At 39.9% G+C, this 57671-nt stretch carries 50 protein-coding genes, 2 pseudogenes, 1 riboswitch and 1 other annotated feature (1 of these 54 running past the window's edge); of the genes and pseudogenes, 22 read left to right on the top strand and 30 right to left on the bottom strand.

All coding sequences use genetic code 11. The features are described 5' to 3' along the window. Nucleotides 1–533 precede the first annotated feature (533 nt). Nucleotides 534–734 (top strand): CsbD family protein, encoded by a 201-nt coding sequence (locus G8761_RS16810; RefSeq protein ID WP_166028755.1) that lies wholly within the window; start codon nucleotides 534–536, stop codon nucleotides 732–734. 183 nt (nucleotides 735–917) lie between these two features. Next, on the top strand, nucleotides 918–1808 hold the full coding sequence (locus G8761_RS16815; protein ID WP_166028757.1) for a YsnF/AvaK domain-containing protein: 891 nt from the start codon (nucleotides 918–920) through the stop codon (nucleotides 1806–1808). A gap of 43 nt (nucleotides 1809–1851) precedes the next feature. Here G8761_RS16815 and proS read toward each other — a convergent pair whose 3' ends face one another. From proS to G8761_RS16845, 6 genes are all read right to left on the bottom strand, one after another. Beyond that, the gene (proS, locus tag G8761_RS16820) at nucleotides 1852–3249 is read right to left on the bottom strand and encodes a proline--tRNA ligase (RefSeq protein WP_275940713.1); all 1398 of its coding nucleotides are present in this window, start codon (nucleotides 3247–3249) and stop codon (nucleotides 1852–1854) included. 83 nt (nucleotides 3250–3332) lie between these two features. Beyond that, nucleotides 3333–3549 (bottom strand) — a binding site (T-box leader). 61 nt (nucleotides 3550–3610) lie between these two features. Then, nucleotides 3611–3817, bottom strand: coding sequence for a hypothetical protein (locus tag G8761_RS16825; protein ID WP_166028761.1), 207 nt, complete (start codon nucleotides 3815–3817; stop codon nucleotides 3611–3613). A 185-nt stretch (nucleotides 3818–4002) separates the two neighbouring features. Continuing rightward, entirely contained in the window at nucleotides 4003–4707 is a 705-nt protein-coding gene (locus tag G8761_RS16830) for a hypothetical protein (protein WP_166028763.1), read from the bottom strand. 134 nt (nucleotides 4708–4841) lie between these two features. Further along, entirely contained in the window at nucleotides 4842–6053 is a 1212-nt protein-coding gene (locus G8761_RS16835; RefSeq protein WP_166028765.1) for an MFS transporter, read from the bottom strand. Nucleotides 6054–6172: 119 nt separating this feature from the next. Further along, nucleotides 6173–6784, bottom strand: a complete 612-nt coding sequence (locus G8761_RS16840) for a M15 family metallopeptidase (protein ID WP_166028767.1) — start codon at nucleotides 6782–6784, stop codon at nucleotides 6173–6175. A 122-nt stretch (nucleotides 6785–6906) separates the two neighbouring features. Then, complete coding sequence (locus G8761_RS16845) at nucleotides 6907–7620, bottom strand: DUF459 domain-containing protein (protein WP_243450060.1); 714 nt, start codon at nucleotides 7618–7620, stop codon at nucleotides 6907–6909. Between the two features lie 206 nt (nucleotides 7621–7826). Here G8761_RS16845 and G8761_RS16850 point away from each other — a divergent pair, with 206 nt between their 5' ends. Together G8761_RS16850 and G8761_RS16855 are read left to right on the top strand one after the other, a co-directional pair. Then, nucleotides 7827–9107: an APC family permease gene (locus G8761_RS16850; protein ID WP_166028942.1), complete on the top strand. Its 1281-nt coding sequence runs from the start codon at nucleotides 7827–7829 to the stop codon at nucleotides 9105–9107. 273 nt (nucleotides 9108–9380) lie between these two features. Then, on the top strand, nucleotides 9381–9839 hold the full coding sequence (locus tag G8761_RS16855) for a hypothetical protein (protein ID WP_166028772.1): 459 nt from the start codon (nucleotides 9381–9383) through the stop codon (nucleotides 9837–9839). A 19-nt stretch (nucleotides 9840–9858) separates the two neighbouring features. Here G8761_RS16855 and G8761_RS16860 read toward each other — a convergent pair whose 3' ends face one another. Next, on the bottom strand, nucleotides 9859–10425 hold the full coding sequence (locus G8761_RS16860; RefSeq protein ID WP_166028774.1) for a hypothetical protein: 567 nt from the start codon (nucleotides 10423–10425) through the stop codon (nucleotides 9859–9861). Nucleotides 10426–10724: 299 nt separating this feature from the next. On the opposite strand from G8761_RS16860, the gene G8761_RS16865 reads away from it, so the two are divergent. From G8761_RS16865 to G8761_RS16875, 3 genes are all read left to right on the top strand, one after another. Then, nucleotides 10725–11948 (top strand): NAD(P)/FAD-dependent oxidoreductase, encoded by a 1224-nt coding sequence (locus tag G8761_RS16865; protein ID WP_166028776.1) that lies wholly within the window; start codon nucleotides 10725–10727, stop codon nucleotides 11946–11948. A gap of 535 nt (nucleotides 11949–12483) precedes the next feature. Continuing rightward, entirely contained in the window at nucleotides 12484–13284 is an 801-nt protein-coding gene (locus G8761_RS16870; protein ID WP_166028778.1) for a CPBP family intramembrane glutamic endopeptidase, read from the top strand. Nucleotides 13285–13297: 13 nt separating this feature from the next. After that, nucleotides 13298–13741 (top strand): GNAT family N-acetyltransferase, encoded by a 444-nt coding sequence (locus G8761_RS16875; RefSeq protein WP_166028780.1) that lies wholly within the window; start codon nucleotides 13298–13300, stop codon nucleotides 13739–13741. Nucleotides 13742–13808: 67 nt separating this feature from the next. Here G8761_RS16875 and G8761_RS16880 read toward each other — a convergent pair whose 3' ends face one another. From G8761_RS16880 to hmpA, 8 genes are all read right to left on the bottom strand, one after another. Then, the gene (locus tag G8761_RS16880; RefSeq protein ID WP_166028782.1) at nucleotides 13809–14180 is read right to left on the bottom strand and encodes a VOC family protein; all 372 of its coding nucleotides are present in this window, start codon (nucleotides 14178–14180) and stop codon (nucleotides 13809–13811) included. A gap of 156 nt (nucleotides 14181–14336) precedes the next feature. Further along, nucleotides 14337–14972: an FMN-dependent NADH-azoreductase gene (locus G8761_RS16885; RefSeq protein WP_166028784.1), complete on the bottom strand. Its 636-nt coding sequence runs from the start codon at nucleotides 14970–14972 to the stop codon at nucleotides 14337–14339. A gap of 330 nt (nucleotides 14973–15302) precedes the next feature. Next, entirely contained in the window at nucleotides 15303–16283 is a 981-nt protein-coding gene (locus G8761_RS16890) for an ABC transporter permease (protein ID WP_166028786.1), read from the bottom strand. Beyond that, complete coding sequence (locus tag G8761_RS16895) at nucleotides 16276–17187, bottom strand: ABC transporter ATP-binding protein (protein WP_166028788.1); 912 nt, start codon at nucleotides 17185–17187, stop codon at nucleotides 16276–16278. Before G8761_RS16895 ends, G8761_RS16890 begins: the two co-directional genes overlap by 8 nt. Nucleotides 17188–17199: 12 nt before the next feature. After that, a complete protein-coding gene (locus G8761_RS16900; RefSeq protein ID WP_166028790.1) occupies nucleotides 17200–17976 on the bottom strand; it encodes an SGNH/GDSL hydrolase family protein in 777 nt (258 codons plus the stop codon). Nucleotides 17977–18396: 420 nt separating this feature from the next. Beyond that, nucleotides 18397–19716 (bottom strand): VTT domain-containing protein, encoded by a 1320-nt coding sequence (locus G8761_RS16905; RefSeq protein ID WP_166028792.1) that lies wholly within the window; start codon nucleotides 19714–19716, stop codon nucleotides 18397–18399. Nucleotides 19717–19976: 260 nt separating this feature from the next. Beyond that, complete coding sequence (locus G8761_RS16910; RefSeq protein WP_166028794.1) at nucleotides 19977–23468, bottom strand: OmpL47-type beta-barrel domain-containing protein; 3492 nt, start codon at nucleotides 23466–23468, stop codon at nucleotides 19977–19979. 383 nt (nucleotides 23469–23851) lie between these two features. Next, complete coding sequence (gene hmpA / locus G8761_RS16915) at nucleotides 23852–25057, bottom strand: NO-inducible flavohemoprotein (RefSeq protein ID WP_166028796.1); 1206 nt, start codon at nucleotides 25055–25057, stop codon at nucleotides 23852–23854. A gap of 249 nt (nucleotides 25058–25306) precedes the next feature. Here hmpA and G8761_RS16920 point away from each other — a divergent pair, with 249 nt between their 5' ends. Next, entirely contained in the window at nucleotides 25307–25885 is a 579-nt protein-coding gene (locus tag G8761_RS16920; protein ID WP_166028798.1) for a LemA family protein, read from the top strand. Further along, nucleotides 25882–26628, top strand: a complete 747-nt coding sequence (locus G8761_RS16925; RefSeq protein WP_166028800.1) for a TPM domain-containing protein — start codon at nucleotides 25882–25884, stop codon at nucleotides 26626–26628. The genes G8761_RS16920 and G8761_RS16925 overlap by 4 nt, the downstream gene beginning before the upstream one ends. A 362-nt stretch (nucleotides 26629–26990) precedes the next feature. On the opposite strand, the gene G8761_RS16930 is transcribed toward G8761_RS16925, so the two are convergent. The 5 genes from G8761_RS16930 to G8761_RS16950 form a co-directional block, all read right to left on the bottom strand. Continuing rightward, nucleotides 26991–27821, bottom strand: a complete 831-nt coding sequence (locus G8761_RS16930; protein ID WP_166028802.1) for an STAS domain-containing protein — start codon at nucleotides 27819–27821, stop codon at nucleotides 26991–26993. Nucleotides 27822–28164: 343 nt separating this feature from the next. Beyond that, a complete protein-coding gene (locus tag G8761_RS16935; protein WP_166028803.1) occupies nucleotides 28165–28500 on the bottom strand; it encodes a hydrolase in 336 nt (111 codons plus the stop codon). Nucleotides 28501–29221: 721 nt separating this feature from the next. Continuing rightward, nucleotides 29222–32377: an MMPL/RND family transporter gene (locus G8761_RS16940; RefSeq protein ID WP_166028804.1), complete on the bottom strand. Its 3156-nt coding sequence runs from the start codon at nucleotides 32375–32377 to the stop codon at nucleotides 29222–29224. A gap of 4 nt (nucleotides 32378–32381) precedes the next feature. Beyond that, on the bottom strand, nucleotides 32382–32843 hold the full coding sequence (locus G8761_RS16945) for a MarR family transcriptional regulator (RefSeq protein ID WP_166028805.1): 462 nt from the start codon (nucleotides 32841–32843) through the stop codon (nucleotides 32382–32384). 327 nt (nucleotides 32844–33170) lie between these two features. After that, nucleotides 33171–33596, bottom strand: a complete 426-nt coding sequence (locus tag G8761_RS16950) for a MarR family winged helix-turn-helix transcriptional regulator (protein ID WP_166028806.1) — start codon at nucleotides 33594–33596, stop codon at nucleotides 33171–33173. Nucleotides 33597–33789: 193 nt separating this feature from the next. Between G8761_RS16950 and G8761_RS16955 the strand changes: the two genes are divergently transcribed. From G8761_RS16955 to G8761_RS16970, 4 genes are all read left to right on the top strand, one after another. Further along, nucleotides 33790–34227 carry a CBS domain-containing protein gene (locus tag G8761_RS16955; RefSeq protein ID WP_166028807.1) on the top strand — a complete coding sequence of 146 codons (438 nt, stop codon included), beginning with the start codon at nucleotides 33790–33792 and terminating at the stop codon, nucleotides 34225–34227. A gap of 65 nt (nucleotides 34228–34292) precedes the next feature. Next, nucleotides 34293–35525 (top strand): MFS transporter, encoded by a 1233-nt coding sequence (locus G8761_RS16960; RefSeq protein WP_166028808.1) that lies wholly within the window; start codon nucleotides 34293–34295, stop codon nucleotides 35523–35525. Nucleotides 35526–36091: 566 nt separating this feature from the next. After that, nucleotides 36092–36397 carry a DUF2512 family protein gene (locus G8761_RS27310; protein ID WP_338000981.1) on the top strand — a complete coding sequence of 102 codons (306 nt, stop codon included), beginning with the start codon at nucleotides 36092–36094 and terminating at the stop codon, nucleotides 36395–36397. A 287-nt stretch (nucleotides 36398–36684) separates the two neighbouring features. Then, the gene (locus tag G8761_RS16970; RefSeq protein WP_166028809.1) at nucleotides 36685–37767 is read left to right on the top strand and encodes an AI-2E family transporter; all 1083 of its coding nucleotides are present in this window, start codon (nucleotides 36685–36687) and stop codon (nucleotides 37765–37767) included. A gap of 32 nt (nucleotides 37768–37799) precedes the next feature. Here the strand turns inward: G8761_RS16970 and G8761_RS16975 are convergent, their stop codons facing one another. From G8761_RS16975 to G8761_RS16985, 3 genes are all read right to left on the bottom strand, one after another. Further along, nucleotides 37800–40031, bottom strand: a complete 2232-nt coding sequence (locus G8761_RS16975) for a sensor histidine kinase (RefSeq protein WP_166028810.1) — start codon at nucleotides 40029–40031, stop codon at nucleotides 37800–37802. Then, nucleotides 40009–40701: a response regulator transcription factor gene (locus tag G8761_RS16980; RefSeq protein ID WP_166028811.1), complete on the bottom strand. Its 693-nt coding sequence runs from the start codon at nucleotides 40699–40701 to the stop codon at nucleotides 40009–40011. Before G8761_RS16980 ends, G8761_RS16975 begins: the two co-directional genes overlap by 23 nt. A 733-nt stretch (nucleotides 40702–41434) precedes the next feature. Continuing rightward, the gene (locus tag G8761_RS16985) at nucleotides 41435–43123 is read right to left on the bottom strand and encodes a methyl-accepting chemotaxis protein (protein ID WP_166028812.1); all 1689 of its coding nucleotides are present in this window, start codon (nucleotides 43121–43123) and stop codon (nucleotides 41435–41437) included. Nucleotides 43124–43229: 106 nt separating this feature from the next. Further along, nucleotides 43230–43316, bottom strand: a riboswitch (cyclic di-GMP riboswitch). A gap of 133 nt (nucleotides 43317–43449) precedes the next feature. On the opposite strand from G8761_RS16985, the gene G8761_RS16990 reads away from it, so the two are divergent. After that, nucleotides 43450–43788 carry an NIPSNAP family protein gene (locus tag G8761_RS16990; RefSeq protein WP_166028813.1) on the top strand — a complete coding sequence of 113 codons (339 nt, stop codon included), beginning with the start codon at nucleotides 43450–43452 and terminating at the stop codon, nucleotides 43786–43788. Nucleotides 43789–43822: 34 nt separating this feature from the next. Here the strand turns inward: G8761_RS16990 and selB are convergent, their stop codons facing one another. Further along, nucleotides 43823–45682, bottom strand: coding sequence for a selenocysteine-specific translation elongation factor (gene selB, locus G8761_RS16995; RefSeq protein ID WP_243450068.1), 1860 nt, complete (start codon nucleotides 45680–45682; stop codon nucleotides 43823–43825). A gap of 100 nt (nucleotides 45683–45782) precedes the next feature. Next, nucleotides 45783–46583: a type II pantothenate kinase gene (gene coaW / locus G8761_RS17000; protein ID WP_207789258.1), complete on the bottom strand. Its 801-nt coding sequence runs from the start codon at nucleotides 46581–46583 to the stop codon at nucleotides 45783–45785. 208 nt (nucleotides 46584–46791) lie between these two features. On the opposite strand from coaW, the gene G8761_RS17005 reads away from it, so the two are divergent. Together G8761_RS17005 and G8761_RS17010 are read left to right on the top strand one after the other, a co-directional pair. Then, nucleotides 46792–47055 (top strand): hypothetical protein, encoded by a 264-nt coding sequence (locus tag G8761_RS17005; protein WP_166028815.1) that lies wholly within the window; start codon nucleotides 46792–46794, stop codon nucleotides 47053–47055. Nucleotides 47056–47663: 608 nt separating this feature from the next. After that, on the top strand, nucleotides 47664–48968 hold the full coding sequence (locus tag G8761_RS17010) for an Nramp family divalent metal transporter (RefSeq protein ID WP_166028816.1): 1305 nt from the start codon (nucleotides 47664–47666) through the stop codon (nucleotides 48966–48968). Nucleotides 48969–49269: 301 nt separating this feature from the next. On the opposite strand, the gene G8761_RS17015 is transcribed toward G8761_RS17010, so the two are convergent. After that, nucleotides 49270–49581, bottom strand: coding sequence for a hypothetical protein (locus tag G8761_RS17015; protein ID WP_166028817.1), 312 nt, complete (start codon nucleotides 49579–49581; stop codon nucleotides 49270–49272). A 186-nt stretch (nucleotides 49582–49767) separates the two neighbouring features. After that, complete coding sequence (locus G8761_RS17020; RefSeq protein ID WP_166028819.1) at nucleotides 49768–50235, bottom strand: GNAT family N-acetyltransferase; 468 nt, start codon at nucleotides 50233–50235, stop codon at nucleotides 49768–49770. A gap of 141 nt (nucleotides 50236–50376) precedes the next feature. On the opposite strand from G8761_RS17020, the gene G8761_RS17025 reads away from it, so the two are divergent. After that, the gene (locus tag G8761_RS17025) at nucleotides 50377–51135 is read left to right on the top strand and encodes a MerR family transcriptional regulator (protein ID WP_166028821.1); all 759 of its coding nucleotides are present in this window, start codon (nucleotides 50377–50379) and stop codon (nucleotides 51133–51135) included. Nucleotides 51136–51282: 147 nt separating this feature from the next. After that, nucleotides 51283–52062 carry an undecaprenyl-diphosphate phosphatase gene (gene bacA, locus G8761_RS17030; protein ID WP_166028823.1) on the top strand — a complete coding sequence of 260 codons (780 nt, stop codon included), beginning with the start codon at nucleotides 51283–51285 and terminating at the stop codon, nucleotides 52060–52062. Nucleotides 52063–52277: 215 nt separating this feature from the next. Here the strand turns inward: bacA and G8761_RS28110 are convergent, their stop codons facing one another. Both G8761_RS28110 and G8761_RS28115 read right to left on the bottom strand, forming a co-directional pair. Continuing rightward, nucleotides 52278–53357, bottom strand: coding sequence for an ATP-binding protein (locus tag G8761_RS28110; protein WP_420800263.1), 1080 nt, complete (start codon nucleotides 53355–53357; stop codon nucleotides 52278–52280). A gap of 81 nt (nucleotides 53358–53438) precedes the next feature. Beyond that, a pseudogene (locus G8761_RS28115) lies at nucleotides 53439–54001 on the bottom strand (MASE3 domain-containing protein); the annotation flags it as partial. 441 nt (nucleotides 54002–54442) lie between these two features. Here G8761_RS28115 and G8761_RS17040 point away from each other — a divergent pair. The 4 genes from G8761_RS17040 to G8761_RS17055 all read left to right on the top strand — a co-directional run bounded on the left by G8761_RS17040 (nucleotide 54443) and on the right by G8761_RS17055 (nucleotide 57322). Next, complete coding sequence (locus G8761_RS17040) at nucleotides 54443–55384, top strand: heme-dependent oxidative N-demethylase family protein (protein ID WP_166028827.1); 942 nt, start codon at nucleotides 54443–54445, stop codon at nucleotides 55382–55384. Further along, nucleotides 55381–55833, top strand: a complete 453-nt coding sequence (locus G8761_RS17045; protein ID WP_166028829.1) for a dimethylamine monooxygenase subunit DmmA family protein — start codon at nucleotides 55381–55383, stop codon at nucleotides 55831–55833. The genes G8761_RS17040 and G8761_RS17045 overlap by 4 nt, the downstream gene beginning before the upstream one ends. A 24-nt stretch (nucleotides 55834–55857) precedes the next feature. Further along, complete coding sequence (locus G8761_RS17050; protein ID WP_243450061.1) at nucleotides 55858–56814, top strand: PDR/VanB family oxidoreductase; 957 nt, start codon at nucleotides 55858–55860, stop codon at nucleotides 56812–56814. A 97-nt stretch (nucleotides 56815–56911) separates the two neighbouring features. Then, entirely contained in the window at nucleotides 56912–57322 is a 411-nt protein-coding gene (locus G8761_RS17055) for a VWA-like domain-containing protein (RefSeq protein ID WP_166028830.1), read from the top strand. A 173-nt stretch (nucleotides 57323–57495) separates the two neighbouring features. On the opposite strand, the pseudogene G8761_RS27880 reads toward G8761_RS17055, so the two are convergent. Further along, a pseudogene (locus G8761_RS27880) lies at nucleotides 57496–57671 on the bottom strand (S9 family peptidase) (it continues 1750 nt past the right edge of the window).

Raw genomic sequence — 57671 nt, forward strand, 5'->3', positions numbered from 1 at the left:
TGAATCTATTAAAGACTTTGTACTCCTCTTTTTCTAGTTGTTTGTCCTCAAGAGGCCTTATTAAAGACATTTACCCACTCTTTTTCTAACAGTTTGTCCTCAATAAGGCATATTAACGCCATTGCCTCCCAATTCTTTTTGATATTGAATTTATTGAAGACTTTGTACTCCTCTTTTTCTAGTTGTTTGTCCTCAAGAGGCTTTATTAAAGACATTTACCCACTCATGTTCTAACAGTTTGTCCTCAATAATGATTTTTAATGGCATAGCGTTCCTTCTTTTCTATCAATTATAAAGGTTAAAGACATCGTACACCTCTTTTTCTATTATTTTGTTCTCTTAAGAACATAGCTCTTGCTGTTGCTATTAGTTTGTCCTTAATGAAACAGCTAAATCTCTCAAGATAATTAACCTGTTTGTGCAAGACTTCTATATGAAATCTTAACCTAGTTTCCTTCCCAAGCACATCGGCTTGTTTTATCTTTTTTTTCTAGGGTAAATAAGAAGCATCACTTTAAAAGGAGGAAACAACCATGAATGACGATCAAACAAAAGGTACTTTCGATAAACTTAAAGGTGATATGAAAGAGGGCTTAGGTAAGCTATCAGGGAATGAATCAATGGAAGCTGAGGGTAAGGTAGACCAGGCTAAAGGTTCTATCCAGGGAAAATACGGTGATACTAAAGAAAAACTCGCAGATAAATTTAACGATGCTGTTGATAGAAACCGATAATTAAATACCAATGTCCAAGGAGCAAATCACTCGATTTGCTCCTTTTTTTATCTTTTTCCAAATTTTTCCTAAGAAATGGGAAAAATGCCAAAAATAAATTGTTTTTACCATTGACAAACGGGGAAAGTGATAGATGTAAGCAAGATTAACCAAAATTTATAAAACATATCGGAGGAATGACAAATGAGTAAAAAAGTATTAGGCGTTTATAATTCTAGTGATGAAGTGATTTCAGCTATCGAAAAATACCGCAATCAGGGATATTCAGTAAGCGACATGTCAATCGTATCTAATTCCAATGATTTCCCTTCTTCTCTTCAATATAAAACGGGGGTTTCTACCGAGGATATCGATGATACAAACGGAACTCGTGAGCACAAGGGATTCCTGGACAGCCTAGTTTCAGCGTTTGAAGGCAATACCAATACAGGCGAAGGAACATCTTACTACGATCACTTTGTTGGTTTTGGTATTGACGACGCTGCGGCACGTGAGTATGAGAACGATATTAATTCTGGTCGTATCATACTTCTAGGCGACACCAATGCTGGGAACTTTACAGACACTACTTCTGAAACCGTTCCTGGTACAGCCGCAGGTGCTTTCACTGGAACAACTTCTCTTGACCGGACAGGCCTTGAGTCAGACACTCTCGATACGGACGAAGAGCGCTTCCTAAAGCTTCGTGAAGAGCAGCTGGATGTTTCTAAAGAACGCGTCCAAACTGGCGAGGTTGAGGTCCACAAAAATGTGGTAGAAGAGCAAAAGAGAGTCAATGTCCCAGTTGAACGTGAGGAAGTGTATGTCGAAAGACGTGCTGTTGATGGAAATGATCTAGATACTACTCCAGTGGGTGATGATGAAACCATCCGCGTTCCAATTGTTGAAGAAAAAGTTGAAGTAACGAAAAAACCAGTCGTTACTGAGGAGCTTGTTATCGGTAAGAAGAAAGTTACTGATACCGAGCAGGTAGTTGAAAATGTTAAGCGTGAGGAAGCTAGGATAGAAGGTGACGGAACTGAGGTGGATGATACCACTCTTGATCGCAACCGTCTTGATAATGACCGCTTCTAACTTAAAAAATAAAAGGCTGCCACCCGGCAGCCTTTTCTCTATTCTAATACGCTTTAGCCCAGTATACCATCTTCTCTGCCCCTTTTCCGCAGCAGAAACATGTCTCGGATACCTTTTCCTGTTCAAATGGCATGCAGCGTGAAGTGGCGCCTGTTTCCTCTTTGATTTTGTCCTCACATGCTCGGTCTCCGCACCACATTGCTTTTACAAAGCCAGGCTTCTGTTCAAGACTGGCTTTTAATTCATCGATGTCCTTAGCTATGCTAGTATTTTCCTCGCGGTGTGCCTTTGCACGATTATAAAGATTGGACTGAATTTCCACAAGCAGCAAGGTAATTCTCTCTCCCAGCTCAGCTAATGGAACGACTACCTTTTCCAAAGTATCCCTGCGGACTAAAACTACTTGTTCTTTTTCGATATCCTTTGGCCCTACTTCAAGCCTTAAGGGAACGCCCTTCATTTCATATTCGTTAAACTTCCACCCAGGCATTTTATCGCTTGCGTCAATATTAACTCTTGCTATCTTTGCCAGATTCTTTTTCAAATCATAAGCAAAATCAAGAACGCCATCTTTATGCTGGGCAATAGGGACAATCATGACCTGAATTGGAGCCGCTTTTGGAGGAATGACCAAGCCTCTGTCATCACCATGAACCATGATCATTGCACCGATTACGCGGGTTGTGAATCCCCATGAGGTTTGCTGAACATGCTGCAGCTTGCCTTCCTTATCTGAAAATTGTATTCCAAAGGCCTTGGCAAAGCCGTCACCAAGATGGTGCGATGTGCCAGTCTGCAGTGCTTTGCCATCATGCATAAGGCTCTCAATGGTATAAGTAAACTTGGCGCCTGCAAACTTTTCCTTTTCCGTTTTTTGACCCTTAACCACTGGAATCGCCAGTATATTTTCACAAACATCCGCATATACGTTCAGCATTTTAACGGTTTCTTCAAGAGCTTCCTCGTCAGTAGCATGGCATGTATGGCCTTCCTGCCATAAAAACTCAAGTGTTCTTAAGAATGGCCTTGTGGTTTTTTCCCATCTCACTACATTCGCCCATTGGTTGTACAACTTTGGAAGATCTCTGTATGAATGGATGATGTTTTTATAATGCTCACAAAATAGCACTTCCGATGTTGGACGGACAACCAGCCGCTCAGCAAGTTCCTCTGATCCTCCATGTGTAACCCATGCTACTTCAGGAGCGAATCCCTCAACATGATCCTTCTCTTTTTGCAAAAGGCTCTCAGGTATAAATAAAGGCATGTAGACATTTTCATGTCCTGTTTCCTTAATCCGTGCATCTAGTTCGTTCTTGATGTTATCCCAAAGCGCATAACCATAAGGACGGATAATCATAGAACCACGAACGCTCGAATAATCGATTAAATCAGCTTTTGTCACAACATCGGTGTACCATTGGGCGAAGTCCTCTTCCATCCCCGTAATATTTTTTACAAACTCCTTAGCCAAGTGACTCACTCCGTTTCTTTTAAAAAAAAAATAAAAAAGCCCCGCTCTACAATAGGGACCAAAAATGGCGGTACCACCCTAATTTGCAAAGCAAAGCTTAACACTCTCGAATACGATAACGGATTTTAACCCGCACAGACCTTCACTTTCGTCCGGTCCGGAACTCAGGGGCAGGTTCAAAAGTCTGTCAGTAGAAGCCTTGCACCGTTCAGCTTCCTCTCTGGAAATAACACGCATCATTTTACTAATCCCCATCAGCGTTTCAATATGATTATTTTTCCAAAATTATATGTTAATGCAAAATGTTTGTCAAATTGTCTTAAAAAAATTATCTTTTCCTCCTGTTTATATAGTCTTCGTGATAGCTTTTATGCGTATAACTGTTATTTTTAGCAGCATAGACTGTTCCTATCGTGACAAGCACGCTGCTAAGGAGGAATCCAAGAGCATAGCCAGCTTTATGAAAACCAAGTATAAAGGAAAGTATGGTTGCAGCAATTAATACTAACAAAAACCAAAACCAAAAGTTTCTCAAAGACTATGTCCCCCCTTATTCTAACGACTGTAGAAATGTTTTAAGCTCATTTAAATCATATGTAGAGTACACAACTGATTTTTGATCAAAAACAAAGAAGACGGGTGTTTTACTAAATGAGAGATCAGGCTGGCTTTTTTTCATATTTTCCAGGTCACCGCCCATTCTATTATTTTTTTTCGCATTTATTTCAGCGGTTTCAATTTTTTCTTTAAAAATTCTATAAGTTGGTTTAAGTTATTAGTTTCAAATATGATTTTTTTCTGGTCAAAAACAAAATAGGCCGGCACTTCAGTAATTGGAAGATCTGGCTGCTGTTTCTTTAAATCTTCCAGTGTACCTCCCCAACTGCTCATTTTATCCAGTTTCATAGCTAAGTTATGGGGGAGTTTAGTAATCGTACTATCAGGAGAATTACCGGGCAGTAGTTCTAGAACCGTGTACTTCCGTTTTCCCCACGGTAAAAATTGCTGATAAGAAACTTTTTGGCCAATATTAATCCGTGTAATATAAGTTGCATTTTCTTTTCCCCACTCCGCTTTTATGACAAAAACGAAACTCCATGGGAAATTAGGCACATCAATAGAGAGTCCCTTTTTTGAATTAACCTTCTCATTCGTTTGGGTATTCCAAACTTCAATTCTCACTTTATCTGGCTTTTTTGGGAACTTTACGTGCAGTTGCTGGAATGGATTTACCTTTGGTGTAGGTACTGGTATATCATACACAGCCTGGGAAAGTTCTTTACTTTTTTTAACCGTACCGTGCCAGGAATAGCTGGCGAAGGCATATTTAAGGTTAGTGTCACCTACACTAATGAAAGGTTTTGGGGGTTTTTCGTGTTTATAGGAATTCCATTGGTCAAAGGCGATTAGGACGACTAGAGCCACTGAAAGTCCAATAACCCATTCGATGATTCTTCTTTTAATATCTCATCCCCCCTAAAGGAGATTGTACCATTTATTTACATAAAACTATTAATTTTCCACAAAAAAAACAGTCCCAAAATGGAACTGGTTTTACCTTAAGACCTTGCGGCAGCAGTGCCTTTATTTTTAGAAAGGAGATATAAATAGTACAAGATAGAAAATCCGACGGAGCAGGCGGCGGTAATGTATATACTTCTATATCCAAGCATATGGCCGATTTGCCCAAAGACCATGGCGCCGACTCCGATTCCGAGGTCAAAAAACGAAAAGAATGTGGCTGTAGCCATTCCCCTTCTGTTAGGAGCTGAATTTTCTATCGACCATGCTTGTAAGGCTGGCTGGACAGAACCAAATCCTAAACCATATAAAACGCCTGCTGCGAAGAGGACCGGGTTGTTTTGAAGCCACGCGAGCAAAAGCATTGCGCATAAAATCAACAATGCACCAGGGATAAAAACGGCTTTATGTCCCCTTCTGTCATAGAGCTTCCCAGCGAAGGTCCGTGTCACCATTAGTGCGGCAGCATAAAAAAGGAAATACCATTGAATCCCGCTAATATGTTTTTGAGCTGTATAGAGTGGCAGAAATGAAGCAATTCCTCCAAAGGTTACTGTCATAAAAAATAATAAGAATGAAGGCTGAAGGGCGCCCTTTTCGTAAAGATCGAGTTTAACTGCCGCCCTTGTTTTGTTTGGTATAGCCTCAATTTTTTTAAATTTAATACGTGATGATAGCAATAAAGCCATTAATCCTAAACCCGCGCTTATTAAAAATAATTGCATAAAACTTAAAACGCCTGAAAGAATTAATCCAAGTGAAGGCCCAAATGCAAGTGCCAGATTACCTGAGAGGCCGTAATACCCCATGCCCTCTCCTCTTCTGCTTGCTGGAATCAAATCAGTTGCAATGGTACCCGAAGCGGTTGTCGAGAATCCCCAGCCCAAACCCTGCAGTACCCTTAAAGCAAACAAAAAAAAGATCGATGCCGCAAAACCAAAGGAACCAACAGTTAAAACAAAAATGGTCAATCCAGTTAAATATACGAAAGCTCTTCCCTTTGTCTCAAGTGCATGGCCGACGTATGGACGGATTAGCAAAGCAGAAAAAGTAAATATTCCTACTACAAATCCAATCAGCTGGTCATTCCCCCCGAGACTTTCAACAAAAAGCGGAATGGTTGGAAGAGTCATTTGAAATCCGAGGAAAATGAAAAAGTTGGCCAGGCATATTAGAATAAAGTCTCGGGTCCAGATTTTCTCCTTCACTTCACCAGAATGGGGGCTTTCTTTTAATAATGGCTGATTCATCCGTTTCGCCCTCTTTTCATTTATAATCGTATATTTTACAGGAACTTAGTTATCGTTTCTATAGAAATGTTTCGGATTCCGCAATTTACTATCAACAAATTTATTTACGATTTTTAAGTTTATATATTCGATATTTCTTTAAAGAATTTAACTATTTTATCTTTCATTGCAAGATTTGTCGGAACTCCATTTTTAGAAGGCCGGACTCCGTTTTGAAGATCATTAATGGTTAAGCCGAAACTCATTTGCAGATGAGGATAGTCCTTGAACTTTGCCCAATCGCCGCCCCATTCAAATCCTAGATTTTTGGCTATTTCCACAACTTCCTTCCAGTCACTTTTGCTATTTCCGTTTCCGTCATAATCCATATCCCAGATTAATTGTTCTCCTCCAGGTGCGGCAAGAGCGAAATCAATAGCAAGCCCGTAATTATGATAGGATTCTCCGCCCCTGGCATTAGTAACCACATTTCCATCAGATGAACGCCCTTGGGCATAAAGAGCATTCTGATCTTTGGCGCTTCGGAAATCATCTGTAATTACAACCCGAATCCCTTTTCGGGCTGCTTCATTTACAAGCTGTTTTGACTTGGCTTCTACTAAATCATTCAGCTTGGTTGGCATTGGTACTTTTTTGGTGGGCTGAGTTTCGAGGGAATTGAAAATAAACAAAATCGGAACAATAAGGAAGAGCAAGGTGACGAGCCATTTTCCTTTTTTGTTTAATTTCATTCTTATCATCCCTTTCTTCCTTATATTAAATATCGGTTATATTTCACCAAGAAAAAGGACCCTGAAACCAGGATCCGCAACTGTTATTCTATTAAAATACCATTTTTCCGCAAAAAAGACTATTAAAAGTCATAGCTCTTCATGATTTTACCTGCAATAAGTCGATATCCGTCGTCATCTAAATGAAGAGAATCACTGAAGTATTGTTTCTTATTCTTTCCCTTAAATAATTCATTGGTCGGGATATATTTTACATTCTCATGAGAAATAGCCAGCTTTTGAATTGATTGATTCCAATCATCAATATATTTCTCGATATGATGTCCTTCTGGATATGGATTGTAAAGTCCTAGTAAAATGACAGGTGCATTTTTATTCGCTGTTTGAAGAATCTTTAAAATAGCATTCATATTGTCCAGATAATCTTTCTTGGCCGCCTTAATTTTTTCAGGATGAAGCTTGGACAAGTCCCCCCCATTACTATGGATAAGGTCATTGGTTCCAATGAAAACAATAAAATAATCAGTCTCGTTTAAATGGTCTGCTGTTTTTATGTTCGCCAATTCCTTGAGAACTCCTGATGACTCCCGGTTCACTACACCATAATTTAGAATCTGGTAGTCAGTACCTTGATGTTTCTTATTTAATTCCCTTTGAAGCTGGCCAACATACCCCTGTTCCTTTCTATCGCCTTTTCCGTATGTTAAAGAATCTCCAAATGCCATTATTGTTTTTTGATTTCCTTTGGCTTCGGTATGATCAAAAAAAGTAACGTACGAATATACTCCGACAGTGATGGCCACCAGCAGAGCCAAGATAGTAAATATTTTTTTCATACTAATTCCTCTCCCGTTGTTTACAATTGTGTGAAATAATAATTTATACCCACTTTTATAAGAAACTACCCAATAAAAAGAAGTTTTAAAATTCTTACAAAGGGCATTCAAAGTTATTGTGGTATAATCTTCAACAAAATACATATGTGCGCAGGTGATGGACGTTGGTTAAAGAAGAAGTACAGTTAAAGAAAAACATAGGATTTATGGTAGCAGCTTCGCTTGTCGTAGGAACCGTGATCGGCTCGGGTATTTTTATGAAGCCAGGAGTCGTCATCTCTTCCACAGGTAATTCCACTCTTGCCTTATGGGCATGGGTTATTGGCGGTATTATTACCCTTGCAAGCGGACTGACCATTGCAGAAGTAAGTGTGAAAATCCCAAGAACTGGAGGATTATACGCCTATGTTGAGGAAGTTTATGGAAGCATGTGGGGCTTTTTATGCGGATGGATTCAGACTCTAATTTACGGTCCGGCTGTTATAGGTGCCCTTGGCCTTTACTTTGGAGAATTAGTGGCAGGCATGTTCGGCTTACCGCAAAGCAGTAAGATTATCATTGGTATTATTACAGTTATCTTCCTTTTTATTTTTAATATGCTTGGAACGCAGTATGGCGGTCTAATTCAGAGCGTGTCAACTGTGGCAAAATTAATACCCATTGCCATGATTGCCGTTTTTGGTTTGGCAAAAGGACATTCCCCTATTTTTAATATGAGCAGCGGTAGTACAGAAACGCTGGGAATGGGAGCAGCAGTACTTGCTACTCTTTGGGCATATGATGGCTGGATGAATGTAGGATTTATGGCAGGAGAAATGAAAAATCCTGCTAAAACTTTACCAAGAGCGATTATAACTGGAATCTTGATCGTAATGGCAGCTTATTTGGGTGTTAACTTTGCTATGCTGCATGTACTGCCAGCAGAAAAAATTGTTGAGTTAGGACCAAATGCTTCAAAAGAAGCGGCCAATATCCTTTTTGGATCAACAGGCGGTAAGCTGATTGCAGTGGGAATCTTAATCTCTATTTTTGGATGCCTTAATGGTAAAATCCTTACTTTCCCTCGTATTCCACTGGCCATGGCACAAGAAGGACATCTGCCGGCTGGAAAATATTTATCTCATATCAGCCCAAGGTTTAAGACACCAATACGTGTTACCTTTATGGAAATAGTGATTGCGATTATGATGATGCTGGCTGGAAATCCGGACAGGCTCTCTGATATCGCCATATTTTCAGTGTTTTTATTTTACGGACTAGCTTTCTTTGCAGTTTTCCTATTAAGAAAGACACACAAAAGTGTAGGTACTTATAAAGTGCCTCTATACCCTTTAACACCAATACTTGCAATACTCGGAGCTATTTATATATTGGGAAGTACTATTATGAAAACTCCCCTTGATACCTTTATTTCAATCGTTATAACCTTAATCGGACTTCCTGTCTATAAGATTTTGCAAAAGAATAGGCAGAAGTCCACTGGATAACGATGGCCACTAGATGATGGCCGCTGCACCTATGATTAAGGTCCATTTAGTTGAAAGCTATCACCGATTTTCCAAAGCAAGCAGAAAAGCTGCCAGACAATTTGTAATGGCAGCTTTTTTATGCGAATTTATTTATTAAATTTTCAAAATATTATAAAATATAATTATAAACTTTATATTTCAATTTCATATAATAATCTACAGAGTAATTTTCATTTTCCTCTGCCCATTAATCAATAAGGTTCTATTAACAATAAAAAAGAGGGTGATGTAATGTATTTTCATTTATTGATGACCGTCTTGGCATGGGTAACAGCCCTGACTTATCCTGGTCTATCGGATACATTCATAGCCACACTTGCAATTATGGGATTTGTCGCTTTTCTGCTTTTCTTAAAAGAAGCTCATGTATTTTTGAATCATCAATTTCTTATTCAGGCGGAAGAGGCTGAAGCGAAAGCGAGGCCGCTGTTGGCATCCTTTAAAGGAAGTTATGTATGTATCCGCGATGAGATATCGCCGTTTTCGGATGAATTTTACTGTATTGTTTTTTCCAACGGAGAGATCGAGATTCCTTTGTTTTGCAGAAGTATAAAAGTAATCCAAAAAGCAACTCAATCAAGCGGAGAATTAATGGTTTATTACAACGATTATATTCTTGTTGATGTAGAGGAAATTGCAGAAATGGCCCCCTCTATGGATGAAGATAAAAAACCAGCTGCTTTTAATTAAGCAGCTGGTTCTTTCATTGTTATTTTTTTATTTTTGTCTTGATCATTTGATTATGCTGTTCCATCTGGGTTAGCAGCTGATTCAAAAGCTTCGCAGCCTGCTGCTGATCATTGTTTTTGACCGCTTTTTTCAAATCACGGTATGTTTGAAAATGTGCTCTTTTTTGCTTATGGAACTCTTTTCTTTTTTCCTTAAGCTTTTCCTTGAATTCAGCTTGTGTTATTTTACCTTCCTCAAGCTGTTTTTTAAGCTCCTGCTTTTCATTCTTCCTAGCCTTCATCCAGGCTTCCCGCTTTGCAGCAAACTCTGGGCTCATTATTTTCTGATGCAGACTTTTACGCTCTGCAATTACCTGGTTCCACTTATCCTTTTGTTCAGGAGTGTATTTTTCCACCCAGGACAATAACTGCTGCTCACGCTTCTGCATCTTTGCTTTACAATCTGCCTTGTCCATATGGCGGCCATGATGAGCATGAGTTTTCGGATTGTCATTTGTACTATTTTCCTGAACCATTCCCTTTGCAGCCGCTACTCCTGGAACCGCTAAAGAAAGAACCATCAAGCCTGTAATTATTTGTTTTTTCATGCATTGTTCACCTCCTTAAATAATTAGTATGGGTAAAAATTGTGAACAAAAATGAAACACTCTGGGAAGATTTCTGTATTTTTCCATCGGAGCAGCCTCCTTAAATATATTTCCCTAAACGAAAAAATTATTTACAAAATCGACAAATATTTTTTAAAAGAGGTACTTGAGATATTTCTATAAATATCGTAATCTAAATATAGAAAGAGAATGTGAATCATTTCACATAGTATATAATCTTATTTTTTAATTCGATCATGTGAATAACTTCACAAGGATAGGTATTGGGGGAAATAAAGATGAATAAACCAAAAGTGTTCATATTAGGTGCTGGATACGGCGGTCTTGTAACTGGTACTAAATTAGAGAAAATTTTAAAATCCGGAGAAGCGGATGTTACTATAGTGAATAAACATGATTACCATTATATCACTACTCAGCTTCATAAAATCGGTGCTGGAACCGCAACAGACACTAAAGTGGCTCTTCCTATATCCGAGCTGATTGATCCATCAAAAACAAATTTTAAGAAAGCAATGGTTTCTTCCATTAATTCTTCTAGCCGGAGAGTTACGCTAGATACAGGAGAAGTTCTGGAATATGATTATCTCCTTATCGCGCTTGGTTTCGAGGTTGAAACCTATGGGATACCTGGGATTAAGGAACATGCCTTCCAAATCCGCAGCTTCAGGAGCACAAAAGCCATCTATCATCAAATTCATAAACAACTTGCATTATATAAAGAGGACCTGGATCCTTCCCGTCTTACCTTTGTGGTCGCAGGAGGCGGTTTTACAGGTGTAGAAATGCTTGGTGAACTGGCTGAAGGGATTCCAGCTCTTTGCCAAAACTATGATATCCCATCAGACCTTATTAAAATTATTGCGGTTGAAGCAGCTCCAAGTGTCCTGCCTTTCTTTGAAGAAGAATCAATTGATTATACCAATAGAGTGCTTGAAAAGTTCAATATCGATATCCGCACTGGAGCAAAAATACTTGAATGCACACCTAAAATGATCACGCTTGAAAACAATGTTGAAATTCCAACTCGTACTGTTATCTGGTCATGCGGGGTAAAAGCAAACAGTATTATTCAGGACTGTGGCCTGCCAATTGAAAAAGTTAAGCTTCCTGTAGATTCTATGCTTCGGGTTCAAGGAATGGAAAATGTATTTTGTATCGGAGACTGCGCATTATTTATGAAGGATGAAAAAAGTGCTCTTCCTCCTACTGCACAGGTAGCCTTACAGGAAGCAAGTGTTTGCGCAGAAAACATTGCTGCGTCCATTCGTAAGAGCCCATTGAAATTGTTTGAATACCATCACAAAGGTTCTGTTGCTTCCATTGGAAATTTGGCTGCTGTAGGCAAAGTTGGAAAGTTCCGTTTATCCGGATTGTTTGCAGCCTTTATGAAGAAGGTAATTGAAGCCCGCTACTTATTTATCCTTGGCGGCCCTGCTCTTATTCTAAAGCAGAACCTGAATTTAAAACATGGATCAGTTAAACTGGCTGCAAAAAACTAATCGAGTTCTATGGGCTTGTCCCATTAAACTATATATCAAAAGGCGTAATCGCCCGTTAAGCGGGGTAGGGCATTTGAAGAAAGGGTAAGGGCCGCCACGTCCTGTGGCAACGCCTTTCTGACTCGCATCCTGCGAGCCTCCGCTTCGACTGAGATAATGGAAACACGAAGAGCATAGCGCTTCGATGTTGACTTTTCGTAGGGAGAAGTAGGTTGGCCTCTAGCTGGATCAAGTATCACCTTAAAGTCATACTTGATACAAGATACTCAGGAAGCTTATTCTGAGTAGAAAACTCGCTGGGCGATGAAGCTGGATTATTTGCTTATATGTTTCTCCCAGCATATCAAGCTGAAGTTTAGATCCTTCCCTCTCCCAGGGAAACGCATTGTCTTCCTCCTCCCCCTCTGGATGGCAATTGCGCAGAAAAAGTAAGGCTGCCGATTCAGGCAGCCTTTTTCTTGTCTTTTCAAAAATTGGTTGTTTTTTCCTTTATTTCAGCTAGAATAATAATAACTATATTTTAAGCGAGGTATGTATGAAAAAGCTTTCCATTGGAATAATAGGTTTCATCTTCCTAGATTTATATTTTAATTTAGCGGTTAATGGTTTATCCAATATGTATTTTCAGTTGGCTTCCATACTGCTATTCTTCCCGCTTGCCCATTTTATTGCTTCTGCAGCGGGAATAGGCGGGTTAAAAGCGCTAGGCCTAAGCTTTAGTAATGGCTGGAAACGAAACTTTGCCTATAGCTTTTTAATCGGCTTTTTTTTCTGGGGCTTAATGTATGCGATACGTGACTGGACTGGAGCGATTGACATTACCGGAGTGAAATCGGCACAAGATGCAATTATGCCCATTATGGAAGCAGTTGTCGGATACTTTTTAGGCTCCCTCATTAATGATTTAATTGTGCGTGGCTATGTTTTCGGTTTATTAAAAGATAAGCTTCCTGCAGGCTGGATTTTTCTTGTCAGTATCCTAATCTATGCTTTAGATGATTACTGGCATGAGCCATTCTCCCTGGATAACTTTGTATTTTCTGTCCTACTTGGATTGTCTCTAACCTATGCTTTTTACAAAACGGGCACCATCTGGGCTGACACAGGCCTCCATTTTGGACTTAATATGGCTTTTTCTCTTCTATATGGATTGTCTCAAAAAGCAGGTTCAGGCATTTTTTTGATGAAGGAAGCGGCGCACAGTACTCTTTTAGCGGAAATGCTCCCAAATATTTTTTCACTTGCAATGTTTTTGTTCCTTCTGGCAGTCATAAAATTCTATAACTATGATTCTAGTAAAAACAGCTTTCATTCCGGTATTACTAAAACTTTTTAAAAAAGAGGTTATTATGGATATTCAATTAAAAGATGTAACTGAAAAGAATTTTTTTGAAGTAATTGCACTAAAATCCGATAAAGACCAGGAGAAGTATTTTCAAATATATGAACGGTGGGTTGGCTCCAATGCTTTTTTCCTTGCCGCCTGCCAAACCTTTGGGTTTAAACCAAGAGCCGTTTATGACGGAACTCAATTGATCGGCTTTGCCTCCCATGGTTTTCGAAATGAAACAGGGAGACACGAACTGATTAGTATGATGCTGGGACACGCCTTTCAGGGAAAGGGATATGGAGTTCCGGTTTTAAAAGCCATCATTGAGGAAATGAAGGAGGCCTATCAGCCTGAAGAGATTTACCTAGCGGGAATACAGATTTTTTTATTATATTGTTGTCCATTAAACCCCGCCTCTATTTTTTATATAAAATCAGCATATAGTAGAAATTCACAATTGTAAAATGATTCATTTTTGCTTACTGAATAGAAAAAACGCAGCCTGTCAGGGCCGCGTATGAAAGTTACTTTTATTTAATCCACTCAAGAATCTCAAGACGGTTTCCAAATGGGTCATCCACATAAAAACGTTTAGAACCTGGAAGCTTAATATCTACTTGAAACAGTACTCCTGATTCATTTAATTGGTCCATGACAGCTTCAATATTTTCAACTTCAAAAGCAGGATGTGCCTTTTTGGCGGGAGCAAATGGTTCTTCTATGCCGATATGAATCTGCACAGATCCCGACTGAAACCATGCTCCACCCCGCTTTTTTAATTCCTCCGGTTTTTCAATTTCTGTAAATCCAAGAATCTCACCAAAGAATTTTCTAGCTTTATTTTCACTTCCTTTCGGAGCTGCCAATTGAACATGATCAATTGATTTAAATACAATAGCCATCAAAAAACCCCCTTTTAGGTTTATTTTAGGCTAAAAGACTTGATAAGTGAATGTTCAAAATTTTATCAAATAGGATAAGTTTTAATTATGATTATAATAAGCGGACTAAAACCAAGTAATAAAAAATAGACATGATTTCTCATGTCTATTTCGTAATTAAAAGTTTTTTGCTTGCTGTTTAGCTTTCTCAATTGCTTCTTTCTTAATTTGTTCTGCACGATCCGGGAATTGGTTATGACCTTCCACAAACAATCCTTCAAATGAAGGAATTCCAAAGAATTGCATGATGAGTCCGATATACTTATGGCCCATTTCCATTCCTGCAGCTGGACCTTCGGAATAGACACCGCCTCGAGCCTGGATATGAAGAGCCTTTTTATCAGTCAAAAGACCAACAGGTCCCTGCTCGGTATATTTGAATGTTTTCCCAGCTGTGCAAATAGAGTCGATATACGCCTTCATAACAGGTGGGAATGAGAAGTTCCAGAGTGGAGTAACAAAAACATATTTATCAGCTGCTACGAATTGATCCGTTAATTGGCCAAGACGGCTGACTTTGCTTTTTTCTTCACTGGATAAATGATCAAAGCTTGAACCCGAGCGAAGTTTACCCCATCCGCTAAATACATCAACATCTATTTGCGGTATGTTTTCCTTGTAAAGATCCAGATGTACCACTTCATCATTTGGATTAGCTTCCCGATACGAATCGATAAAAGCCTTTCCCACTGCCATACTGTAGGATTGTGTGTCGTCATGCGGATGTGCTGTAATGTAAAGAACTGTTGCCATGATTTCTCCTGCCTTTCTGTTTGGTAATACTCTCCCCCCATTAACTTTTCCCTTATTTCGACAAGATATTCCTTCGTGTTTATGAAAAATAGGGATTGAATAAGTCCGGCCTTATAGCCTTTTATGAACGACTTTTTCCCGTGTCCCCACCGTCTTTTGTCTTTCATAGCTTTTATCAAAGACATTTGACCTATTCCGTTATGGTATCTATTTTAAATAGCCGTTCTGGATACATTTCCCTAAATAATTTCTTCCTTGATAGACCTTATGAATAACTTCTTACGATGATTTATATCAAAAAACTTCCTGCCATTAGCAGGAAGCCATTTTTTAATACACATCTCTTTTTGTAAAAACCCAAAAAGCCACCGCTAACGCAGCCGCCCACCATACCAGGAGCACAGCAAGGGAAAAGCTTAATGTCATTCCTTCAATAGGTGGGGCAGTCCCTTTCATGTAGTCAGTTAATCTTAAATTGACCATAAATAAGTACTTTGCCGAATTCCATGAGGAGACCATATTACTAAGAATGGCGCCAGAGATTAGGGCTGCCAGCATGACACCCATTCCGGCGGCTGTGCTTCTAATCAGCACAGAAAGCATGAATGATAATGTGCCAACTACAATGGCTACAAACCAGACAAGGCCAAAGTCCATCAATAAAAACTGCCATTGATCAAGAAGTTTTACGCTCTCTGTTCCAAGTCCTTGATTGGTCACATTAAAGCCCGTTAACACTGGGGCTCCCCAGCCTTTATACCCAAAGACCATCCCCGAAATTAGGTAAGATATGATCCCTGTAATTGCTACAATGAGTGAAATAGAAAGACAGAGTGTAATATATTTACTAAGGAGAACCTTCCACCTTCTTACAGGCCTAGTCAATAAAAGCTTAATCGAACCAAGACTGTGTTCGGAGGATACCAGGTCGCTGGCTATAACCATCACCATCAGCGGCAGGAACAGGTCAATGGAATTCTCCAAAAACATCCGCATAAAGGTTGGTGCGCCAGGCTCAGATGGATTGATATTATGATCCAAATAGTACTGCTGCTGCTGAAGACCGACCTTTAGCTGCTTTTTCCAGTCATCTGAAATTCGGCTGCTGCTGAGCCTGTTTTGAGTATCAATGATCTGCTGCTGCAGAATGGTTCTCCAGTCGTTAGTTCCCAGCTTGTGGCGCTGCGTTTCCACCTGCTTATATTGAGCATATGTAAAAAGAGCAACAAGAACTGCGATAATCGCGGCAATAACAAGAAGCCGCTTCTTAGCAATAAGCTTCATCATTTCATTTTGAACCAGTTTAATCAATTTTGTCACCCCCGGTCAGTTCCAGGAACAAGTCTTCAAGAGCAGGCAGTTTTCTGTTCATTTCAGTTACCTTTACTCCTGCATCTACTAGCTGTTTATTCCAGAGGGCTGCTTTTTCCGATTCATATTCAGTCCGGATAAAACCATCGCCGCTATCTTCAGTCTTTGTTAAAGATGAGAGAATTTCCTTACCTTTTTCAAATGGCTCAAAACTCCAAATTAGCTGTTCACGATTGGATAATAGGTGCTCAACTGTGTCGGTCCGAATTACTTTCCCCTTTGAAATAATCGCTACCCGATCACATAAAAGTTGAATCTCACTTAAAAGATGGCTGGAAACCAAAACACTCAATCCTTCGCTTTCCGCAAGAAACCGGATGAATTGCCTCATTTCTCTTATTCCGGCAGGATCCAATCCATTGGTAGGCTCGTCTAAAATTAGAACCTTTGGTCTGCCAAGGAGAGCCTGAGCAATTCCAAGTCTTTGCCTCATTCCAAGCGAATAAGTCTTAACCTTATCATGGATCCGGTCTGTCAGGCCAACCAGCTGAGTTACCTCTGTTATTCTCTCTTCTCCGACATCATCAAGCATTCTAACAAAATGGAGAAGATTATCCCAACCTGATAAATATGGGTATAATTCAGGATTTTCTACAATACAGCCAAGATTTTTCATCGCCTCGAAAAAATGGTTCTCGATATTGTAGCCGCCAATTTCTACGCTCCCCGAGGTCGGTTTAATCAGGCCGACAAGCATGCGGATGGTTGTCGTTTTTCCAGCACCATTTGGTCCAAGAAAACCGAAAACTTCCCCTTCCTTTAAGTCGAAGCTGATACCCTTAATAATTTCTTTTTTTCCTATCGTTTTTTTTAGATTTCTTACAGATAAAGTTGTCTTCTCCATTTTCCCTTCTCCTTACCAGGTGATCAGTGATGCTACCCGTTCAGCAATCAGCCGGTGTCCTTTTGTATTGGGATGGAACTTATCGGAATATAAATAATCATTAACTTTTAGCTCAAATAAATCGAAGGTTGGAACAAAAACAACCTTTGGAAATGAAGCACTAACCTCCGCACTTTCATAATTAATACGGCGGATGACTTTTGAAATATTTTTACCTTCATTAAGATTCATAAAGGGATTATAAAGACCAACAAAAAATACTCTTGCATCAGGATTCGAGGTCCGAATCTGTTTCAAAATTGCCGTCAGATTCTGAAGATAGCTTTTTTCAATAATCTGCAGCTTGTCCGACTGATAATCAGCAAGACCCTGTCCGCCTCTGAATAAATCATTTCCCCCTATGGTCATTAAAACGATATTAGCACGCTGTATTTGGCGCTGCACCTCTTTTTGCCCGAGCTGGGTGCGGAGCTGGTCTGAACGCTGCCCGTTTACGCCAAGATTAAGTAGCTTGACAGGCTTTTTTGTTTTTGTTTTTAATTCATCGATTACATCTCCAACATAGCCCTTTCCTGATTCATCGCCAGTGCCCCGGGTCAATGAATCACCTATAGCGACAACCCTCAGCTCTTTTCCATTTTCCTTTGCTTTTTCAGGGGCTTTTGAGGCTGTAATTGGATTAGGTTTCCCACCATAGTAATCAGCCATTGCCCAGCCAAGGCCTCCAAGCCAAAGGACGAAGAAAATAGCAGCAATTATAGTAATGACCCGCAGAATATTTTTATTCAAAGGAATCTTCCTTTCTTTCAGCATCTAATGACCATTTAATCACAAAAAAGGACTAAAACAAAACAGCTGGGCTTCAAAAGTCTTAATGATTAATGTCTTGTTAAGCTCCGTGCTCTGGGACGTTCATTTACTAGTTTAGGATCTGGCGAATTTTAAAGCAGCCACTTATTGCCGCTCCTAATCTCTTTCAACTTCCATTATAGAACGATCATTCTTTGCCATCAAATTCCATTGTGCTAAAAAATGGGGATGTTCACATTTAGTTAAGCTGCTACCTAGCGGGCTGTTCGGACTGCCTTAGACATTTTCTTAAAAAGTCACTAAAATGGAAAAAACACACGATATCTATTGTAAAAATACGTGTGTTCCTCCATGTCCCTTATTCTAATATGATTTATTTTTGTTATCCTTCTTTTTTCCTTATTCATTCAAGCGGGATATTTTCTTTGGACTATCAAGTGAGGTAAGCACCCGGAATAATTCAAGCAGCAGGATGGAAAAACCAAGCCACACACCGCCAAACACATATCCGCCTAAAATCTGACTTGGCATCTGTGTTCCAAAGTAAATTCTGGCTACCCCTAAGAATAGTACAGCGATTACCCATCCGATAATCAAAAAAGTATGAACCTTTAGATTACGTGTATGCCTTAAAATGATAAAAAAGAAAAAGCCATAGATCACAAAAGCCATTAAAGATTGCTCACTAGGAAAACTATAAGGAAAACGGTCTAAAATTGATGGTTCACCAGGAGCCACACGGTGAAAGGTGTTTCGGAGAATTTCTTCATATAATTCGCCACCCAGCACAATAATAAAAAGGAAGAATATCTCCAAAAATTTCTCCTGGCCTCTCCAGACGATCCACCCTAAGGTAAGAATGATCATCATAATCAGCCAAACATTTTTACCAAGCCCGATAAACAAAGTCATCAGCCAATCCATCCGGCCTGTCAGAACCGCTGTAACAACCATACTGACCACTTTATCAAAGTCGTTAAATTCATTTCCAATATAATCTTCTATCATACCTACCATCAGGATGATCAAAAGCAAGGTCATAAGTGAAACTGCTGAAATAAAAAAGGTAAATCTTTTTCTTGTTCGAAAAGCATATAGGACCTTTTCCATTCCTCTTGTAAAACTTGAAATAATTTGCGTTTTAAATCTTCTGAAAAAGTAAATTCCAATAATCAGAATGGCAATCAATAGTACTGCAATTAACAGGTACTTTACAATCGAGTCATGGAATTGTTCCCATTTAGGCCCGAGTAATTTTCCAAGAATGACAAAGGTTGAAACCCATATAAATGAACCGATTGCAGAATAGGCCGCATAAACTCGGAAGGGAAGCCGTGTGATACCTGAAAAATAGCCTGTCATATGCCGAACGCCCGGGATAAAAAACGCAATTATGAGGAGCTTATTCCCGTATTTTTTAAACCAGGAGGAAGTGGTTTTAAGTTTTTCAGGCCCAAGATGGATTTTCGGTCCATATTTTTCGAAGAATGGCATTCCAAGCTTGCATCCAATTCCATATGCTGCCACCATGCCTACTAACCCTCCAATACCGGCCGACATGACAGCTGCTATCCAATTCATCTGGCCCTGATATGCCAACAATCCCGCGTAACCCATCATCGCCTCAATAGGCAGCGGAACGGCAAGAATACCCAAAAAAAGGGCTAAAAAAAGGACCAGGTAACCGTAATCATTCATGAAAGTAATAAAAATATGCAATTTCGAAAGCCCCTCTCTCCGGCGTGAAACAGAAAAAAAAACAAATTTATATATTAATAATTATTATTTCCTTCATAGAAAAAACCCTACTTCTTTACTATAGTATTCACAGAGCAGGACTTCAATAAAGATGACCAAAAAAATTTGTCGAATTTCACGAGTAAAATTCCGTTTATGGATAATTTTTCTATTAATAGGAAAAGATACGCACAAAAAAAGAGTGACAATTGATTGCCACTCCCAATTTCATTCTATTGTTCTTACCTGTTTTCTAGAATATAATCAAAATCCTTTTCAAATAGATCAGCAAAATCTTCAGTAATAAATTTGCCCCTTTGTGCTTGGATATGATTCTCTAAAGCTTTTAGCTTATCAGCTGTTTTGTCCTTTTGTACAGCTAGCACTTGCGCTTTAAGGCTCTTTATAATTCCTTGGTTTGTAAAAGCTTGGTTAGCTTCGCCCAGGTCGATTAATTCATCTAGGTGGTCAATATCAATTAAGATAAAGATACTGAATTCTTTTGATGCTGCGTTGCCTGCCCCATCCTCTGCCCGGACTGTAAGTATATGTTCACCTGGAGCTAATGTCAGCGGTTTGATATTGTTTAAACTAGAAATCACAACTCCGTCAAGAGCATACTCAACTTTCGCAATATCGCTCAGGTTATCCTCTATAGTTAATACGGTTTCCATAACACGATCAGTTTGGAAGAATGCTAGTTTTCCACTGACACTGATTTCGGGATCCGTTTTGTCGATCCATATTTCTATTGTTTTGGCCTCTTCCACATTCCCTGCTTCATCTATGCTTCGGTAGGTTACAGCATTTTTTCCTTCATTGGATACCGTCACTTCCCCGTTCACTGGCACCCAATCCCCGTTGTTGAGACGGTATTCTGTTCTTGCAATTCCTGCACCCGAACCATCTTCGGAATTAAATGCAACGACTACATCTTTGTTACTATATTTTCCGGCGGCTGCCCCATTTGTGGTTACGGTTGTATTAGGGGCTGTTTTATCAATCCAGACAGCCAGAGTTTGTGTCTCTTCCACATTGCCTGCTTGATCAGAACTGCGGAATTCAATCACATTTTTCCCTTCCTGGGAAATTGTTACGTCTCCTTCAACAGCGGTCCACGTTCCATTGTTCAGCCGGTATTCTGTTTTTGCGATACCCGAACCTGAACCATCTTCAGAATTAAATGCAACGACTACATCTTTGTTACTGTATTTTCCTGCGGCTGCCCCATTTGTGGTTACGGTTGTATTAGGGGCTGTTTTATCAATCCAGACAGCCAGAGTTTGTGCCTCTTCCACATTGCCTGCTTGATCAGAACTACGGAATTCAATCACATTTTTTCCTTCATGGGAAATTGTTACGTCTCCTTCAACCGTTGTCCACTCTCCGTTGTTCAAGCGGTACTCCGTTTTTGCTACTCCAAGGCCAGCAACATCGTTTGCTGTAAAAGAAAGAACAACATCTTTATTGTTATACCTCTCTCCAATAAATCCATCAGCAATCACGCTTGTGACAGGTGGTGTGTGATCCGAGGTTTCAAAGTGAGACATATTTAATGGCTTGAGCTGGTATGTCCCTTTAAAAACAGAGGCTATCCCAGTGATATTGACAATATTATCTTCAGCATATAACTTGCTCCATTCCGCGAATGAAATGCCCGTCCGGCTGTCTATTCTTATTCTAGTTGTGCCGTTCTCACTTACAGCATCAAATTCAAAGGTACCGGAAGTATCAGCCGCTGGAAGGTTCTTAATTCTGACATTTTGGAGCGTGATTAGCGTCCCTTGATTGGCTTCATTAACCGTAGGCTGGACAGCAGCATCTGGTATCTCTTCTGTACTTATTTTCTCTATTTTCACTGGATCTGCCAGTTCCAGTTCCGTGTTATAAGTCTTTTTTACAGCAGTGATGCGCACATAGTCACCCTGCTTAAATCCGGTATCATTCTGGTAGACGTAAATTCCTGAAGTTCCTTCTTGCAGATAAAATCCCTGTCCTCCAAAAACGCCAGGTTCTGAAGTGATCGTTCCTTCAACCGTAACGAGTGTCCCGTCCGGCTGAGTTCTTGCATCCTCAACCGAAATTGGTGCGGGAGCCGTATTTTCATCCGGAAGCGGTTCTGCAGCAACATTACCCAAGGTAACAGCTTCCGTTACGAGGTTGGTACTCCCCTGCCTCAATCTTAAGTTTGCAGCACCTGAACTTCCCGCCTTTACCTGGATCGTCAGCGTTTTAGAAGCATGTCCTTTTGCGTCAGCCGTAACTGAAAAATTCGAGCTATAGCCGTAGGCGGTTGGCCACGTGCCGTCTGCATTCTGAACCTTCGCAACCTGTGTGCCGCTGCTTGTTAGGTAGATTCCAAGATTCAGATTGTTCAATGTACTTCCTGCTGCGAGGCCGTCCACTTCCACTCGAACCTGGAATGGCTGGCTATTATTGGGCAGCGTACTTTGATGAACGAATTTGTATTGTGACTGTCCTGTTGGAGGAGGAGGAGTTTGCGTACTGCCCGCAGCTCCATATGAACCACTTTTAAAAGTAGACGGAACATACCATTTATAACCGGCTGCCGGGGCGGCCCACGGTTCAGCCTGTGGCTCAACAGAAGTCGCCGGGTCTTCGTTTTCTTTCTGGGCCGGGTCAAGTATCAGCTTTGTCGGCTGATCGAGTACCATTCCGGAAACTTGGTTAAAGCTTGTATAGCTTTCTTTATTTGCGAGCCATTTTACCGTCTGGACGAGGAACTTACCATCATCTTGCTCTTTGAAGCCATCATAAGTAGTTTTTTTGGAACCATTCTCTTCACGAACATATTTAGGTGACGCATCTTCTACAGGAGAGGAATCACCGATGAACGCAGCTTTCCCCAGTCCGAATTTCGAGATTGCGGCAAATGGTCCTTCAGCACGGCCGCCCCCGTTGTAAACACCCTTATCTACTCCACTGGCCCATCTCACATTTGTTGAAGGAAGATACACGACACCCTTCGCTATTGAAGGGTCAATAATAGCAAGTGTTGATCCGGCATGCATTGCGACCGAGTTTACTCCCTCAGTTATACCAAATGATTGGGAAGGCGCCGCTATGTCTGTAGCATTTACATCGCCCACCGCATTATACCGAAAACGGATTCCGAACTTACTTCCGAGCCAATCGGAGCTTTGAACCCCCTGCATAGCAGGCGAACCCGCTTCTTCCTGGTTCATTCCTTTAGCCGGATTCGAAAAAGCGCCTCTTCGATAACCGTTCATGACTTCAGAAGCATCCCATCTATTCTTGTTGCGGTCAGCATTGTAATGATCGGCAATAAAAAAAATACTGCCGCCTTCCCGAACATATTGTTCCATGGCATCTTGCTCAGTTTTCTTGTAAGGGATATTCGCTTCCCCGATAATAAAAACATCATAATTCTTTAATTTGTCATATGTAACGGCCTGCTCGCCAAAGGTATAAGGAATTTGGCGTGATAATTCCTCTACACTGAAACCAGCTGATTTTAAACCATTGGCAAAATCAGAGAATGCACCGTCGATAACCCAGTCTGCAGCTCCCGCTGTCTGTCCGTGTGTATTATCAAACAACACCTTTTTGCCCGCACCGTCTGGCAATACAGCTGCCGAAACTGTTTCGGCGGCTGCAAAACCACCTCCAATATTACCGGCTAAAGCATTTGTCAGAACTAATACTGTTAGCAGTATCAGCCTCATGGTTCTTGCAATCGTTTGGTTTTCCAATCCCTTACCTCCTATTAAATAGTATTTTACATATAAAGGTAAATCTAACTATATTATTCCATAGAAAGCATTCTTTTTAATGATTCGAAAGATTCAATCAATATTTTAAAAACTAGGCTAATATACTCAATAATCATCTCTTTATTTTTCTGAATCAAAAATGGAAGATAACGGAGGCCTCTCCATTGAAGGTTAACTAGAGAATATATTAAAGATGCTCATATTGCCTCTTCAACTACCGGTACTATTAGTGGATAAAGAAGTTGAATAGCCACCTTTTCTGTAATAGTACCTATGCATTAATAACTTCCAGCTATTTGAATGAATTAATATGTGTAAAAAAAGAAGGTGCGGTTTCCCCACACCTTCTTTGATCTATTCTATTATAGGTTTCCTTTTGGTCCAAAGAATTCGAAGTAGATGCGATCATCACTAACTCCAAGTTCCTTTAATGAATGATTAACTGCCTTCATAAATGGAACCGGACCACAGAAATAGAAATCGGCGTTTTTAACATCAACATTATTTGTAAGCCATTCCTTTGTAACATAGCCTTCTACGTCAAAACGGTTTTCTGCACGATCTTCATCCGTTGGTGCATCATAAAATACTACATTTTTGATATTTTCATTTTTCAATTGTGATACTTCATCACGAAGAGCATGTACTTTACTATTCATAGCAGCATGAATAAAGGTTACTTTTCGTTCAGGCTGAACTTCCGCAACTGTTTTCAGCATGCTTACCATTGGTGTTAATCCAACTCCGCCGCTAAGCAATACAAGTGGTGTTTCCTTTTTTGTATTTAGAACGAAGTCACCTGCTGGTGCGCTGACAAGAATAACATCTCCCTCATTAACTGATTTATGAAGGTAATTGGATACCATTCCGTCCGGGTTGTTTGTACCAGCTTCTTTTTTAATACTTATACGGTAATAATTTTTTCCTGAGACATCAGACAAACTGTATTGGCGAATATGGTTATATTGTTCGCCTTCCATTTCAATTTTCAAGCTAATATATTGTCCTGGTTCAAAAGTCGCAATTTCTTTGTTATCTTCTGGTTTTAAATAGAAAGAAGTAATAACTTCGCTTTCTGGCTGCTTGCGGGCAACAACGAAACGACGGAATCCATCCCAGCCGCCTTTTTGGTGTGCTGTCTCATCGTACATTTCAGCTTCTATGCTAATAAACGCATCGGCAATAACTCTATATGCTTCTGCCCATGCATTGATAATTTCATCTGTGGCAGCATCTCCAAGCACTTCTTTAATAGCCATTAATAAATGTTTTCCTACGATAGGATAATGTTCAGGCTTAATTCCAAGGCTGCGATGCTTATGGGCAATTTGTTTTACAACAGGAATTATCACTTCAAGATTATCAATATACTTCGCAGCAGCATATACTGTTCCGGCAAGTGCCTTTTGCTGGCGCCCTTGTTTTTGATTGGCATGGTTAAAAATATTCAGTAATTCCGGATGATTGTTAAACATAATCTTATAAAAATGAGTAGTAATTTTTTCACCATGCTCTTCTAAAACCGGCACAGTAGATTTAATGATTTCAATGGTATTTTGATTTAACAACTCGAACACTCCTTTAAGTTTTCACTATGACAATAGTGATTATATGAAACTTCACACAACGATTAAGTGATTTAAATCACAGAAAAAGAGTTTTTAACGTTTTTGTAAAATAACTAATTTTTCTGATATTCTAGAATGCCGTTTGTCTATTAATTTTTTTAAAAACCAATGTAAAAAAGTTCAAAAGTTTAATTGCCTAAAATTTTAGGGAAAGATACCTACATACAACAAAGAAATGGAGTGTAATGAATGAAAAAAAGCTTAGTTCCGATCCTGGTGATTGTGGGGATCATAGTCATATTTGGCTTGATGCTAATGGGGAGTTATAATGGCTTCGTCAATGCCGAGGAGGATGTTGATCAATCCTATGCTCAAATTGAAAATCAGCTGCAGCGAAGACTTGATTTGATACCAAATCTTGTTAAAACGGTTCAAGGATATGCTGCACATGAAAAGGAAGTTATTCAATCCATTTCGGATGCCCGCGCAAGATTGGCTGGTGCAAAAACACCTCAGGAAGAAGCTACAGCGAATGCTGATCTTTCAAACTCTTTAAGCCGGCTTCTTGTGGTAGTAGAAAATTATCCAAACCTAAAAGCTGATGCACAATTTACAAGACTTATGGATGAGCTGGCTGGTACGGAAAACCGACTGTCTGTAGCCCGCAGAGATTATAACAATCAGGTAATGGTGTATAACAAAAGAGTCAAACAGTTTCCGGGTGCCATTGTAGCAAGCATGACAGGTTTTGATAAAAAAGAATACTTTAAAGCAGATCCAAAAGCGCAGCAGGCTCCTCAAGTAGACTTCGGGGGAAATGGAAAATGACCTTCAAAAGAGTTTTTACTCTTTTCCTTTCCTTTCTGATTCTCCCCCTGCTGCAAGGTACAGCAGCGTTTGCCGAGGATAAAAATATCCCGGCTCCGGTCGGTGATATCTATGTTCAGGACTTTGCAGACGTTTTATCACCTGAGGAAGAGCAGCAGTTAATCCGGCTTGGACGATCGATAGATGAACATTCTACAGATCAGCTTGCTGTTCTGACTGTCAATACGCTTGGCGGAATGGATATTGACGAATATGCCAACAAAGCTTATCGAGCTTACGGCCTAGGTACAAAAGAAAAGAACAATGGTGTTCTGCTTGTCCTTGCTATGAAAGAAAAGCGAATCAGAATTGAAGTGGGCTATGGACTGGAAGGAACAATTACGGATGGTGAAGCCGGACGAATACTGGACCAATATGCCCTGCCCTCTTTAAAAGCAGGCCAGCCCAACCAGGCAATCCTGAATACCTACCAGGCTCTTTCCAAAAAAGTTGGAGGCGGGGACCTTGGGGCTAGCCAGGAACAAGCTAGGCAGCCTCAGGACCAGGGAATTGGCATTCCTTCATGGCTTATTATTCTTATAGTAATCGGCTTTTTCATTCTTGATTTTACCTTTTTTGGCGGTTCTCTCTCATTTGCCCTACTCTCCATTCTTGGAAGAGGAGGAGGTGGCGGAGGCAGTGGAGGCCCACGAGGAGGTGGCGGAGGTTCATCGGGCGGCGGAGGCGCAGGCCGTGGCTGGTGAAACGAAAAGCGAACCCCCCTTTAGTGTCAAATGGCGTGTATCAAGTATCTCCTAAGGTAATCTTGATGCAAGATACCTTCAACTAGCGTTGGAGCAAGACGCTGAATAAGGGAATACATCTCTCGAACTGCAATCTAAAAGCCCCTTTCAGTTTTATATTGATAGGGGCTTTATTTTAAGGAGGGGCTATTATGAATGATTATAAAGAGGAGCTGGACGAAGAGGAGAAAGAAAAGGAAATTCCTTGAATACATCCGAATGCAAAACGAAGCCATGAAACGGCTATATAAAAAAATAACCGAACAGGAAAATGAAAAAAATAAAAACAGTTTCCTTTTATGAAAACTGCTTATTTATGTGTATTATTTTTGATTTAAATAGGCTACTGCACTCTTTAGGCTGTTTTTTACAACAGTGCCTTCAAAGCTAATTCCCAGCTGTACCATTGATTGAGCTACTTCTGGTCTTAGGCCGGTTAAAACAGTAGCCACTCCAATTAGCTTTAAGGAACTAATTACCTGAAAAATCTCATTAGCTACCATAGTATCAACAATTGGGACTCCTGAAAGGTCCATAATTAAATAGAGATTTCCTAGTTCGGAACATCTTTTAAGCGAGGCTTCTTTCAAAATGCGCGCTCTATGGGTATCGAGTTCACCAATTAAAGGCAGTATCGCAACTTCATCAGACAACGCAACAACAGGAACAGATAATTCCTGAATGGCCTTTTGGGCGAGATCCATCGTCCGGCGGTGGAATTCAACATAGGAGGCACTGAAAATATAGCCTGCATGATCTAATAATGGATCAATAACGAAATTGATTTGTATTAATTCACTGCCAGTGAAGGTTAAATCCTTAAGTTCTTTTTCTATTTCCTCCAGTAGCACAATTCGGTATGACGTTAATGTTTTTAATGATTCATCTAATGGAAGATCTCGCTTAACAGCACTTTCTCCTGTTAGCTTTGCCCACTCAGTAACTTTATTCCAGACTTTTTCATTACTATTGTCTTTAATTGCCTGTCCCAGCAGCTGAAGGAGCTTGGCACGCCATTGATGCAGCCCTTCTTCATCCTCTTTGGCAATCTCCTTTTCATGTACAAAATCTTCTTTTAAATATCTGCTTATTCTTTTTCCCATTTCATAGCTATTTTGAATGATGCTTTCCCCTAAAACTGAAAATCGTTCCAACTTCTTTTCCCCCATTATGTCGTTCTAGTTCAGTTTTTATTTATGTTCCTATTATATTCTAATCAATTATGGTTTTACTAATTTTAAACTTGCTGTCTAACTTATTGGACATAAGAAAGGCGTAAGCGGTCGCCACGTCCTTTGGCAACGCCTTTCTGACCCGAGTCTTGCGGGCCTCCACTTCGACTGAGATAAAGGATACACGAATTGCAAAGCACTTCGATGTTGACTTATCGTAGGGAGAAGCGGGATGGACACTAGGCACGGGCGCTGGAGCTAGACAATTTAAAAGGTAAATCTTTATACTTTCTTAACCATTAAAAAAAGCCCCATGAAGGAGCTTTTATTCTTCGTTTCTTAATGGCACTGTTAAAATGCCCATCTCTTCCACATGCCTTTTTGCCTCAGCATCTCCAAGTTTATATATCATGGCATATATATAGACCATCCGATCGTCATATTCGTTATTTGGAGATGATTTATGATATTCCAGAAAAGGTACATGCGCCCTGCTAAAGGCTTCCCAGTCGGTCTCGTACTCTTCGTCCAGCATTTCACGGAGAAGATCGATTTCATCGTCAGTTGCTTGAAGCCTAAATGTCCAATCCCAGTTTGGATCCATCATAATCTCCCCGGTAGCAATATCAAGGTAATAGATTTGTGTTGGTTTCTCGTTCATACTTCCACTCCTCTCTTTTCTCTTGATTTACCACATTATCCCGGTATTTAATCTTTTTAACTGCAATTTAGATAACCCCGCAATGTAAACAAATAGGTTAAAAAGTAATTTGGATAATATTTGAGCAAAAGGCCATTTCGGGATTTTTCCCGAAAATGGAATAGTAGATTTAGGCCAGTCCCTAGCAAGCTGATCTCTTTGAATGGAACTATTTTTTGAAAGCATCTTCATCCTCTTAAACGTTATATATATCTATTTTAAAATAAGCTTGGTTCTACTGCCACCCAACTTTCTAAACCCAGTTGATTGAAGTGGAAGGCACGAGACTCCTTCAGGATTAGCAGGACAGGTGAGACCCCACAGGCTTGTGCGCCGAGGAGAAAGAAGAACTGAAGTGACTTGTTCAGCCCCGACAAGCGCTGGAGGGCCTGACGATGAAGTTGTTCTTTTACTTCAACGGCAGGACTGAAGCGACCTCGAGGGGCTAGTCACTGAAGTTTGACAGGCTCACCGCCCGCCCCCGCGCGGAAAGCGAGTGCCTGGGAACGGAAATCAACAGCCCCCCTCTACAGTCTGCGGCTTGGCGAATGCCAAGCTTTTCTAAGTGAGAATAGATAATCATAAGGTTATAAAAAAGGGCAATAGTAAATGTCGGAGGCAGTCACCCTTTTGCTCTGATTAGCAAATAAAGGCTGACTCCACGGAGTCAGCCCACTAACCATTATGATTGTATTGTTTTATTATCTCTATCGACTATAACTCTATCATTTTTCATAAAAGGCCACCAATTGGCTTCTCCAAAGATTTTAACCATTACTGGTACAAATAATGGAAGAATCACTAATGCGTAAAGACTGAGACCTACTAGCAGAATAGTGGCAATTTGCAGCAATGACAATACGCCTGCTGGCATCATGGCTGCAAATGTTCCGCCAAGAATGACAGCCGCTGAAATGATAACAGTACCCATTTTTTGCATAGAGAACAGAATCGCTGACTTTACTGGCATATCGCGATGTTCATTAAACCGGTCCATTAAAAAGATACTATAGTCAATTCCGAGAGCTATTAGGATAACAAAAGCGAAGAACGGTACCGCCCAACTGATTCCAGTATAGCCAAGCCAATTGACAAAAATCGCTTCTGAAATGGCCATCGATGTATAATATGTCAAAATCAGAGAGGCAATGAGGTAAAGCGGCATAATGAATGAACGAAGCAGGATAACCAATATGATTGCAATTCCTGCTAGCATTAAGACAACTGTGCGGGAATAGTCATGATCGGAAATCGTGTTAAGATCACTATAAATACTTGTTACACCGCCTAAAGCTACCTTCGCATTTTCAAGCTTTGTATCTTTCACAGCTCTCTCAACTGCCTGTTTAATATCATCTACCCGGCTGATGGCTTTGTTTGAGTATGGATTGACGTTAAATACAACATCCATCGTCATAACTTTTCCGTCCTTGGAAATATAGGCATTCATGGCCTGTGAAAAGTCCTTACTGCTAAGAACTTCATCTGGAATGTAAAAACCGTTTCTTTTAACCTGTGAAACTCCATCCAGATAATCTTGGGCGGAATTAAGCCCTTTTGACACTTCATTTAAACCATTAGCGCTTTGTGTAAGTCCATCTGTCAGCTGATCCAGCTGGCCGCTTAGGCTTCCAAATCCGTTCAAAAGCTGCTGCTGGCCATTTTGAATTCCATTCAGACCGCCGGTGAATTTCGAAAGATTACCAATGATTTGTCCCTGCCCATTGGCCATAGCATCAAGGCCTGCCTGCTGCTGGCTGATTCCATTAATCAGGGCCTCCATGCCCGCAATAAGCTTCTGCTGGCCAGAGATTAGAGTTTCAAAGTTAGTATTTGCAGTGTTTAAGCCGCTCTGTATCCCTGTCAGTCCGCCATTCAGCTGCTTAATACCTCCGTCTAACTCGCCTAGCTTTCCTTGAACAAAAAGGACGGTTCCTTTGATTTTATTATAATCTTGATCATTTTTTACATCATATTTGCTTTCGAGATTCGCAAAGTTTGTGTTCAGGGAACCGAGTCCTGCCTGCAATCCGGCAAGCCCTGTTTCAATTCCCTGGTATTTCTGCTGAAGTGTTCCAATTCCTGCAGCAGCCTGTTGATACCCTGCAAGCAGCTGCTTACTTCCGTTTAACATAACTTCAGAGTTGGTTTTAATGTCTTCCAAGCCCTTTTTGATTTGCGCTGATCCTGTTGAACCTTTTTTCAGGCCTGTTTGAATCTGTTCCAATCCATTCTTTAATGGAACCATTCCATCCGTCAGCTGCTTTGTTCCATTAATAAGGCTTCCAATTCCATTTGTTGCTTCCTTTAGCTTTGGAGCAGAAGCCTCCAATTGTGAACCAGCCTGGTTAAGACCGCTGCTGATTTGTTTAATTCCATCATTTCCTTTGCCCAATCCACTTCCCAGTGTTTGAGCCTGTTTCGAAATATATAAGTCATCAATCGGTTCGCCAGTTGGGCGTGTTACCGATCTTACGACAGAAACATTATCTACTTTTTTTAATTCCTGGCTGATTTGTTCTGCTAAGGCAATATATTCGGATGAGTTCATTTTTTCATCATTTTTTATTACCACCTGAGTAGGCATAGATTCACCAGGTCCAAAGGCATCTGAAACAATATTAAATCCTTTAATTGAGTTAAAATTATCGCCGATTTCCTCAAGAGAGTTGTAAGATAGCTTTCCATCATAGGTAAACAGGAAAGGTACCGAAATAACGGCAACGATAATAAGTGCTATGAGCGGGCGGGCAAGGGCAAATCCACCGACAGCGCCCCATAGCCTGCTGTCCCGATGCTCCAGCTTGCCTTTCGCTGGCCAGAAAAGCATCCGTCCAAGAACAGACATAAAAAAGGGCACAACAGTAAACAATGCCAATAGTAAAATGGCTACTCCAACCGCGACTGCAGATGCAGATTGATAGAGTTTAAAGGTAGAAAAACCTATTGAAGCAAAACCAATCATTACAGCAAGCCCACTAAAGAACACCGTTTTACCGGCGGTGCGATATGTTTCAATAATGGCATCTCCAACAGTTTCATGATGATTCATTTCTTCCTTAAATCGGCTTAATAATAGAATACAGTAATCTGTTCCAATTCCGAAAAGAACGGAAACAAGGAAGGTCTGTGTAAAATTAGACAGCGGAAAATTGGCCTTATCCACAAGCATGGCAACAATCGACTGTGATGCAAGATAGCTTATACCGACTGTAATTAACGGAATCAGCGGAGCGATTACGGAACGGAATACGAGGAGCAATATTACCAGGATAAATACGACTGTTATTCCTTCCGTCTTTTTCAGGCCATCCTGTGAATTAGTAACGAGATCCTCATCAATCATCCAGCTGCCAGTATAATAATGTTCAACTTTGCAATCTTTAATAGATTGATAAAGCTCGCTGGAGATCTCTTTTGCTTCCCTTCCCTCAGCCGAAATTTTCAATGAAACAAGAATGGTTTTTCCGTCTTTCGAAACGAGCTCATCCTTCAATTGCTTTTCTTTGAAATGACTGGTGATAGAAGTAATACCCAGTTTATCCTTTTGGCTATCAAGTTTGTTAACAGCTTTTTCGGCAGCCGACAAATCTTCGTCAGTTAATTTTTTATTACTATGAAATACAAGGGCTGTCAAAACATCTTTGCCTTTGTTCTCCTTTGATTGTACGTCTTTTAATATCTCCCCTGCCAATGCAGAAGAATACCCATCCGGAACCTTGATCTGTCCCTTTTCACGGACAAGAGACTCCATATTAGGTGCCAAAGTAATTAAAACTGAAAGAATAGCCGCCCACACTAATAGGACAAACCATTTACCTTTTATTATTGCCTTCATACATTCACTCTCCCAGCTGTTCCTTCTCCATTTTTTGAAGCATCTCTGATAGCTTTTCGTAAGTTTCAATAAACCCTGTTATCTCTTCTCTTTCGAACTTGGTAATAATGGATTCAACCAGCTTGTGAATCCTCTTCTCCGTTTTTTCAAATAAATCAGTCCCCGACTGGGATAAGGTTAAATAAACTACACGACGGTCGGTTTCGTCCCTCTTCCTGTCTATAAGACCTTTTTCAACCAGCCGGTTAATGATTGCGGTAATTGCACTTTTATTCACATCAAACGCTTCTGCAAGCTCAGAAGAAGTGCATTTTTCGGCATGGTGTATGTAGCGCAGCATATAATGCTGATCATTGGTCAGGTCATTTCCTATCTGCTCTTTAATCAGGGTTTCGGCCTTCTTTGTCACTTTAAAGGACACATTTACATAACGGTCTATGAGTTCCTGAATCAGCTTTTTATCCACTCTTTGCATCCCTCCTAATTAATAGTTAAACACATGAACAATTCAACTGTTTAACTATATTTCAAAACCGCTTTTCCTGTCAATATCTTCATGAGGAAATACAATAAATAAATAAGAAAAACCGGGCTTCCTGGCCCGGCCTCAGTTGTATATATTTTATGATTTTTGCTTTGTTAATCTTGCCTGTTGATTTCAGCTCCCGGCGCTCGCTTTCCGCGGGCGGTTCGGGAGCCTGTCAAACTAAGGATAATCAACAATGACTTTTATAGAGCCATGATTTTAAAAAAGGCCCTTGTCCCCCACCATGTGATCATGTAGGCTAAACACCTATTCAAAAAAGGCTTGGTTGTATTTTTTCAAAAGTCTTCCGAACGTTTCCTTTTCTTCTTCCGTCCATTTTTGCAAAAGCTCTGAAACCCTTCCAATCCTGGCTTGTTTGGCTTCCGCCCACTCTTTTTTTCCCAATTCTGTAATCTCATAGGTATGAAATCTTCCATCCTGAAGATCTTGAATACGATATACATAACCCTTTTGTTCCAGTGCTGCTGCTTGTCTGCTTACCGTAGATATATCAAGCTGAAATTCGTCAGCCAAAGTTTTTACACCAGCTGAACCGCGGGACACAATTCTTTGAAGTAATAAATAGGCAGAACGGTCGAGGTTACCCAGCTTATTCCGGGTGGTGATTGATGTAGTTCGGCGGATTATAACGGCCAGCTCGAGTTCAATGGTCTCCAGCGTATTTTCGTTCATTCTAACTACCTCGCAATTTCTTTTTCTTGATTTCATCATAACATATAGTTTTTATTATGGAATACCAACCCTTTTTGTAAAACACTATTGACATGTTATTAAGTGGTTGTATAATACAATCATATCCTTTTGTCATACAATTAAACCAGATAATGGATTATCCCGAGGAGGGTGTTATGCTAGCTCAAGATTTTTGATTAATCAGGTCCACAAAGTTAAGGACAGTGATACCGTCCGCTCCGTTATTCAAAAATTTATTGACTACTCCATTAGCGGACTTCCGGTTGTCAATGATAAAAATGAGATTGTAGGATATATCAGTGACGGTGATATTATGCGTTATATCGGCCGCCATGAGGACCGTATAGTCGATTCTTTTTATTACGCCTTCACCATTATGGGAGATGAGGTGGAATTTGAAGAAAGAGAACGCAGGCTGCTTGATTTAAATGTAATGGGAATAGCTAAAAAGAAGATTATGAAGGTCCAATGGAATGAAAGTATCGAAAATATTGCCGCCCTTTTAGGTAAGCGGCAAATAAAAAAATTGCCTGTCGAGCGAAATGGAGTACTGGCTGGAATTATCAGCCGTGGTGATGTCATTAGGTATTCCTTCAAATCGCTGCTTTAAGATAATCAAAGTTTAATAGCTCCAAATAATTTTTAACAAAAAATACACACAAAGGGGATTAACGAATGTCATCAACACAGCAAACAGTAACTGCTCAGAAAACGGGTGCTGCAGAAAAAGAGAACATTGGAACACAATCTAAAGCAGTCTGGGCAGTCTTTTTCGCCTCTATCATTGCCTTTATGGGGATAGGCCTGGTAGACCCTATTCTACCAGCCATTGCCCAGAAGCTTAACGCGAGCCACAGTGAAGTCACGCTTCTATTTACAAGCTACAATGCTGTTATGGCAGTGGCCATGCTTATTACCGGGGCTATTTCATCCAGACTTGGTATAAAAGGTACTTTAATGACAGGTGTTGTTATTATAGCTATATTTTCTGGACTTGGCGGACTTTCAAATGATATCTGGACACTGGTTGGCCTTCGGGGCGGCTGGGGACTGGGAAATGCACTGTTTGTTGCAACTGCTTTAACAGCGATTGTTTCATTGTCTTCCGGCGGTACAGCAAAAGCGATTATTTTATATGAAGCTGCCATAGGGCTTGGTATTTCTGTAGGCCCTCTGGTTGGGGGATGGCTTGGAGGGATGTCCTGGAGGGGACCTTTCCTGGGGGTTGCTACATTAATGATCGTTGCATTTATAAGTCTGGCCGTTCTGATGCCAAAAACCACTGGTCCAAATGCTTTTAAAGCGAAAACATCATTGAAAGACCCTTTCCGCGCCATGAAGCATCGCTCGCTTTTAGTCTTTGGAATCGGTGCCGCTCTTTATAACTTTGGATTTTTCACCCTGCTTGCCTATGCTCCTTTTGTTATGGGGCTTGATGAACATGGTTTGGGTTATGTCTTCCTCGGCTGGGGAATCTTGCTGGCTGCAACTTCTGTCTTTATGGCACCAGTGCTTCAGCGAAAATTTGGAACGGTAAAATCAATGGCCGTAATGCTATCCCTCTTTGCCCTTCTTCTTTTGGCAATGGGAATTTGGACATCAACACAATGGGTCGTTATTGCGGCCGTAATTGCGGCGGGTGCTCTGCTCGGTAATAACAATACCTTAATCACAACAGCTGTTATGAATGCTGCTCCTGTCGAACGCTCAACTGCATCAGCAGCATACAGCTTCCTGCGATTTATCGGCGGCGCAATCGCCCCTTATTTTGCAGGTAAAATGGCGGAATGGTATAATCCATCAATGCCTTTTATAGTAGGTGCAATCTTTGTTGCCCTTTCAGTGGTATTCATTTCATTCAATCATGCTCACGTTCGACACGTAGACTCTGCTGAAGCGGGGCATTAAAAAAATGCAATTGCTCGTTCAGCGAAGCTTTTTCCTGACAAATAAATGCAATTTACAACTGGATTTCCATCGTGCCGCTTTTTGACGATCTAAACAGCAGCTTCAGGGATAAGCTGACGCGGAAGCAAGACAATTTTAAAAGTGTACTATAACTAACTAGACGGCCAGGGTCATTCCAGGCCGTCTTTTTGGTAGTGCATATTTTGTTTCAACAGCACCATTATACGTATATGGGATTCTATGAAACTATGGAAAATGATCTTATCAATGGATGAATCACATCTTTATCGACAAAAGGATCAGGCAACGGAATTTCTTGTGGGTATGTCTTATTTACCAAGGTATTCAGGGCCATATGTCCATACATATAGATACCGACGCTCACACCCAGCTAACTTTTTTAAAATAAAATGGCAGACGTTCCAGTTTTTTCAATATATTTTCCAGTTTATAACACTCAAATGGGGATAAATGTTAGATATTTCTCAAACAAAGGAGGCGAAAATATGAATCACGGTAAAACGTTAGGATTTAAAGCCATGCTGGTTCTTCCGGTTATGTAGATCGTGCTTACTTTAATTAACGATGTTTCCTTTTTAGATTCTACCTTAATAGGTTTAGTTCTTCTGTTCCTTGCTTATCTTACGGGGGATTTAATGGTCCTTCCAAAGATGGGAAATATTGCAGCCACAATAGGAGATTTTGTTCTTTCATTGATTATTGTATGGGGCGGAATGAAAATGCTGGGCTATAATGATGCATTTGGTGAAGCATTTGCAGCATCAATAGTAGTTGCTGCTGGTGAGTATTTTTATCACAAATGGCTGGCAAAAAACCAGCTTCACCACACAGATACAAATCATTTAGTTTAATGATAGAAAAAGGATGGCAATCAAATCACGATGCCATCCTTTTTTTATTTTTATATTTTAAACTTCTCAAACTGTTTTCCTTGTGCGTTTGTAAAATAGGATTATAGGCTAAAATCCCAGACCCCTACAATCCGCAACAGGATTTAACAAGTCTTCTTTTTAAAAATTTGCTGCTTAATTGGCAGATAAGTTTGGATTTTACGTATTTTGTTTAATAACATCCATTTTGGGATAGAAAATAGTGCATACACTCTGTTAAAGGGATTGAGGGAAAAGAGGGATTGTATTTGTGGATTCATAAACCATTTTTTAAATATGCAACAGGCACTTTGCTAGTCTTATTCATTATTTACATGCTGGGAAAAATAGATTACTTCCTGTGGCCGTTTCAAAAATTAATAGCGACGATTTTTTTCCCGCTCATAATTTCCGGACTTTTTTATTATATTTTACGGCCAATTGTCCGTTTCCTGGCAAAATACGTGAATAAAAATATTAGCATTCTCATTGTATTTCTGTTATTTTTTGGCCTCGCCTATTTATTCTTCTACTTGGCCGGAGCTCCTATTTCAGGTGAAGTCCAAAACATTACCAAACAATTCCCTGAAAAAGTGGAAAAAATCTCGGATCAGTCTAAAAAAGTTTTAGGGCATAATACTATTGGCAGCTTTTCAGTTGATAAATTAGAACAATCGGTTAATAAATATACCAGTTCCGTTTTCCATTATGTCCAAACGAATGTAACATCTATTATTCAAATCATAACTAGCATCGCAAGCGTACTTGTAGTTGTTCCTTTCATCGTTTTCTATTTACTTAAAGATGATGAAAAAATCAGGCCAGCTCTATTAACCCGCCTTCCTGAGGACCATGTTATGGAGGGAAACAGGATTCTGCTTGATATTGATAAAACACTTTCTACTTATATTGTTGGCCAAATGATTATTGCCTTGTCAGATGGAATTCTTCTTTCCATAGGGTTTTTAATTATTGGTTTAAAAAACAGCATTCTGCTAGCGATATTCGCGATGCTGATGACTATTGTTCCTTTCCTTGGTCCTATAATTGGAATAGTACCCGCTGTCCTGGTAGGCCTTCTGATGAATCCTTTTATGGCCGTAAAGGTCATTATTGTAACTATAATTACTCAGCAGATTGACGGAAATTTGATAACCCCAAGAGTCATGGGCAAAAGGCTGGACCTTCATCCGCTAACGGTTATTCTTATTCTTTTGGTAGCAGGATCGATATACGGATTTATAGGTATTCTGATTTCTATACCTCTATATTCAGTTGTTAAAGTAACTGTAAAAAATCTTATAAAATTTTACAAACTTAGAAATACCGGGATTGTGCATATCACAAAATAAAAGGACCTTTCACACAGGTCCTTTTGCTTTGGTTATTTTGCTTCTTTTTTTAGAATAATGGTGACTTTAAACAAATCGCCGTCTGCCTCTATCGCCATTACACCGCCGTGAAAATCAACAATAGACTGGGCTATCGCAAGCCCCAGGCCGGAACCATTGGTATGACGGGATTTATCTCCGCGCTTAAATCGTTCAAAAAGCTCATCGACATTTTCGCTTAATTCATATTTGGAGACATTTTTAAAAGTGATGATTGCTTCATTTTCCACCGTTTTAAGGTTAATATAAACGCGCGAATTTTCCAGCGAATAATTATAAATATTCTGTATTAAGTTATCAAACACACGCCAAAGCTTTTGTCCGTCCACTAGAGAGTAAACCGGTTCGTCGGGAACTGTCAGACGAAATTGCAGATTGGAAGGACTATCATGTTCAGCAAGTGCCTGGTTCAATAATTCCACCAGGTTTATTTTTTCCTTTGTAAGCTCCATGTTCCCGCTGGCCATTTTCGAAACCTCAAATAAATCATCTATTAAGACCTTAAGGCGTTTGGATTTGCGGTCAATTATCTCTAAATAAGCTTCCCGGTCTTCAGTTGGTATATCATCAGCTTTTAGCAGTTCTGTATAAGTAATAATAGAAGTTAATGGTGTTCTCAGATCGTGGCTGACATTTGTGATCAGCTCAGTCTTCAGTCTCTCACTCTTTGCGAATTCAGTTTGCGATTTTTTCACGCCTTGTTTCAACTCATTAATATTTCCAGCAAGAATGGATAAGACGGACTTTCCAGAAACGGGCAGGTCCGGGCCGATCCTTCCTGCTGCAAGCTCGTTGGTTTTTTGAATAATGGTATTAAAATAACCTGCCTTTTTCACCATTAACAGAAATAAAGGTATACCAATAAATAGCAGCAATAAAAAGTAGAACATTAAAATGGGTATATTAGCTGCAGTTGAGAAAAGAGCTAACACAAAACTGATAATAAATACTGCAGCAAGGCTGATGAGAAGCTGGGTGCCGAAGGACTGGTTCAAAAAAGCTTCTTGAAGGCTTTCCTTTGCGTTATTCATGGATCCTTTCATTTTATGCCGCCCTTTGCTGACTAACCCTCTTTCCCATTCCTTTTTAACATTTGACCAATCCTTTAATTCGTCAATAAGCAGTTTACCCTGTAAGAGGGCGAGTGACATGAAGAGGGAGCCAAATACGATTCCTGTAAGAATATCCGGAAGGAATTGATAAGGGTAATCATTCAAATTAAGCACCTGGTTTGTAATAACGAACAAAAAAAGAATCGTGCCAATTCCTGAAATTCCTAACAGAACCGCTCTTGAATCAATGGGAAGCTTGTTATAATAGGGCCTCCATTTTTCAATCGTTAAAGGTATGACTTTGGAACTCTTACCGAGAAAAATACTAAGTAAGAACGCTAGAACGCTTGTTACAGTATAGACCAGTAAAAACATTTGCTTTGTTTTATAGCTATGATAATCCTGCATTACCCTGCTTTCTAATGGAGCTGATTTAGAAACGCCAACCCAGCCATCAAAGGTTCCAGTCACTTTTGGAAGCAGTTCCTGGCCATCTATCATGATTGTCTGGTTTGAGAAAGCATCTGCAGAATAGTGAGTTATAGATAGCATATTTTTGTTATTCATATAATCCTTTGGTGAATCAGTATCTGAGATATTTAAATTCGTATATACTTTATCTGTCTCATTATTTTTTATGTAATACTTAAAAGCACTTTTCAGCTGCAGAAACTGCGGACGGCTGCTTTCCCTCTCTGCAAAGTAATCATCAATCTTTTTTTCTTTCTCTTTTATAACCTTTTGTTTAACATAATCTTCATCCTGAAAGTTTTTAGTAATGTCAGCGATTTTTTTGTCTCTCACTGTTCTGTATGTATCCGCTGATACCTGGTCTTCCGCAGCTTTTGCTTCTTCAATTTTCGGGTCATATTGGCCCTTAATATTAATTATCTGGTCGGTTAAATTGCCATATCGATTACGATGTTCTTCAATCTCATCTTTCGTTACCATAATAGATTTCTTAGCTTCTTCCTTGGTAGTCTCATTTAATTCGAATTCTTTTAGATAGGAGACAAATTCGTCTTGGAGCCCCAGAAAATTTGGAGTTTTAAAATAATCTGGCTGCAGATAATCTGTGCCATTGGCTATAAAAGTTAAGACACCACTTAAACCAAATGTAAATAGGATTGCCAGCAAAGCGAGCTTCCATCTATTTCTCCATTTTGTACCCAATACCCCAAACCACCTTTAAAAATCTTGGATTTTTCGGATCAATTTCAATTTTTTCGCGTATTTTCCTAATATGGACGGCGACTGTATTTTCAGCGTTATAGCAGGATTCCTTCCAGACCAGCTCATAGATTTCATTAATGGAGAAAACCCTGCCAGCATTCTTCATAAGCAGCTCGACTATTTTATATTCGATTGGCGTAAGCTTTACCGGCTCTCCATGAACCTTGACCTCTTTTGCATCCTGGTCGAGTGTCAGTCCGTTTAGGTCAATCTTTTTTGAAAAACCTTCGTATGTACCGAGTGCAACATATCTGCGCAGCTGAGATTTTACCCGTGCAACGAGTTCCATTGGATTGAATGGTTTTGTAACATAGTCATCTGCTCCTACCTGCAAGCCCAGGATCTTATCGGTATCCTCGCTTTTTGCGCTTAAAATGATGATCGGTATATTTTGCTTCTCCCTAATTTTAAAGGTTGCCGATATCCCATCCAGTCGCGGCATCATCACATCCAGGATAATAAGATGTACCTTATGTTCATTCAAAATATCCAGCGCTTCTATTCCATCTCCGGCTTTTAATACCGTGATTCCTTCATTTTTCAAATAAATTTCGATAGCATCCCGAATCTCTTTCTCATCATCCACGACAAGAACAAAATATGGATTCATCTTGAAACCTCCTTTCCTATCCTTCGATAAATCTATAGTAACCAACGAATCTTAACATTCAGTCTGCAAAAATCTTAAGAATTTCTTAAAATTGACAGAAAAACGCAAGCGAATGTTTAGGGGCGACAAGCATAAGACGAGTCGGAGGAAGGTTGTTCTTTATGCTTCCGACAGATTGGCTTATGACCTCGAGCCCCTAGGCGCTGAAGGTAAACAAATTTTAAAGTTACATATAAAGTTTTAAATATAGTTATAGATTCGATACTGGAAACTTTATTTCTTTTTTGGGGACATACAAAAGAACTGCCCAAAGGACAGTTCTGTTAGTTTAATGACCTGGAATTCCGAACTCCCTGCGGCCGCATAACCGTGCATTTAAATCGATTTTGGTGCATAAGCCGAGTAGGGCGTGCATTTTGAACTCCATCATGTGCATTCTTTAAGTGAAACCGTGCATTCATCTCTCAATTTCGTGCATTTCCTTTTAAAAATCGTGCATTTCTTTCACGTCGTTCTTCATTTCTATTAAAAAAGCTTCGTTTTTGTAAAATATTTCTTCCCTTCTTTCGAAAAATACTTCGATTCTATTAAAAAGTTCTTCAATTCTTTCGAAAAGTCTTCATTTCTATTAAAAAGTTCTTTATTTCTTTCAAAATCCCCCTTCAAGGAAGCGGGGTTTTTTAAAAGTAAGTATTCTTGCCGGTAAAAAAGAAGGCTTTTTCAGCCTTCTTTGCTATACTCTAAACTTCCCAACCAGATCCTGCAGTTCTACTGCCATATTGGTTAGTGAATTCGCTGAAGCTGTAATCTCCTCCATACTTGCAAGCTGTTCCTGTGCAGAGCTGGAAACCATTTGGCTTGCCTTTGACGATTCCTCAGCAATTTTTGAAATGGTGTCCATACTTCCCCCTATTTGTTCTGCACCTGCCGCCATTTGCTGCGTGGCAGAAGATACTTCCACAATTTGAGAGGCAACCTGTTCTACAGAGAGCTGAATTTGTTTTAATGATGTTCCGGTATGGTCAACTGCTTTAATTCCTTCCTCTACTTTCCGCGTTGTAAGCGTCATCGAGTTAACCGCATTATCTGTCTCAGACTGAATTAATTCAATTAATCCGGCAATTTGGCGGGCTGAAGCAGCAGACTGTTCGGCAAGCTGCCTAACCTCGTCTGCCACCACCGCAAAGCCTTTCCCCTGTTCTCCCGCTCTTGCCGCTTCTATTGCGGCATTCAGCGCAAGGAGGTTTGTTTGGGAGGCGATGCCTGTTATTACGTCTACAATTTGTCCAATTTGCTTGGAACGTTCACCCAGTCCCCTTACAACTTGATTTAAGTCAGTGACTGTTTTATTGATTTCTCCCATTTGCTCGACGGCATCCTGAACAGCTTCTCCGCCAAGCTGGGCAGCCTCAGAGGTTTCGCCCATATGGTCTGAAACATTTTGAGCGCTTGCTGCAATTTGACGGACGCCAAAGGACATTTCATTTACTGCATTGGAGCTTTCATCCAGGCTGCTAACCTGTTTCTCTGCTCCAACAGCCACATCCTGGAGGGACATTGTAACCTGTTCAGTTGCTTTGGCAGTTTGATCTGCACTAGCCATTAACTCTTCAGCGGAAGCAGCTACCTGTTCAGACGTGGACGAAACATGACGGATTAATTGGCGAAGATTCTCACCCATATGATTAAATGAGTTTGCCAGCTGGCCAATTTCGTCCTTGTTCTTAATTTTAATAAGATCAACAGTAAGGTCTCCGCCAGCAATTTGTTCAGCAGCAGCGGCCATTCTCTTAACCGGACGGGAGATGACTCTGCTGATAAAATAGGCAATTACTAGACCAACAGCTAGAGAAATAATGCCAATCAGGAGCATCCAAAATTGAGTAGCTTTAGTTCCTTCATCTGTTGCGTTACGTTGACTTGCAAGCATACTGTTTTGATATTTAATAAATTCATCTGACTTTGCAGCAAACTTTTCAACCACTGGAGGGGTTTCAATAGAAACGATTGTAGTATACGCTCTTGTGTTATTTTCGTCTTTCAAATTGAAAGCTCTTTCCATTAAGTCATCATATTCTTTGTTTATTTCAATAATTTCCTTAAGAAGCTTTTTGCCTTTAGCTGTTTTAAGTTTGGCATCTAATTCTTTGCTCGATTTTTGAAATTCCTTATGCAAGTCTTGAAAACTGAGTTTATCTTCAAGATTTCCTGTTAAAAGATAACCTCTGCCTGCTACTTGCCTTTCCCTAACAGCAATGACCATGTCCTTAGCGCGAAGTACTTTATCAACCCGGTCCTGTAATAAGTTTTCATAAGAAGCATTAACTCTCGAAATCTCGTAAAAACCGAGTGAGATAATAGCTCCCATTAGAATTAAAATAGCCAAAAAACCACTGTACAACTTTCTGCTGATTGTAAACAACTAAACCATTCCCTTTCTGTCTGTTCCTTGCAGTTATGTATTATTTTAAAAAGCTTAAATCCACACTAAAAGGCCATTCCTAAAAGAATAGCTTCATCTGAAACTATTCGGCATGCTGGCTGGCATAGACATAAACTCCTTAGCCCCTTTAGCTTTGCGCCGCTGACTTTCGACAGGTTTGCATTTTTCGGAGTAAATATTTAAATTTTTGTAAATAACGTAGTTCCTTTCTCCCAGAGGTTATTATAACATTTACCAATTATAATACAATATTGGATTATGAGGAAAAATTTTCATTATAATAGTTTTAGAGAAGGAGGTTTCATATGTTTTATCGGAGAAAATCTTATATTGTGAAGAGCCACTTTGTTGAGAATTTTAACGAACATTTCAACAAAACAAACTTACCCAATCAACTAAAGCAAGGCTCACGTATGGTAGGCCGATGGATGAAAGACAACCAGGATCATACCTTTGAAATATTTGCTATTTGGGAATACGACAGCTATGAACATTACATAGAAATAGAGAAAAATATAAAAAATGATACGGCCCATATTCAGAGGATTAAAGATTGGTATGAAAAAAATGGAGGCAGAGAGCATGTTTTTAAAGAATATATTTTAGAAGTTAAAAACGAAGAAGTGAGATCCACTTTGTATTAAAAAGCAGGGCCGCTATCGGGCCCTGCTTTAATCCTTATTTCTCTATCCATACACGCTTGTTTTCAGCGCGTTTTGTTAAACCATTGGCATCGAGGCGTTCAAGAAAAGGAATCATGTATTTTCGTGACAGTCCAAGAATCTCCTTGGCATCCCCCACTTCAAATTCACTTCCTGTTCCCTTCTTAAGATCTGCAACCGCTTTTTCGAATATAGCTCCATGATAGGCAAATTGTTCATCAAGCAAAACGAGAAGACCCTCATCCTCCAGGAACTTTCTTAAATCCCAAGTCAGATTGTCCGGGATTCCTGCTTTCGTAAAATATTCCTGAAGATAACGTACCTGAAGTCCATCCTTTTTAAGTTCCTCAACGAGGTTTTCAGAACGCTTTTGCCAGTTTTTTGGAACGTGCGGAGTAAAGTTCACCAGGGAGACAAATTGTCCTTTTCTTGCAAAAACTCCCCGGCTAATCCCATTTTCAACTACATAATCAAGTAAGGATTTTGGGAACCTTTTTTGCATGGACTGCAGCAGCTCTGCCTTGTTTAATCCAGCTTTCATTGTATTAGCCAAATGAAACTCCTGAATCCTATCGTAAATATCCTCCTCAATCGCATGGATTAAGGAACCGAGTGTGTACTCTTTTCCGTTATATAACACGAACTCCTCATCCTGCAAATGCTGACGGAGCAGTTCTTCATCAAGCGCTGTTCTCTTAATTAATTCTGATAGCTGAAGGCTTTTTGCTTCATATAAAGCAGCTGAAATCCGTTCCTTAGGTGATCCTTCCTTTTTCTTCTCTAATTCTTCAATGGTCTGATCACCAAAACGGTACTTATTCCCACGTGGGTCAATCACCCATCCGCCTCCGATGGTTTCCTGCGGGCTTGGGCGCCTGAGGATAAACCTATCGCCACGTTTCGTGAGAATTTCTTCCTCAAGCCTCAGCTGACAAAGGATTTCCCCGTTTTCTTCCTTGAGTTCATTCCGATCGAAAAAGACAATTCGGCCCATCACCTCTGCCGTTCCGATATGAAGCTTTATTGGCATCCGCTGCTTAATGATATGCTCCAAGTCCTCGACCACTCTTATCGCAACATCCACGGTTTTTGTGACGATAAAATGTTCGGACGATACCAGTACGTCTCCCCGTTCTAGCTCTTCGCGGGAAATTCCGGAAAGATTAATGGCAGCACGCTGCCCCGCATAGGCTTTTTGTGCAGGTTTATGATGTACCTGCAGCTGCCTGGCCCTGACCTCGATGTTTTTAGGCATAATCGTCAGAGCCTCACCCTCCTCTACCGAGCCTTCATATACGGTACCGCGCACAACAGTACCCTGGCCTTTTACAGTAAAAACCTGATCAATTGGCAGACGGAAAGCTCCCTTGGCATCCCGCATTTCCTGCTCTTTTAGCGTATTGATAATCAGGCTTCGTATCTCTTCTATCCCTCTTTTCGAGAGGCTGTCGACCATTACAAACGGTGCCTCTTCGAAAACGGTGCCCTCTAACTCTGAATATATATCATCCTTCACGAGTTCAATAAATTCTTCTTCAACCCTGTCAATTTTGGTGATGGCTACAATTCCTTTTTTTATTCCAAGGAAACCGAGAATATCAAGGTGCTCACGTGTTTGCGGCATAACACCCTCGTCAGCTGCTACCACCAGAACAACCAGGTCAATGCCTCCAACACCCGCAATCATTTGCCTGATAAAGCGTTCGTGCCCTGGCACATCAATAACTGAAATTTGAAGCTCTTCATCCTCATATAAAGGGGCAAATCCAAGTTCAATAGAAATTTGCCGCTCTTTCTCTTCTTTTAAACGGTCCGTATCGACGTTGGTTAATGCCTTGGTCAATGAGGTTTTTCCATGGTCAATATGGCCGGCCATTCCGATTGTAAAATAGCGTTTATCCAATTCAGCCACCTACTTCATTCTGTCTGTCTCCTACTACTGTAGCCTTAAATCCTTCTTTCTTCAAGATACTTTTCTAAAGGCTCAGCAGAGCACCATAGGCACCGCAGAATTGACCCTTTTCCAAAAAATGAGGAGTGAGGCTAAGCATCTCCGTATACGATTCAAGACTATTTTTTAAAGCTGAATTCCCACTAAGAGTGCTGCCAATATAGACAATATCTTTCACATGATGGATCGCTGCAGCCTGGAGGCTTAATAGGACAATATTTTCGGCAATCATATTGGATAAGGATGATATAAGATCCTCCTTAGAAGGTGTGCCTTTTGATACCTTCGCAAAATTGGCTGCTGTTAAATCTGCCCCAATCGGCGGTTCTTCTCCTTCATAAATATCCTTTACGAGTAAATCGGCTTTCCCCTTATTGCCCACAGCAGCAAATTCCGTAAGCTGGTGAAAACCCACTTCTTTTGCCAGAAGGGATCCAAGCCCCATATATGCTCCTCCGCCAAGCCCGCTGCCAAGGATTCGTTCCGACTCGCTGCCCTTAATATGGTACCAGGAAGTTCCTGTACCGATATTAACAAGCAAATATGGAACCTGTAATTCCTTCTTTTCTTCCATTAAAAGAAACCGAGCTCCATCGCAAGTTGCCTGAAACTCCTCGACCATAATGGCATCATGCAAAAATTGCTTTTTAAGCTGATTTGCTTTTCCACCTGTCAAAGCTACCTTCGCGATAGGTGCAGACATTTTTAGCCATGACATCACACTTTCCAATTCATCAAGCGGATACATTTTTAAATGATATTTGCCATTCTCTTCAACCGCAATCTTGATTAAAGTTCCCCCTGCATCAATTCCCAGCCTTTGCATCAATATTCCTCCTCGTCTTTTGACTAAAAGAACGTACTTCCTACATTTTTTATTTGATTTTCAATCTCTAATTTCCTGCCTATTCTTTCACAATTCCTTCACAAAACTCCGGTTCAAATAGCCTGGTTTCATGTTACTTTGAAAAAAAGAAGAAAAAATTCATCCCAAAAGGAAGAAATTATATAAAAAACTCTTTTTATTTTTAGCCGTGTTTACCATCCTTGCAGGCTGTCAAAAGGAAGCGGAAAAAACCAAAACCACTACATGTAAAGTGAATGCCAGTGAAAAGAAAGAAATCAATGCTGGCGGTTCAAAAAGTTCTTTCGCATATCCTCAATTACTGGCTGATGAGGATGGCCATTATTCCCTTTTAACAGTTGGAACAACAGCCGGTTCCTCCATTGAAACAAATGAAGCTATTTCAGAAGGAGTAAAAGATATTCTCAGCCTCCCAACCGTACAAATGGCGTAAAAGGCCTACCCTGAGCTCCATATTGAAAAGGATCCATCCTATTATCTTTTTGATCAAAATGGAATTGTCCTTTTAACAAACAATGAAACGGAACTTAGCACTTATATTAAACAACATCAATAATCGATGTTCGGTTTATTGACCTTTTCCCCGACAGGCGCTCATTATGTCTATAAGCGGGGCTTTGGTTACCGTTTCTCCCTCTGAGGCTCTTTCCGGCGCTAAGCGGGACTTTCGTTTCTGTTTTTCCGAACAAGCATTCATTCCGGTCACGAAGCGGGAGCTTCCGTAACCGTTTCTCCCCCTGAGCGCTCTTTCCGGCCGCTAAACCAGGACTTTCGTTAAGTAAACGTCTCTTTTTCCATCAATATCTGTCACATTTCGAACTCAGACTCCTGTCTGGGTTTTTTTATATTTCTCACCACTAATTTCAAGATGGAAAATATGTCAATAGAAAAATTTTTACATGCGCTTGACTCATTTAGCACAAAATAGTTCACAAAACATCAAATATACAATATAATAGTCTAATAAAGTTGCACTAAGGAAACTTTTATTGACATAGTAAAGAATTAAGCGTCCAAGCAAAAGAGAGAGGATGAGAAATTATGAGTAGATCCAATTCTGTTGCTGTTGACAGCACACAGACCGCATCAAGCAAGACGGTCGAAGCAGCAAGGGACGCTATAAATGGAAAAATTACAGGATTTAAGGCACTACTGCCTTTCCTTGGACCAGCGTTTATTGCTTCCATTGCTTACGTTGACCCTGGGAACTTTGCCACTAATATACAAAGCGGTGCCAAGTTTGGCTATAAAATGCTCTGGGTTATTGTTTTAGCCAACCTAATGGCAATGCTGCTGCAAAACATGTCTGCAAAACTGGGGATAGCGACAGGTAAAAGCCTTCCTGAAATCTGCAGGGAGAATATGCCGAAATGGCTCACCTATATCATGTGGATTGTATCAGAGCTTGCAGCAATGGCTACGGATATAGCGGAGTTTTTAGGAGCAACACTCGCATTAAATTTACTTTTCGGCATACCAATGATTTATGCTACCATCATAACAGGAATAGTCACTTACTTGATACTAATGCTCGAACGTTTCGGATTCAGACCAATGGAAAAATTTATAGCTGCGTTTGCTGCATTGATTGGATTGTGCTATGTAGGCGAAACAATCCTCTCACAGCCAAATTTTTCACAAATAGCGTATCACAGCGTTGTACCTTGGCTTGGCAATAACGAAAGCATATTGCTCGCAGTTGGGGTAATTGGGGCAACTGTCATGCCGCACGCCATATACCTTCATTCGAGCCTGACACAGGGACGGATTGTACCAAGAAATGATATGGAAAAGCTTAAAATCCATAAATTCAGCACAAAAGAAATATTGATAGCCATGACTTTAGCCGGATTTGTAAACTTATCAATGATGTATATGGCAGCGTCCGTCTTTAATACAAGTGGAAACAGCAATGTCGGTGACCTGACAACCGCCTATCATACCTTAACACCACTGCTGGGATCGGCTGCATCCAGCGTGTTCCTTATCTCGCTGCTTGCTTCCGGTCTTTCAAGCTCAGTAGTTGGAACAATGGCTGGCCAGGTAATAATGCAGGGCTTCGTAGGATTTACCATACCTGTATGGATTCGCCGCTTGGTAACAATGGCTCCTACCTTCGTGATAGTAGCTATTGGCCTGGACCCAACCATGACATTGGTAATCAGCCAGGTTGTCCTTAGCATTGTCCTTCCTTTCCCAGTTATTGCCTTGATTTATTTCTCAAGGAAAAAGGAACTAATGGGGGTTCTTACCAACAAGCCGCATATTACCATACTCTCTTCCCTTATTGCGGTAGTAATCCTTTCCCTGAACATGTGGCTCATCTACCAAACCTTCTTTTCATAAGAAAAGCGCAAGCGCCCGTTCAGCGACGTATGGACTGGGGCCCACTTCGACTGAGATAAAGGATACACGAAATGCAAAGCATTTCGATGTTGACTTATCGTAGGGAGAAGTGGGATGGACACTAGCTGCACCAAGTATCACCTACGGTCATACTTGATGCAAGAAACTCAAGGAAGCTTTACAGAGATGAAAACTCGCTGGGCGCTAGAGCTAGACAGTTAAACAAGGTTGAGTATTATATACTTTATTTCTTGTAAAAAAACACGTCTCTCATCTTGAGACGTGTTTTTCTTGTACTCTATTAACCTGGCATATTTTGCCTAACAGCTGGCTCACAATAAATACAAACTTCCTCATCATTAATGGTGGTTAGGTCTGCTTTATTGTATTCCACTCCGCACTGTGAGCAAACCGCCATTTCATCTGTATTATCGTCAAGATCATTTGGCAGCGCATCATTTACAACTATTGCTTCAACCCAAATCCCTGTAGAATTTGGCATTTCATTATTTAAGTATTTAGCGGCGGCTTCTTCTGTTTCCCATAAACCTAAGTCATATAAAAACTCATTGCCGCTTCCAGTGTCAGTCATTAAACCGTATAGCGTTTTCATACAGTTTTTCCCCTCTCTAATTTAGGAACTATAGTAAAAAAATGATTTGTTCTTAAATTAGCCTGTTTTTTTGAAATTCAAACCAGGGGCATTGTTAAACCGTTTGTAAAATCCCTTTTATTTCCACCTGATTCTTTATTTACATACCACCATACTCGCGGTACCCTCTTTTTTCATTCCAAAAATTCACCTGCTGTTTATTATGTCATTTTTTTCAAGTATGCTGATATAAAAAGAAGGTGCAACTTCCCTCTCTTCTATCACTTGAAAACCGTTCTTTTGATAAAGCAGTAAGGCAGGGAAGTTGTCACGGCCTGTTGATACTCTAAACCCTTTTGCTTCCGGGACAGATTCTTCAAGTTTACTTATTAAAGCCTGGGCGATTCCCCTCCGAAAATATCCTGGATGTACCATTAATTTGCAAATTGTTACCAGCCCTCCTTCTTCAGTCCAGGAAATAGCTCCGCATAGCAATTCAGAACAAAAGAAGCCGAGTAATTTTTCTTTTGATTCTTTTAGTTCTTCAATCGATTCCTTCAAAGTCGGAATTTCATAAAAACCAATTCGTTCTGCTTCTACCTGGTAGGAAGCTTTTTGAAGATCATATAACTCCTGAAGCAATGTATTGTCCGTTAAATCTAAAGATTTTATCATGGTGTACTCCTTATCATTTGATTTTCAACTAATTCTTTTCAGATATGTAAAAAGCCTTTAAATATATAATAAAAATATTTTTTTCCTTGACTCTGACGTTACGTCATCCTTTACGATAAAGATGGAGGTGTTAGGTAGTATATGTTTAAAATCAAAGAGGTAGCAGAAATGGCAGGAGTGAGCGTACGCACTCTTCATCACTACGACCATATCGAGCTACTGCAGCCTGAATCGGTAACAACGGCCGGTTACCGATTATATACCCACAAAAACCTGGAACGCCTTCAGCAAATATTATTTTTTAAAGAAATTGGCTTTGCACTTGATGAAATAAAATCTATTCTCGACCGTCCTGACTTTGATCGGCAGAGAGCCCTTCGTACTCATAAGAAGCTGCTGATGGAGAAAAAAGAACGGCTTGAGAAAATGATTTTAACAGTAGAAAACACACTTCGGGCATTGGAAAGGGATGAAAGAATGGAAAACGAGGAAATGTTCAAAGGATTTAATATGGAAGATATTAAAAAGCACCAGGAAAAATATGCGCACGAAGCACGTGAAAAGTATGGAAAAGAAATAGTGGAACAATCTGAGAAGCGGGTTGCACATTATAATCAAAATGACTGGTCGGGAATTCAGTCAAAGATGAACGAGTTATTCAGCCTGATTGCTTCAAGAATGAAGTTTGGACCAGCAGACCAGGATATCCAAACTGCGATTGGAGAATGGAGACAGTTCATTACCGATCATTTCTATGAGTGTACTCCGGAGATTTTCCGAGGACTTGGCGAACTTTATGTAGCTGATCCCCGTTTTACCAAGAACATTAATAAATTCGGTGAAAACTTTGCCCCATTTTTACGTGAGGCTATCAATATTTATTGCGATAACTTAAAGTAAATGGAAGCACATCCGCTCGAAGGCGGGTGTGCTTTTCGACTTTTTCGGTCATTCTCATGCTTTTTTCATCCATTTTTTATTTTCCTTTTTGACTTTCTTCCCCTATAATTAATCTTTGTGAGTATTTATTAAAAGAAGGTGTAAAAAATGTCGGAACATATTATTGCGATTATCATGGGGATTGTTGAAGGGCTGACTGAATTCCTCCCTGTATCCTCCACTGGCCATTTGATTTTAACTGGCGAGCTTTTGAATTTTACAAGTGAGAAAGCAAAAACATTTGAAATTGTTATCCAGCTTGGATCCATTTGTGCCGTTATTGTCTTGTACTTCAAGAGATTACTGTCCTTATTTACTTTTAAGAAGAATGGACTTAATCTGCTGCATATCATCGTGGCGATGATTCCAGCTGTTATTCTTGGACTTCTTTTTCATGATTTCATTAAAGATGTATTATTCTCCTACAAAACAGTTGCGATCACACTGGTACTAGGCGGTATTTTAATGATCTATGCTGAAAAAAAGAAGCATCCAGTTACATCCGAAAATCTTGACCAAATTACTTATAAACAAGCTTTCGGAATTGGTCTTTTCCAATGTCTTGCCTTATTTCCGGGTTTCTCCCGCTCCGGTGCAACCATTGCAGGTGGTATCTTACTTGGAACCAACCATAAAACTGCGGCTGAATTCTCATTCTTAGTAGCGGTTCCTATGATGATTGCGGCAAGCGGCCTCGATCTGATAAAGAGCGCTGACACCCTTTCAGCAAATGATACCGGGCTCTTCCTTACCGGTTTTATCACAGCGTTTATCGTGGCTATGATGGCAATTGTCTTCTTCCTTAAGCTTTTAGCAAAAGTGAAATTAACTCCGTTTGCTATTTATCGTTTCGTTTTGGCAATAGCTGTATGGGCTTTATTATTTTAGCTCTTTCCGTAACTTTGTTGTTAATAAACCAAAAATAGACTCGCTTTCCTCGGGCAATCCGCGAGCCTCCTCGGTCGATAACGACCTGCGGGGTCTCGCCTGGCTTGCTTTTCCCAAAGGAGTCTCGCCTATTTTTGCTCACCGTTTCGGCAAAGCAACAATCTTTATGTAATATTATTCTAATCAAAAAGCTGACTCTCCCTGAGTCAGCTTTTTTAAATAGAAGCGTTATGTATGTTGCGTTGTTCTTCGGAGTGTTTGTTTTCCATTGGCAGATAAATCTTAAATTCGGTTCCCATTCCTACCTGGCTTTTTATGTCGGTATATCCTCCATGAGCCTCAATAATCCGGTTGCACATCATTAAACCTAGCCCATGTCCCCCCTCTTTCATGGTAAAGAAAGGCTGCCCCAGTTTTTGGATGACCTCTTCCGGAATTCCTATCCCTTCGTCAACAAATGAAATTTCATTATAACCGATATTTGATTTAACCATTATGTAAAGATTGCCTCCACCCGGCATGGCTTCTAAGGCATTTTTTATAAGATTAATAAAAACCTGCTTCAGCTGATTTTTTTCACAGACAACCGGATAGCTTGGAGCACTGGCGTATAAATGAACCTGAACTCCTTTTAAAAGGGACTGCGGTTCCATAAAATGAACCACTTCCTCAATAATTTTGTATGTATTTTCTTCTTTGAAAATTAATGCCTGCGGCCTGGCAATGGACATAAACTCCTCTGTAATCATTTCAATTCGGTTCACTTCGTTGAGCATTAAATCGATAAACATTTTGTTGCTCTCGCCTGCTTCAGGCTTAATTAACTGTAAAAATCCTTTTAAAGTGGTCAGAGGGTTTCTTACCTCATGGGCAATTCCTGCTGCCAATTCACCAAGTATACCAAGCTTTTCATTATTTCTTACTGTTTCCTCCAAAACCTTCACTTTTGAAATATCTGTAACGGACCCTATTACTTCTATTACTTTTCCTCCTTGGAAAACTGGCTTTAACAGAACATACAGGGAATATTCCCGATGTTTAAATTCAAAGGTAACCCTTTCTCCTTCCTCCCAGGCAATCCTGTATTTTTCCAGTAGAATCGGATAGCTATCAGGAATCACTTCCTGAATCGTTTTTCCATAAACCTCTTCCCGAGAAAGATGTAATCTCTCAAGAAGCTCACCATCAAACAAAGTATGTTTATATTCATTGCCTTGTTTTATAATTTTAAAAATAAGCCCATGCTGTTCCTTCATGATTGTTTTAAGCTCGTGCCTTGCCTCAGCAATTTTCATTTCGTTTCTTTTGTCAGCATCAATTTGCGAAAAATAATATCCTTTCAAAATATAAAAATACCCAATTGCCCTGATCACATGCCCGCTAAAATGCAAAGCACTGTATAGGCTGAGATATTGGGTAAAAATAAGTTCCGCAGTGAGCATAAAGAAGAATGCAACCATAATATTTAAATAGATAGCATCCTTGCTTTTTCTGTAATTTTTAAAGCTTACGACTATCGAGATTCCATTTAAAAATGCTACAAAGTACTCCATGCCGTTTTTTAATGGGGTAGTTCCATTTCCTTCTATCACAAGGACAGGAAGCTTTTCTCCGAAGGAAAATACTCCAACCGCAACAAGGAGTACCAGCAGGATACTTCCTGCGAACAATGGAAGCCTGAGATCCTTTGACAATACTTTAGCAGGAATTAATAAAACAGATACCATAAAAACTGCCTGGAAGATCCGGGCGGCAATCCAGAACCATGTACTATTTGCAGCTGAACTTTCTTCTATAAAAAACGCATGCCATGATAGGATAATGCATGCAGCAAATCTATTAATCCGACAGTTAAAAAAGTATAAGAGAGTAATAGCAACTGTAATGACTTCGTGTATGTAAACGTCTTCCAACCATAGGTAAAGATAGAAAAACCCATAGATATAGTAAAAAACTCTAAAACGGCATGAATTCCCGGGTAGCTTTTCACATTAATAGCCGAACTAATTTCAGCATGATAGATGGCGACTAACGTTAATATAAAGATTGATGTTACAACTGTTAAAACATTTTTCTTAAAAAACGAAGACACTCTATTCACCTCTTATAGGTATAAGGACTCATATACAATTATAACTGTAACTTTTATAAAAAAAAGAAAAATTTACCAGTAACGATTTTATTACGTTTAGGATAGTAAAATCCAATTCTTTCCTTTATGAAATAAGCTGTATTAAAAACATTTCACCGAGGAACCTTCCTTAAATTTATTATACTAGAAAGGTATTATAGATTAAACTGAATTTTTAAAAGATATTGATGATTTATTTGTTTTTTGTATAGTATAAGTAAGTGAAAAATTCAGAAAACAGGTGAATATATGATATCTCATTTCTCTTTGCCTTATCCCTTTAGTGACAGTAACGTATATAAGTACTCTAATAATGCTGCCTTATTACATACTAAGAACGCCATCGAGTTGACGGATCGGTATTTAGATGAAATTTCTCTAAAAAGAGAGCTGCTTACAAAGCATCCTGAACGATGCTATCACTCATCCCCTCATACAATGGCTGCACAGTGGGAAATTGTTGACCTCATTATAAATAACCTCGTTACTTATTATCCTGATAAATTCGAATTAGAAAAGAAAGATGGACAATGGATATTTTCAAACCTACTTACAAAAGAAACAGCTTCCTTTAAATTTGGTGACAGAACCACTCTTGAAATAGAGCCTTTAGATTTTATCGGCCGCCATGTTCAGGAAGATTTAATTTTGATGATGCAGCGGGACGGTGACCTAATTTTAGATGCTGGTCAGCTATGCTTTCCAGCCAATTGGTCTTTGTATTTTAACTCCGAGATGAATTTTAAAGAAATACACTCACCCATTCCCGGCTTTCAGTCTGATTTCCTTGTTGATCGAATTCTGCAATTTTTAATGAGGATAGAGGCGGGCACACCATGGGAAAGAAAAAATTGGTCTCTCATGGCTGGAAGCAGGCTGGATTCTTCCCTTGAAACATTTTCAGAATGGGGGCAGGCCCGCAAGAGAGTAACAAAGGAAAATGCAGGCGAGCTTGTCCACTTTAGGGTAGAAGTTCAAAAGCTGTTTCGACTGCCAAAAAGCAATGGAATATTATTCACCATTCATTCTCACATGCTTTCTTTAGAAAAATTCATTCAGCATACCCCCTGGCTGGAACAATTTTATGCGATTCTTCGTGAACTCCCTAAAGCGATTTATGACTATAAAGGGATTTCTCTTTATCGGGAACAGGTTCTTGATTATTTAGAAGCGGAATTGAAAAAAAGATGAAGGAGTTTTTATATACCAAAGGAAAGAGGAAGTATATATTTTGTGCAGATTCAAAAGGTGCAGAACTTTTATATAATTTCGTCCAACAAGCTATGGAAGACAAGGTTCCATTTGATTTCATGATTATTGGAGATAAATCTGATGCCTTCCTTGAACATTGGTACAGCCAGCAAAAAATGGGAACATTTTTGTATTTATCCGGCCAGTGGGAATTTATAAAACGATTAAAAAAACTAGCATTGGAAGCAGGTTTTTCTGAATATGAAATGCAAATAAACATAGTGGGTCAAATAAGTAAGAAGTTGGTTTGTTGTGAATGTTATGGGGTCAATGAATTCATTGATGATGATTTGCACCTCACCTGTAAGCATTGCGGAATCGTTTTGGAAGTTTCCAGCCATTATTCACGCCGTTTGGAGGCCTATCTTGGCTACACATCGATATCATAATTTTCATACAGGGGGAGCATTGGATTGCATTCAAAATTACAAGTACGTGTAAGAAATATTATAGAAGAGACTTCCACTATTAAAAGGTTCACCCTAGAGGCAAATGACCATTCTATGCTTCCATACTTTAGCGGCGGTTCTCATATTACAACCTTTTTACCATATCCCTCCGGAACACTCGAAAGGCAATATTCTATTTTTAATATAAGTCCTGAGTCAGGGCTTTTTGAAATAGCTGTCCATCTAGCAGATGGCTCAACAGGCGGCTCCCGTTTTTGGCATCAAAATGTTCAAGTGGGTGATGTTTTATCAGTAAGCTACCCAAAGAATTACTTTCCGTTGAGCTTTCAGGCGAAACGCCATGTGTTTTATGCAGCTGGAATTGGCATTACCCCTTTCCTTTCCATGATGGCAGAGCTGGCTGAAAAGAAAAGTTCGTTCGAGCTTCATTATGCAGCTAAATCTAAAGAGCAATGCGGCTTTTATGATTACATATCCAAGACCTATCCACATCAATGCCACTTTTATTTTTCAAATGGCGATGGCGCTAAGCGGTTATTGCCAACTCAACTTTTAAATCATCGAATCGGTACCCATGTGTATTTTTGCGGTCCCGAGAACCTGATTCAGGATTTTACAACAGCTGCAAAATCCTATGGATATCCGTCCTTTAATATACATGCAGAACGGTTTGCACCCCCACAAAAGAAGGAACAGCAGGCGTTCCAGGTAAAAATTAAAAGGAGTGGTAAACAGCTTGATATACCAGTCAATTCTTCTCTGCTAGAAGTACTTCTTCAGCATGGAATCAATGTCCCTTTTTCCTGCCGTGCGGGCGGCTGCGGTACATGCGAAGTAAGAGTAGTTAAGGGTCAAATCGATCATTATGATTCGTTTTTAACAGAAGAAGAGCAACGTTCAAATCACATGATGCTTAGCTGTGTATCTCGCGGCAAGGGAAGATTGGTACTGGATCTTTAAATCATCCTTATTTTGCCGTCATTATCCACTCATATTCCAATTAAAAATATCCCAAAATAAGCTTTGTTGGCTCACTCAAACAAAGGGGTTGGTTAGATTGAAATGGCATAAAACAGTTCTTTCAATGATACAACAGCGCCAGGATAAAAAGGTTGCTTTGGCGGTAGATACTTCTACAACTGAGTTCCCTTCCCTTTTAATTAACAACATCGTGAAGCTGTTCGAACAACTTAAACCCGATACAATACTTATACAAGCCGATTATAAAATTCGAAGTATTGCTCCAGCAAAGAGTGATACCATCAAATACTTTAATCATGGCAAATCTTCTTATACATTAGTGTTAGAATGGGCCGCAGAAGAGAAAATAGACTCACTCTTTTATGTAACAGATGTAACAGGCTTCCTATCGGAAGAAATACAGGATGTAGATTTTGAAATGTTTTGGCTCGTGCCGGGAATGACAAAACCGCGTGTTCCTTTTGGAAAGGTCATTAAGGTAGCATAGGAAAAACGGAAGATGCTTCAATGAAGCAAGTACATTCTGCTTTATGCAAGATATTCAAGCAAGTCTCTTAGTTGAAAACTTGCAGGCCGTTGTAGCTAGACGTTCAAGGGCTATTTTCTTCCTTGACTTTTAAAAAAACATCCCTCACTTTAGCGAGGGATGTTCCTGTAACATTAGAGGTTTTCAATAGGAACAGGTTCAATGTCTTCAGCCGGTTCATAACCAAAGACTCTACTGTAAAAATAAAATTCGCCATCGAGTGACCGCCTGATGTTTTGAGCCATTCGAAAACCGTGGCCCTCGCCCTCAAAGGCAATATACGCGACTGGCAATCCTTTTTTCTTCAAGG

This window comes from Neobacillus terrae, from assembly GCF_011393025.1.
Lineage (GTDB): Bacteria > Bacillota > Bacilli > Bacillales > Cytobacillaceae > Neobacillus_A > Neobacillus_A terrae.

What these genes read in the sequence shown, in the direction of transcription:
- G8761_RS16810 (WP_166028755.1), top strand. Translation starts at nt 534, where the DNA reads ATGAATGACGATCAAACAAAAGGTACTTTCGATAAACTTAAAGGTGAT.
- G8761_RS16855 (WP_166028772.1), top strand. Translation starts at nt 9,381, where the DNA reads ATGTATTTTCATTTATTGATGACCGTCTTGGCATGGGTAACAGCCCTG.
- G8761_RS17040 (WP_166028827.1), top strand. Translation starts at nt 54,443, where the DNA reads ATGATATCTCATTTCTCTTTGCCTTATCCCTTTAGTGACAGTAACGTA.
- G8761_RS16950 (WP_166028806.1), bottom strand. Translation starts at nt 33,596, where the DNA reads ATGAACGAAAATACGCTGGAGACCATTGAACTCGAGCTGGCCGTTATA.
- G8761_RS16875 (WP_166028780.1), top strand. Translation starts at nt 13,298, where the DNA reads ATGGATATTCAATTAAAAGATGTAACTGAAAAGAATTTTTTTGAAGTA.
- G8761_RS16865 (WP_166028776.1), top strand. Translation starts at nt 10,725, where the DNA reads ATGAATAAACCAAAAGTGTTCATATTAGGTGCTGGATACGGCGGTCTT.
- bacA (WP_166028823.1), top strand. Translation starts at nt 51,283, where the DNA reads ATGTCGGAACATATTATTGCGATTATCATGGGGATTGTTGAAGGGCTG.
- G8761_RS17010 (WP_166028816.1), top strand. Translation starts at nt 47,664, where the DNA reads ATGAGTAGATCCAATTCTGTTGCTGTTGACAGCACACAGACCGCATCA.
- G8761_RS16920 (WP_166028798.1), top strand. Translation starts at nt 25,307, where the DNA reads ATGAAAAAAAGCTTAGTTCCGATCCTGGTGATTGTGGGGATCATAGTC.
- G8761_RS16815 (WP_166028757.1), top strand. Translation starts at nt 918, where the DNA reads ATGAGTAAAAAAGTATTAGGCGTTTATAATTCTAGTGATGAAGTGATT.
- G8761_RS16885 (WP_166028784.1), bottom strand. Translation starts at nt 14,972, where the DNA reads ATGGCAACAGTTCTTTACATTACAGCACATCCGCATGACGACACACAA.
- G8761_RS16835 (WP_166028765.1), bottom strand. Translation starts at nt 6,053, where the DNA reads ATGAATCAGCCATTATTAAAAGAAAGCCCCCATTCTGGTGAAGTGAAG.
- G8761_RS16860 (WP_166028774.1), bottom strand. Translation starts at nt 10,425, where the DNA reads ATGAAAAAACAAATAATTACAGGCTTGATGGTTCTTTCTTTAGCGGTT.
- coaW (WP_207789258.1), bottom strand. Translation starts at nt 46,583, where the DNA reads ATGCAAAGGCTGGGAATTGATGCAGGGGGAACTTTAATCAAGATTGCG.
- G8761_RS16850 (WP_166028942.1), top strand. Translation starts at nt 7,827, where the DNA reads ATGGTAGCAGCTTCGCTTGTCGTAGGAACCGTGATCGGCTCGGGTATT.
- proS (WP_275940713.1), bottom strand. Translation starts at nt 3,249, where the DNA reads ATGGAAGAGGACTTCGCCCAATGGTACACCGATGTTGTGACAAAAGCT.
- G8761_RS16990 (WP_166028813.1), top strand. Translation starts at nt 43,450, where the DNA reads ATGTTTTATCGGAGAAAATCTTATATTGTGAAGAGCCACTTTGTTGAG.
- selB (WP_243450068.1), bottom strand. Translation starts at nt 45,682, where the DNA reads ATGGCCGGCCATATTGACCATGGAAAAACCTCATTGACCAAGGCATTA.
- G8761_RS16870 (WP_166028778.1), top strand. Translation starts at nt 12,484, where the DNA reads ATGAAAAAGCTTTCCATTGGAATAATAGGTTTCATCTTCCTAGATTTA.
- G8761_RS17025 (WP_166028821.1), top strand. Translation starts at nt 50,377, where the DNA reads ATGTTTAAAATCAAAGAGGTAGCAGAAATGGCAGGAGTGAGCGTACGC.
- G8761_RS16940 (WP_166028804.1), bottom strand. Translation starts at nt 32,377, where the DNA reads ATGAAGGCAATAATAAAAGGTAAATGGTTTGTCCTATTAGTGTGGGCG.
- G8761_RS16980 (WP_166028811.1), bottom strand. Translation starts at nt 40,701, where the DNA reads ATGAATCCATATTTTGTTCTTGTCGTGGATGATGAGAAAGAGATTCGG.
- G8761_RS16880 (WP_166028782.1), bottom strand. Translation starts at nt 14,180, where the DNA reads ATGGCTATTGTATTTAAATCAATTGATCATGTTCAATTGGCAGCTCCG.
- G8761_RS17045 (WP_166028829.1), top strand. Translation starts at nt 55,381, where the DNA reads ATGAAGGAGTTTTTATATACCAAAGGAAAGAGGAAGTATATATTTTGT.
- G8761_RS17020 (WP_166028819.1), bottom strand. Translation starts at nt 50,235, where the DNA reads ATGATAAAATCTTTAGATTTAACGGACAATACATTGCTTCAGGAGTTA.
- G8761_RS28110 (WP_420800263.1), bottom strand. Translation starts at nt 53,357, where the DNA reads ATGAAAATTGCTGAGGCAAGGCACGAGCTTAAAACAATCATGAAGGAA.
- G8761_RS16840 (WP_166028767.1), bottom strand. Translation starts at nt 6,784, where the DNA reads ATGAAATTAAACAAAAAAGGAAAATGGCTCGTCACCTTGCTCTTCCTT.
- G8761_RS16960 (WP_166028808.1), top strand. Translation starts at nt 34,293, where the DNA reads ATGTCATCAACACAGCAAACAGTAACTGCTCAGAAAACGGGTGCTGCA.
- G8761_RS16925 (WP_166028800.1), top strand. Translation starts at nt 25,882, where the DNA reads ATGACCTTCAAAAGAGTTTTTACTCTTTTCCTTTCCTTTCTGATTCTC.
- G8761_RS16845 (WP_243450060.1), bottom strand. Translation starts at nt 7,620, where the DNA reads ATGAAAAAAATATTTACTATCTTGGCTCTGCTGGTGGCCATCACTGTC.
- G8761_RS17015 (WP_166028817.1), bottom strand. Translation starts at nt 49,581, where the DNA reads ATGAAAACGCTATACGGTTTAATGACTGACACTGGAAGCGGCAATGAG.
- G8761_RS16935 (WP_166028803.1), bottom strand. Translation starts at nt 28,500, where the DNA reads ATGAACGAGAAACCAACACAAATCTATTACCTTGATATTGCTACCGGG.
- G8761_RS16895 (WP_166028788.1), bottom strand. Translation starts at nt 17,187, where the DNA reads ATGGAGAAGACAACTTTATCTGTAAGAAATCTAAAAAAAACGATAGGA.